46 protein-coding genes and 2 pseudogenes (1 of these 48 running past the window's edge) are annotated in these 57,671 nt (G+C 36.1%); 38 read left to right on the forward strand and 10 right to left on the reverse strand.

Annotated elements, in window-relative coordinates; translation table 11 throughout:
* The 24 genes and pseudogenes from RCG21_RS31065 to RCG21_RS31180 form a co-directional block, all read left to right on the forward strand.
* A partial coding sequence (locus RCG21_RS31065; protein WP_308914321.1) for an aminotransferase class I/II-fold pyridoxal phosphate-dependent enzyme occupies positions 1-686 on the forward strand: 686 nt, incomplete at its 5' end.
* Positions 687-707: 21 nt separating this feature from the next.
* A complete protein-coding gene (nhaC, locus tag RCG21_RS31070) occupies positions 708-2,180 on the forward strand; it encodes a Na+/H+ antiporter NhaC (RefSeq protein ID WP_308914322.1) in 1,473 nt (490 codons plus the stop codon).
* 262 nt (positions 2,181-2,442) lie between these two features.
* Entirely contained in the window at positions 2,443-3,408 is a 966-nt protein-coding gene (gene trxB, locus RCG21_RS31075) for a thioredoxin-disulfide reductase (protein ID WP_308914323.1), read from the forward strand.
* A 13-nt stretch (positions 3,409-3,421) separates the two neighbouring features.
* Positions 3,422-3,763 carry a thioredoxin family protein gene (locus RCG21_RS31080; protein ID WP_308914324.1) on the forward strand — a complete coding sequence of 114 codons (342 nt, stop codon included), beginning with the start codon at positions 3,422-3,424 and terminating at the stop codon, positions 3,761-3,763.
* Between the two features lie 697 nt (positions 3,764-4,460).
* Entirely contained in the window at positions 4,461-5,279 is an 819-nt protein-coding gene (locus tag RCG21_RS31085; protein WP_308914325.1) for an amino acid ABC transporter substrate-binding protein, read from the forward strand.
* Between the two features lie 11 nt (positions 5,280-5,290).
* The gene (locus tag RCG21_RS31090) at positions 5,291-5,974 is read left to right on the forward strand and encodes an amino acid ABC transporter permease (protein WP_308914326.1); all 684 of its coding nucleotides are present in this window, start codon (positions 5,291-5,293) and stop codon (positions 5,972-5,974) included.
* 20 nt (positions 5,975-5,994) lie between these two features.
* Positions 5,995-6,738, forward strand: a complete 744-nt coding sequence (locus RCG21_RS31095) for an amino acid ABC transporter ATP-binding protein (RefSeq protein ID WP_308914327.1) — start codon at positions 5,995-5,997, stop codon at positions 6,736-6,738.
* A gap of 285 nt (positions 6,739-7,023) precedes the next feature.
* On the forward strand, positions 7,024-8,223 hold the full coding sequence (locus RCG21_RS31100) for an NAD(P)/FAD-dependent oxidoreductase (RefSeq protein ID WP_308914328.1): 1,200 nt from the start codon (positions 7,024-7,026) through the stop codon (positions 8,221-8,223).
* A gap of 26 nt (positions 8,224-8,249) precedes the next feature.
* Positions 8,250-8,831, forward strand: a complete 582-nt coding sequence (locus RCG21_RS31105) for a hypothetical protein (RefSeq protein ID WP_308914329.1) — start codon at positions 8,250-8,252, stop codon at positions 8,829-8,831.
* Positions 8,832-8,858: 27 nt separating this feature from the next.
* Entirely contained in the window at positions 8,859-10,307 is a 1,449-nt protein-coding gene (locus tag RCG21_RS31110; protein ID WP_308914330.1) for an MBL fold metallo-hydrolase, read from the forward strand.
* 357 nt (positions 10,308-10,664) lie between these two features.
* Positions 10,665-11,468: pseudogene (locus RCG21_RS31115) on the forward strand (sulfite exporter TauE/SafE family protein).
* Positions 11,469-11,598: 130 nt separating this feature from the next.
* Positions 11,599-11,976: a RidA family protein gene (locus RCG21_RS31120; protein ID WP_308914331.1), complete on the forward strand. Its 378-nt coding sequence runs from the start codon at positions 11,599-11,601 to the stop codon at positions 11,974-11,976.
* Positions 11,977-12,330: 354 nt separating this feature from the next.
* Positions 12,331-13,808, forward strand: a pseudogene (locus tag RCG21_RS31125) (amino acid permease).
* A gap of 268 nt (positions 13,809-14,076) precedes the next feature.
* On the forward strand, positions 14,077-15,273 hold the full coding sequence (locus tag RCG21_RS31130; RefSeq protein WP_308914332.1) for a MalY/PatB family protein: 1,197 nt from the start codon (positions 14,077-14,079) through the stop codon (positions 15,271-15,273).
* Between the two features lie 12 nt (positions 15,274-15,285).
* Entirely contained in the window at positions 15,286-15,867 is a 582-nt protein-coding gene (locus RCG21_RS31135) for a cysteine dioxygenase family protein (protein ID WP_308914333.1), read from the forward strand.
* 139 nt (positions 15,868-16,006) lie between these two features.
* Positions 16,007-19,444 (forward strand): pyruvate carboxylase, encoded by a 3,438-nt coding sequence (gene pyc / locus RCG21_RS31140; protein WP_308914699.1) that lies wholly within the window; start codon positions 16,007-16,009, stop codon positions 19,442-19,444.
* Positions 19,445-19,709: 265 nt separating this feature from the next.
* On the forward strand, positions 19,710-20,807 hold the full coding sequence (locus tag RCG21_RS31145; RefSeq protein WP_308914334.1) for a citrate synthase: 1,098 nt from the start codon (positions 19,710-19,712) through the stop codon (positions 20,805-20,807).
* Between the two features lie 1,183 nt (positions 20,808-21,990).
* Positions 21,991-22,254: an ArsR/SmtB family transcription factor gene (locus RCG21_RS31150; protein ID WP_308914335.1), complete on the forward strand. Its 264-nt coding sequence runs from the start codon at positions 21,991-21,993 to the stop codon at positions 22,252-22,254.
* Positions 22,255-22,332: 78 nt separating this feature from the next.
* Positions 22,333-23,433 (forward strand): alkene reductase, encoded by a 1,101-nt coding sequence (locus RCG21_RS31155; RefSeq protein ID WP_308914336.1) that lies wholly within the window; start codon positions 22,333-22,335, stop codon positions 23,431-23,433.
* 106 nt (positions 23,434-23,539) lie between these two features.
* The gene (locus tag RCG21_RS31160) at positions 23,540-24,730 is read left to right on the forward strand and encodes an MFS transporter (RefSeq protein ID WP_308914337.1); all 1,191 of its coding nucleotides are present in this window, start codon (positions 23,540-23,542) and stop codon (positions 24,728-24,730) included.
* 393 nt (positions 24,731-25,123) lie between these two features.
* Positions 25,124-26,239: an MrfA Zn-binding domain-containing protein gene (locus RCG21_RS31165; protein WP_308914338.1), complete on the forward strand. Its 1,116-nt coding sequence runs from the start codon at positions 25,124-25,126 to the stop codon at positions 26,237-26,239.
* Positions 26,214-27,320 carry a PD-(D/E)XK nuclease family protein gene (locus tag RCG21_RS31170; RefSeq protein WP_308914339.1) on the forward strand — a complete coding sequence of 369 codons (1,107 nt, stop codon included), beginning with the start codon at positions 26,214-26,216 and terminating at the stop codon, positions 27,318-27,320. Before RCG21_RS31165 ends, RCG21_RS31170 begins: the two co-directional genes overlap by 26 nt.
* Positions 27,321-27,611: 291 nt before the next feature.
* Positions 27,612-29,531, forward strand: a complete 1,920-nt coding sequence (locus RCG21_RS31175; RefSeq protein WP_308914340.1) for an ATP-dependent nuclease — start codon at positions 27,612-27,614, stop codon at positions 29,529-29,531.
* 111 nt (positions 29,532-29,642) lie between these two features.
* Positions 29,643-31,094 (forward strand): YecA family protein, encoded by a 1,452-nt coding sequence (locus RCG21_RS31180; protein WP_308914341.1) that lies wholly within the window; start codon positions 29,643-29,645, stop codon positions 31,092-31,094.
* A gap of 1,054 nt (positions 31,095-32,148) precedes the next feature.
* Here RCG21_RS31180 and RCG21_RS31185 read toward each other — a convergent pair.
* A complete protein-coding gene (locus RCG21_RS31185; protein ID WP_308914342.1) occupies positions 32,149-33,264 on the reverse strand; it encodes a tyrosine-type recombinase/integrase in 1,116 nt (371 codons plus the stop codon).
* Between the two features lie 488 nt (positions 33,265-33,752).
* A complete protein-coding gene (locus RCG21_RS31190; protein ID WP_308914343.1) occupies positions 33,753-33,956 on the reverse strand; it encodes an alpha/beta-type small acid-soluble spore protein in 204 nt (67 codons plus the stop codon).
* A gap of 777 nt (positions 33,957-34,733) precedes the next feature.
* Between RCG21_RS31190 and RCG21_RS31195 the strand changes: the two genes are divergently transcribed.
* Together RCG21_RS31195 and RCG21_RS31200 are read left to right on the forward strand one after the other, a co-directional pair.
* Positions 34,734-35,207, forward strand: a complete 474-nt coding sequence (locus RCG21_RS31195; protein WP_308914344.1) for a hypothetical protein — start codon at positions 34,734-34,736, stop codon at positions 35,205-35,207.
* A gap of 267 nt (positions 35,208-35,474) precedes the next feature.
* Complete coding sequence (locus RCG21_RS31200; protein ID WP_308914345.1) at positions 35,475-36,770, forward strand: IS110 family RNA-guided transposase; 1,296 nt, start codon at positions 35,475-35,477, stop codon at positions 36,768-36,770.
* Between the two features lie 522 nt (positions 36,771-37,292).
* Here RCG21_RS31200 and RCG21_RS31205 read toward each other — a convergent pair.
* Positions 37,293-38,210, reverse strand: coding sequence for an AAA family ATPase (locus RCG21_RS31205; RefSeq protein ID WP_308914346.1), 918 nt, complete (start codon positions 38,208-38,210; stop codon positions 37,293-37,295).
* 327 nt (positions 38,211-38,537) lie between these two features.
* Here RCG21_RS31205 and RCG21_RS31210 point away from each other — a divergent pair, with 327 nt between their 5' ends.
* From RCG21_RS31210 to RCG21_RS31220, 3 genes are all read left to right on the forward strand, one after another.
* Positions 38,538-39,089, forward strand: a complete 552-nt coding sequence (locus RCG21_RS31210; RefSeq protein WP_308914347.1) for a sigma-70 family RNA polymerase sigma factor — start codon at positions 38,538-38,540, stop codon at positions 39,087-39,089.
* Complete coding sequence (locus RCG21_RS31215) at positions 39,086-40,045, forward strand: DUF4179 domain-containing protein (RefSeq protein ID WP_308914348.1); 960 nt, start codon at positions 39,086-39,088, stop codon at positions 40,043-40,045. Before RCG21_RS31210 ends, RCG21_RS31215 begins: the two co-directional genes overlap by 4 nt.
* A 234-nt stretch (positions 40,046-40,279) precedes the next feature.
* The gene (locus tag RCG21_RS31220; RefSeq protein ID WP_308914349.1) at positions 40,280-40,681 is read left to right on the forward strand and encodes a hypothetical protein; all 402 of its coding nucleotides are present in this window, start codon (positions 40,280-40,282) and stop codon (positions 40,679-40,681) included.
* A gap of 530 nt (positions 40,682-41,211) precedes the next feature.
* On the opposite strand, the gene RCG21_RS31225 is transcribed toward RCG21_RS31220, so the two are convergent.
* From RCG21_RS31225 to RCG21_RS31235, 3 genes are read right to left on the reverse strand one after another with little or no spacing between them, the layout of a single operon-like run.
* Positions 41,212-41,706 (reverse strand): DinB family protein, encoded by a 495-nt coding sequence (locus tag RCG21_RS31225; protein WP_308914350.1) that lies wholly within the window; start codon positions 41,704-41,706, stop codon positions 41,212-41,214.
* Positions 41,707-41,744: 38 nt separating this feature from the next.
* Positions 41,745-42,824 (reverse strand): NAD(P)H-dependent flavin oxidoreductase, encoded by a 1,080-nt coding sequence (locus RCG21_RS31230; protein ID WP_308914700.1) that lies wholly within the window; start codon positions 42,822-42,824, stop codon positions 41,745-41,747.
* Positions 42,825-42,848: 24 nt separating this feature from the next.
* On the reverse strand, positions 42,849-44,027 hold the full coding sequence (locus tag RCG21_RS31235; RefSeq protein WP_308914351.1) for a YbfB/YjiJ family MFS transporter: 1,179 nt from the start codon (positions 44,025-44,027) through the stop codon (positions 42,849-42,851).
* A gap of 122 nt (positions 44,028-44,149) precedes the next feature.
* On the opposite strand from RCG21_RS31235, the gene RCG21_RS31240 reads away from it, so the two are divergent.
* Positions 44,150-45,010 (forward strand): LysR family transcriptional regulator, encoded by an 861-nt coding sequence (locus RCG21_RS31240; protein WP_308914352.1) that lies wholly within the window; start codon positions 44,150-44,152, stop codon positions 45,008-45,010.
* A 39-nt stretch (positions 45,011-45,049) separates the two neighbouring features.
* Complete coding sequence (murI, locus tag RCG21_RS31245) at positions 45,050-45,847, forward strand: glutamate racemase (RefSeq protein ID WP_308914353.1); 798 nt, start codon at positions 45,050-45,052, stop codon at positions 45,845-45,847.
* Between the two features lie 199 nt (positions 45,848-46,046).
* Here murI and RCG21_RS31250 read toward each other — a convergent pair whose 3' ends face one another.
* The gene (locus tag RCG21_RS31250) at positions 46,047-47,282 is read right to left on the reverse strand and encodes an IS110 family RNA-guided transposase (RefSeq protein WP_308914354.1); all 1,236 of its coding nucleotides are present in this window, start codon (positions 47,280-47,282) and stop codon (positions 46,047-46,049) included.
* A gap of 297 nt (positions 47,283-47,579) precedes the next feature.
* On the opposite strand from RCG21_RS31250, the gene RCG21_RS31255 reads away from it, so the two are divergent.
* The 4 genes from RCG21_RS31255 (at position 47,580) to RCG21_RS31270 (ending at position 51,742) form a co-directional block, all read left to right on the forward strand.
* The gene (locus RCG21_RS31255; RefSeq protein WP_308914355.1) at positions 47,580-47,996 is read left to right on the forward strand and encodes a DUF4275 family protein; all 417 of its coding nucleotides are present in this window, start codon (positions 47,580-47,582) and stop codon (positions 47,994-47,996) included.
* A 215-nt stretch (positions 47,997-48,211) separates the two neighbouring features.
* Positions 48,212-49,486, forward strand: coding sequence for an IS110 family RNA-guided transposase (locus RCG21_RS31260; RefSeq protein ID WP_308914356.1), 1,275 nt, complete (start codon positions 48,212-48,214; stop codon positions 49,484-49,486).
* A gap of 517 nt (positions 49,487-50,003) precedes the next feature.
* The gene (locus tag RCG21_RS31265) at positions 50,004-50,825 is read left to right on the forward strand and encodes a hypothetical protein (RefSeq protein WP_308914357.1); all 822 of its coding nucleotides are present in this window, start codon (positions 50,004-50,006) and stop codon (positions 50,823-50,825) included.
* A 197-nt stretch (positions 50,826-51,022) separates the two neighbouring features.
* Positions 51,023-51,742, forward strand: coding sequence for a cytochrome c biogenesis CcdA family protein (locus RCG21_RS31270; protein ID WP_308914358.1), 720 nt, complete (start codon positions 51,023-51,025; stop codon positions 51,740-51,742).
* A 180-nt stretch (positions 51,743-51,922) separates the two neighbouring features.
* Here RCG21_RS31270 and RCG21_RS31275 read toward each other — a convergent pair whose 3' ends face one another.
* Positions 51,923-53,170, reverse strand: a complete 1,248-nt coding sequence (locus RCG21_RS31275) for an IS110 family RNA-guided transposase (RefSeq protein ID WP_308914359.1) — start codon at positions 53,168-53,170, stop codon at positions 51,923-51,925.
* 402 nt (positions 53,171-53,572) lie between these two features.
* Here RCG21_RS31275 and RCG21_RS31280 point away from each other — a divergent pair, with 402 nt between their 5' ends.
* Complete coding sequence (locus RCG21_RS31280) at positions 53,573-53,977, forward strand: hypothetical protein (protein ID WP_308914360.1); 405 nt, start codon at positions 53,573-53,575, stop codon at positions 53,975-53,977.
* 94 nt (positions 53,978-54,071) lie between these two features.
* On the opposite strand, the gene RCG21_RS31285 is transcribed toward RCG21_RS31280, so the two are convergent.
* Positions 54,072-54,611, reverse strand: a complete 540-nt coding sequence (locus tag RCG21_RS31285) for a hypothetical protein (protein ID WP_308914361.1) — start codon at positions 54,609-54,611, stop codon at positions 54,072-54,074.
* 1,176 nt (positions 54,612-55,787) lie between these two features.
* Between RCG21_RS31285 and RCG21_RS31290 the strand changes: the two genes are divergently transcribed.
* On the forward strand, positions 55,788-56,102 hold the full coding sequence (locus RCG21_RS31290) for a YolC/YozM family protein (protein ID WP_308914362.1): 315 nt from the start codon (positions 55,788-55,790) through the stop codon (positions 56,100-56,102).
* A gap of 447 nt (positions 56,103-56,549) precedes the next feature.
* On the opposite strand, the gene RCG21_RS31295 is transcribed toward RCG21_RS31290, so the two are convergent.
* Positions 56,550-57,083: a DUF3916 domain-containing protein gene (locus tag RCG21_RS31295; protein ID WP_308914363.1), complete on the reverse strand. Its 534-nt coding sequence runs from the start codon at positions 57,081-57,083 to the stop codon at positions 56,550-56,552.
* Between the two features lie 230 nt (positions 57,084-57,313).
* Here RCG21_RS31295 and RCG21_RS31300 point away from each other — a divergent pair, with 230 nt between their 5' ends.
* Positions 57,314-57,671: the beginning of a hypothetical protein gene (locus RCG21_RS31300; protein WP_308914364.1), read on the forward strand. 362 nt of this gene lie beyond the right edge of the window; 358 of the gene's 720 nt are visible here — the first part of the coding sequence; the start codon lies at positions 57,314-57,316; the stop codon falls past the right edge of the window.

Raw genomic sequence — 57,671 nt, forward strand, 5'->3', positions numbered from 1 at the left:
TTGTATGTAATCCAGCTAATCCAATCGGGCGAGTATGGGCAATAGAGGAAATGAAGAAAATGTATGATTTATGCCGTGAGAATAACGTGTTGATTATAAGTGATGAAATTCATAGCGACATGATTCACAAAGAGCTGCCTTTTCACTCCTTTTTAGAGATTTGTGAGGAAGAAGATCAAAATGTGGTGGTAATGAACTCTCCAAGTAAAACCTTTAATTTAGCCTCTTTCTTCAGTGCATATGTGATTATAAAAAATAAAAAAATGAAAAAAGCATTTGATGATATTTACACAAAATACCACTTTGATTATAACTATTTAGGAGTTGAGGCTTTAATTACGGCTTATAATAAATGCGATTATTATGTGGATGAATTAAATGCTTATTTACGAAGCAACATTGATTTTTCGATTAACTATATCCATAAACATTTACCAAAGTTAAAAGTTCAGTATCCTGATTGTTCCTATTTGTTATGGATTGACTGTGAGGGGCTGGGCCTCACCGGTACGGAATTGGATGAATTTTTTACAGACGCAGGGGTTAGAGTCAATGATGGGAGTTCATACGGAAAAGATAGTGGTAACTTTGTAAGAGTAAATATTGCTTGCACAAGGGCTTTACTAGAGCGCGCATTGAAACAGATTAAGCTAAACTATGATAAATATGGTTTTAAAAAAAACTAATTGAATTGTGAGGTTTTGCGTATGGGGAACAAACCTGAAAAGCAGGGAAATGCAACTGTTTCGTGGGATGATAAATCTTATAAATTTCCGGTGTCATTTAAATATGCAGTGGTTTCTGTCTTAATCTTTTTCGGCCTGCTGCTTACAGGAACTGTTGTTTTTGGTGCATCTCTGGAATTAATGTTCTTGTTGTTATGGATTGTCGTGGCCTTACTTGTCATGAAACTGGGATACAAATATAATGAGGTTCAAAATATGGCTTGGGAGATGGGAAAGCAATCATTTGAGCCGAATACGATTATTTTAGTAGTCGGCGTCATGATTGCTACCTGGATGGCTTCTGGTACAATCCCTTATGTTATGTATTGGGGCTTAGAATTAATTTCACCGCAATACTTTTTAATCACGGCTTTGCTCCTAACATCAGCAACATCTCTTGCAACCGGAACTTCATGGGGGACTTTGGGTACAGCGGGTTTGGCCTTAATGACAGTTGGTAATGCACTTGGAGTTCCCCAAGCAATGACAGCAGGTGCCATTATTTGTGGTTCCTTCTTTGGAGATAAGTTGTCACCATTGTCTGATAGTACCATTTTAGCAGCTACCGTTGCCGGCTCTAAAGTAATGTCACACGTAAAACATATGTTATGGTCAACTGTCCCGGCGTATATTCTAACAGCAATTATCTTTATCATTTTAGGCTTAAAGTATGGAAAAAGTGGAGCGAATATGCAGGAGATTCAACAAATCACTGGTGTAATATCAAAGCATTTCCATTTATCCTGGATTTCATTGATTCCTCTTCTGGTTGTACTAGTGATGCTTATAAAGGGCATTCCATCTATTATCTCGCTATTAATGGGAGTGTTTAGCGGCATGGCTGTCGCTGTTTTTACTCAGGGGTATAATTTAACAAAAGTGTTTGATATCATGACCAATGGATTTGTGTTTAAAAGCGGCAGTACGTTAGTTGACCCCATCCTAAGCAGAGGCGGGCTCTACAGTTTAATGAGCTCATTCCTTGTTGTCCTTTTAGCCATGTGTGTAACCGGCATGTTAGAACAATCAGGCATTCTCAGTGCTTTAGTAGAGCCTTTAGTTAAACGAACACACGGTTCTACTTTTAAAATAACTTTAGTGACTATGTTAATTGCCTTAATCACAAATATGATTGGCTCATCGATGTTATTAACTGCGATTGTAGCGGGTTCACTTATGAGAAATGTCTTTAAAAATAATCATTTGGCGCCAGAAAATCTATCGCGTAATATCGAGGATGTTGGAACGATGGGTGCACCGGTTATTCCATGGAATTCCAACGCTATCTATTGTTCGCAGATGCTGGGTGTATCGCCATATGCTTATTTCCCATATGTCTTTTTAGCTTTCTTTGTCCCATTATTCGATTTACTCTACGGTGCCACTGGATTTGCAATAAAGAAGTTAAAGCCTGAGAAGCTCGAGGATGTTGAAACAGTAACTAAAGCGATCTAAGTTAATAGGTTTTTATGTAGGCGATTCCTGAAGACATTATAGGAATCGCCTTTTCATTAAAACCTTCTTGGCTTTTAATCTACCGTTTGAAATATTAGATAGTACGTATTTTCTTAGTTTTAAAAAAACTTTTTTCAAACATGATAGGAAATAAGAATGATTAATCTATAAGAGACTTGAAAAATAGTGATTTTACAAGGAATTAAAGATTGGCACGATTATTGCAATATATATTCATGACTAATAGATAAGGAGGGAAGAGATGTATAAAGTTATTATTCTAGGGACTGGACCTGCTGGGTTAACCGCAGCAATCTATTTAGCCCGTGCTAACCTAAGTCCTTTGGTCATTGAAGGGCCAGAACCAGGGGGGCAATTGACAATGACAACAGATGTTGAGAATTTTCCTGGTTTTCCTGAAGGGATTATGGGACGAGAGCTAATGCAGAACATGCGAAACCAAGCTGAGTTTTTTGGAGCAAAGTTTGAAAGAGGATGGGTTAAAAAGGTCGATTTTTCGAATAACCCTTTTACTCTAACAGTGGAAGGAATAGGGGAGCTTAAAACGCAATCATTAATCATTTCAACGGGAGCTTCTGCGAAACTTTTAGAGATCCCAGGGGAAAGAGAAAATATTGGGCGTGGGGTAAGCACCTGTGCAACATGCGATGGATTTTTCTTTAGAGGAAAGAAAATTATCGTTGTCGGTGGCGGAGATTCTGCTATGGAAGAGGCAAACTTTTTAACGAAGTTTGCTTCGGAGGTTCGGGTTGTCCACCGCAGAAAGGAGCTTCGAGCTTCCCAAATTATGCAAGACCGTGCCAGAAGGAATCCCAAAATTAAGTGGAGCTTAAATTCCATTCCTGAAGAAGTGATTGCAGGGGATCGACACGTTACTGGCTTGAAAGTAAAAAACAGCGAAACAGGAAAAGAGGAAGTTTTGGAAACGGATGGTATTTTCATTACCATCGGCCATAAACCGAACACAGCATTTTTAGACAATCAAATCCAAACAGATGATATGGGATATATCATGGTGAATCCTGGTACAACCGAAACGAATATTCCAGGTGTCTTTGCCTGCGGGGATGTTCAAGATCATAAATACCGTCAAGCCATTACGGCTGCGGGAAGTGGTTGTATGGCTGCACTGGATTGCGAAAAATACCTTGATGCAAGTGAATTATGTAGTGAAAACAATCAATCTATCATGGAAAACCAAATATAGGGAGGATTTAAAAATGAAAGAGATTAAAACGAAACAAGAGTTTGAAGAGGCAATTTTATCAACAAAACCAGTTATGGCCAAATTCTATGCCGAATATTGCCCTGACTGTCAGCATACCGACTTATTTTTGCCCATTTTAGAAGAAGCGTATAAAGAGAAATTAGATATGATTGCAGTAAATCGTGAACATTTCCCAGAGGTATTAGAGAAGTTGGATGTGTACGGAATTCCAAGCTTTATTGTTTTTCAAGAAGGGAAGGAACTTAACCGCTTTGTAAGTAAACTTGGAAAAAGTCAGGAAGAGGTTGAACAGTTTCTTAATCAAATTGTTGAGGCAAGTGGGAAACTAGCATAGAAAATCCTTGCCTAGGGCCAATAAATATTGAGCAATCGCTCTATATTTATTGGCCATCTTCTTTAGACTCTAAGCAAGGATATTTTTAAATAATTAAAAAATATTTTTCAAATTTGGGAATAGAAGAACAGTAGTAAATGGTAGCTTTTCACTATAATCATCGCGGAATTGATAATTTCACATTTTATTTGGAACCAGGAATGTTGAATTAAAAAGGATTTAATTTTGGTACAACTCTTGCATTAAAAGTAATTGAATAGAAGGAGGTGGAGTCAATTTGAAGAGGATAGATATTGTAGCGGATTGAATTTTCCGAATATTATAATAATACAGAAAGGTTTAATGAACAATCTGCAATTCATTCATTTTTTTAGGCTTTTTTCTAAAAGATTGTTGTTTTTGAAATAGGTTTGGGTAAGACAAACCTTCGATTAATAGAGTTGATTGGAGCGGAAGGTGCCAGACTCCTCGAAAATGCTATCGCATTTTCTTCGTGCGTGGGTGAATTCGAGGAAGCTATTCAATGTCCTGCGGGAGCTGCGGGACAAGGTGAGACCCCGCAGGAGCAAAGCGACGAGGAGGCTCACTGCAGCCCCGCTGAAAGCGAGCATCCTGGAGAGGAAATCAACCACTATTGTGAAAGCAACAAAGTTTACGAAAACAGGCTTTTTTTAAAAAATATAGGGGGTAACTTTTTATGAAAAAGAGTATAATCTTCATTGCTTTTTCGCTGATCGCAGCACTTATATTAACGGCATGTGGAAATTCTCAAAAACAAACATCAGCCAAACCTGATAAGGCGGCTGAGAGTAAGTCCCTACTAGAAAAAATTAAAGCAGATGGTACGATTAAAATCGGTACAGAAGGAACATATGCACCGTTTAGTTATCATGATGCATCGGGAAAATTGACTGGTTTTGATATCGAAATTGCTGAAGAAGTAGCAAAAAGACTTGGTGTAAAACCAGAATTCATTGAAACCCAATGGGATGGTATGTTCGCAGGACTCGATTCAAAGCGGTTCGATATTATTGCCAATAATGTAGGAATTACTCCTGACCGCCAGAAAAAATACGATTTTTCAGTGCCGTATATTCTGTCAAAACCTTTCTTAATTGTTCACAAGGACAATAATACGATTAAATCATTTGAAGATTTGAAAGGAAAAAAATCAGCTCAGACATTAACTAGTAACTATAAAGATATAGCAGCATCTTATGGCGCTGAGATTGTTGGAGTAGAGGGTTTTAATCAATCCATTGATTTATTACTTTCAAAACGTGCGGATGCGGTTGTAAATGACGGACTATCCTACCTAGATTTCAAAAAGCAAAAACCTGATGCACCGATTAAATTTGTAGCAGAACTTGATGATCCAGCAAAAATGGGAATCATGATGAGAAAAGGGAATAAAGAATTGGTCGATGCTATAAATAAAGCACTCACCGATATGAAGAAAGATGGGACGTATTTAAGTATCTCAAAAAAATACTTTGAAACCGATGTTTCCAAATAAGGAGTGTTCGAATGTTGGATCATGAAAGAATGGACCGAATTATTGACATCGTTGTCAACTCATTTTTACCAATGTTAAAAGCAGGGATTGCTTTTACCGTGCCGTTGACACTCTTCTCTTTTTTTCTGGGACTGATTCTTGCTCTGCTTACTGCACTGGCTCGAATCTCGGGAATTAAACCTCTGGATGCTGCTGCACGATTTTATGTATGGGTGATTAGGGGAACACCGCTGCTTGTTCAGCTGTTTATTATTTTTTATGGCCTTCCAAGTATTGGGGTTACCATTGGTCCGCTGCCATCCGCAATAATCGGTTTTACAATTAATGTGGGCGCCTATAACTCAGAGATTATTCGAGCAGCTATTCTTTCTATTCCCAAAGGTCAATGGGAGGCAGCATATTCTATTGGGATGAGCTATCCGCAGGCATTAAAAAGAATTATTCTCCCACAGGCAACAAGGGTGTCTGTTCCACCTTTGGCAAACAGTTTTATTAGTTTGGTTAAGGATACATCGTTGGCCGCTACCATTACGGTGACGGAAATGTTTAGAGTGGCCCAGCAAATTACCGCAACAACCTATGAACCATTGGTACTCTATTGTCTAGCAGGATTTATTTATTTGATTTTCAGTACAGTTCTTTCTAACGCTCAAGGACGGATGGAAAAACGGTTTGATCGTTATGTGACGGGTTAATTTGATAGGGGGATATCCGCGTGATTGAGATAAAGAACCTGCATAAGCAATTTGGACAAACAGAAGTTTTAAAGGGAATCGATCTTAAAATTGAGGAAGGCAATACAGTCTGTATTATTGGGCCATCGGGTTCAGGGAAAACAACCTTGTTACGTTGTCTGAATTTATTGGAAGCGCCTACAAAAGGGACCATTACGCTTGGAAAGTTTTCTTTGGATTTTCAGGAGAAAAAACAAGTTCCAAAAGATCGAGTGATTAAGTTCCGTCAACAAACAGGTATGGTTTTCCAAGGTTACAATTTGTTCCCTCATATGACCGCGCTTGAAAATGTTATGGAAGGTCTAGTTTACGTTCGTAAACAAGATAAGGAAGCCTCTCGTATGAAGGCTCTTCAATTGCTCGAAAAGGTAGGATTATCGGAACGGGCGAACCATTATCCATCCCAGCTATCCGGTGGACAGCAACAACGGGTAGGAATCGCACGGGCGATGGCAATGGAGCCTGAAGTCCTCCTTTTTGATGAACCTACTTCCGCATTAGATCCTGAGTTAGTAGGAGAGGTCTTAAAGGTCATGAAAGAGCTTGCTAAAGAAGGAATGACCATGGTTGTCGTGACACATGAAATGAACTTTGCGCGTGAAGCAGCGGATAAAGTCGTATTCATTGATAAAGGTGTGATCGTTGAAGAAGGAACACCTCAACAAATTTTTGAACATACAGGGCATGAACGGACATTACAATTTCTAAATAAACTTTGTTCATAGGAAAGGCTTAAGATTGCAAATCTCATTTGCAATCTTCTTTTGAATAATTAAGAAAATATTGTTAAATTTGGGAATCGAAAAACAGTATGGATAGGTGGATTTCCACTATATTCATAGGGGAAATGAAAAATTCTCATCTAATTCAGAAGTAGGAAGCCTGAATTACCAATGATTTCATTTTGGCACATTACTTGCATAATATTAAACCGAAAAGAGGGAGGCGCAGGAATTTTAAAAAATAGATCTTGAATCTGCGTAAACTTAGGTGACTAGAGGAGGGCTTATATGAATGATTTAACAGACTACAAAGTGATCATTGTAGGCGGCGGAAGTGCTGGTATTACAGTGGCAGCACATGTATTAAAAGAATCACGGGGCCTTTATGGAAAAATTGCCATTATTGACCCTGCTGAAAAACATTATTTCCAGCCGCTATGGACACTGGTTGGTGGCGGGGTTGTTGATAAAAAGGTAACAGAAAGAGAACAGTCCACTTTAATTCCAGATGGTATTGTTTGGATTAAAGAAGAGGTTGAAGATTTTTTTCCAAATGAACAATCAATCGTAACATCATCTGGCAACAAATTGAGTTATGACTATTTAGTGGTTGCAGCAGGTATTCAAATTGACTGGAACAAGGTGAAAGGTTTAAAAGAGAGCATTGGCAAGAATGGCGTTTGCAGTAACTACTCTTTCGATTATGTCGATAGTACTTGGGAAAATATCCGCAATTTCAGCGGCGGTAATGCCATCTTTACAAATCCGAATACACCGGTTAAATGTGGTGGTGCACCGCAAAAAATTATGTATCTGGCGGATGATTACTTTCGCAAATCAGGGGTCCGCTCGAATTCCGCCATCCACTTTTTCTCTGGAGCGGGCAGTATTTTTGGAGTAAAAAAATATGCCGATACATTGAACCAAGTAATTAAAAGAAAAGGAATTGAAACGCATTATCAGCAAAATTTAGTGGAAATAGATGCACAGCAAAAAAAGGCCGTTTTTAAAAACCTTTCAACAGATGAGTTGGTAACAATTTCCTATGATATGATTCATGTCGTCCCTCCGATGAGTGCGCCCGATTTTATTAAGAAAAGCCCGTTAGCTGCAGATACCGGCTGGGTGGATGTGGATCCCTATACATTGCGCCATAAAAAATATGGAAATGTCTTTGGAATAGGCGACTGTACCAATTTGCCCACTTCAAAAACGGGTGCCGCTATTCGAAAACAAGCTCCGGTCCTTGTTCAGAACTTGTTATGCCTAATGAACCAAAAGACTGTTATGCAAAAGTACAACGGCTATACTTCGTGCCCACTCGTAACGGGATATGGAAGCTTAGTTTTAGCAGAGTTTGATTATGAATCTCAACCGGATGAGAGCTTTCCTTTTGATCAAGCCAAGGAAAGATACAGTATGTATCTATTAAAGAAGCAGGTACTCCCGATTGTCTATTGGAACGGAATGCTAAAGGGACTGCTTTAAAAATACGTATTAGTGAGAGGAAGATTATGCAGAAAACTACCATTGATCAGTTATCTGATCTCCAACCATTACTTTCATTATTAAGCCAAAAGGAAATACAAAATAGTTTAATCCAAACACTGGAAAAATTACCCGAACTGGTTGACCAGTATTCTGCCTTAGAACGAAACATCACTTTTATAAAATCTACTCTAAACGATAAACAATCGATGGAATATTTATTAGGTGGATTAGAAGATGAATTCGGGAAATACATTCCCACTAGAGATTCTTTGGAGGCATTGATGGCACTGGTCCATAGCCTTCCGAAATATACTAAATACTTGTCAATGGTAGAACCAATCATGGATTTCCTATTATCGATCTCCCGTGATCAGGAGTCCATTGATTATTTATATAAGGGGGCACAAGACCTCGCAGGTCCGATTCAGCAAAAAGTTGAAAATGGCTTGGATTTGATTCAGCGGGCAAAAATGGAAGCGGACAATGATCATTCACCTGTGACGATCTTTACCGTATTCAAATTAATCAAAGAACCTGCCGTTCAGCGTAGTATTCATTTTGTTAAAGCACTTTTAACCATTGCTTCTGAACCTAAATCAAAATAATCGACTTCAAAAGGAGTGTTCACACTCATGTTAATTAAATATTTTTATGATGAGAAATTGGCTCATGCCTCTTATCTAGTCGGGTGTCAAGCTAAGGGAGTGGCCATTGTGATTGACCCTTCCCGTGACATCCATTCCTACTTGAATACAGCGAAGGCCAATGGATTATCGATTACAGGTGTTACAGAGACACATATACACGCTGATTATATTTCTGGTGCAAAGGAGCTTGCTTCCAAAACTGGGGCCAAACTTTATCTGACAGATGAGGGGGATGCCGATTGGAAGTATCAGTTTGTCGATCAGTATGATTCGCAATTGCTCAAGGACGGGGATCAGTTTTCAATTGGGAATTTAACCTTTGAAGTACTGCATACTCCTGGGCATACACCGGAGCATCTTTCATTTTTATTGACAGACGGCGGCTCAGCAGCCCAAGCTCCTATTGGCTTATTTACAGGTGACTTTGTTTTTGCCGGGGACGTGGGCCGTCCTGACTTGTTGGAAAGAACTGCCGGTGTAAATGGTTCGGCCTATTCGCTGGCAAAAAAAATGTTTAAATCCTTGCAGCGATTTAAACAGCTTCCAGACTATTTACAAGTCTGGCCAGCGCACGGAGCGGGGAGTGCGTGCGGGAGAGCATTGGGTGCAGTGCCTTCATCAACCGTCGGATATGAAAAGCTAGCCAACTGGGCTTTGCAATATGAAGAGGAGGACCTTTTTATCGAAGCATTACTTTCCGGACAGCCTGAGGCGCCAAAGTATTTCGGATTTATGAAAAGGCTGAATAAACAAGGGACTACCCTAATCGAAAACCTTAAGCCTATCCTTCATGCACAGCCTTCATTAAACGTCGTTCAGGAATGGACCCAAAACGGTATGGTGGTGGATACCCGGCAAGCGTTGGAATTTGCGGAAAAACATATTGCGGGTACCATCAATCTGCCCTATAATCAATCCTTTGTGACTTGGGCTGGATGGTTGCTCGATTATGATCAGCCAATCTATCTATTGGTAAGTAAGGAAAGAGAAGCGGAAACGCTGAAAGCATTACGATCTATTGGTCTTGATCAGGTTAAAGCTGTGATGGATCACTCGTTCATTGAACAGCTTGAATTGAATGAAATGGATGTCGTGGATTATCAATCAGTTGAACCAAAAGAGATTATGGAGAGGCTTGAGGAGTATTATGTCCTTGATGTTCGTCGGAACAGTGAATGGAGGGCAGGCCATATTCCTGAGGCTCACCATATCATGCTTGGCCATCTAAAAGACAGAATAAACGAGATTCCTAGCGGAAAATCCCTTCTTGTCCATTGTAAATCGGGCGCAAGATCGGCGATTGCCGTTAGTCTATTGAAAGCAAATGGGTTTGACCGGGTCATTAATTTAATAGGCGGGTTTGATCAATGGATAAAAGAGAATAATGAGGTGTTAAATTCTACTGTAATTACTGCTAAAGGAAAAAGTAACTAGTTTAGATGATTAAAAAAACATAGCCATTGGTTTTTCCCTAAATGGCTATGTTTTTTGCTAAAAGGTAAAATTGCCCCCTTAAATTTTTGAAAAGTGGAAAAATTAAAATCAACCATAGGAATCATGAAAAGGCTCTATCATTAGGTTTTCGTCATCATCATCGCAAATTTGATAAATTTTTCATTTAATAGGAAAGAGAAAGGTTGATTTTACAAGAATTATAAGTTGGCACAACTCTTGCAATATTAACTAGCGACATGTAATAGGAGGAGGTGGAACAAATCTGAATGGCTTGGTGTTTTTAAGTTACTAAAGACACCGATAAACACACGTGGAATGTAAAAAAGGAGTTATGGAATGACAATTCTACAATGGATTCTCACAGTTGCCTCAGGCGGAATTATTGGCTTTACGTTAGGACTTATTGGCGGTGGCGGTTCCATTTTAGCAGTCCCTCTTTTGCTTTATGTGGTCGGCGTGAAAGACCCTCATATTGTGATCGGCAGTACAGCCCTTGCTGTTTCCATTAATGCCTTCTTGAATCTTATCCCTCATTCACGCGCAGGCCATGTTCACTTAAAACCGGCCATTGTATTTGCTATACCAGGTGTAGTTGGTGCCTTCTTAGGTTCTTATCTTGGTAAGCTTTTACCGAGCAAGCAATTGCTGTTTCTTTTTGCCTTACTGATGATTTTTATGGCCATTAAAATGATCCTGCCTAAAAAGACTTTAAAACAGATAGCCAATACAGAAAAAGAAGGTATAAGTTAAATGGATAAATTTAATGGAAAAAAATTAACCCTATTTGGTGTGATGACAGGATTGGCATCTGGATTTTTTGGCATTGGCGGCGGTTTTTTGGTTGTTCCCTCCTTGCTGGCAGCCACAAATATGGCAATCGTTGAAGCAATCGGTACATCTTTGTTTTCTGTAGGAACTTTTGGGCTTACAACGGCGCTAAATTACAGTCTTTCTGGATTGGTTAATTGGTTCGTCGTACTGGCTCTTGTATGCGGCGGATTTTTAGGGGGAATCTTTGGTACAATCGTTGCAAAGCGTTTAAGCCAACAACGACAAACTCTTCACTATATCTTTTCTGCTGTTGTCATAACTGTAGCCATTTATATGATGATTAAAAATGGAGACGCTTTGAATTTATGAATCTATATTTTGTAGAGACAACAGGAAGGAATCGATTTATTTTTCGCTATATTGAAAGTTTGCTAAATTCCACTATTACACGGTAGAAATGTGATATTAAGATTAAATTAGAAAAGGTAGAGTGATTACTATGATGAAAGTTATCTCAACAAATAAAGCACCGCAAGCGATTGGGCCATACTCGCAAGCCATTCGTGTAGATGGATTTCTATTTCTTTCGGGGCAGATCCCGCTTGATCCCGAAACGGGAGAGGTAGTTGAAAAGGATATAAGACTTCAAACTGGGCAAGTTTTAAAGAATATTCAGGGCATTTTAGAAGAGGAAGATTATTTACTTACGAATATTGTGAAAACGACTATTTTTATAAAAGATATGAATGATTTCCCTGTTATTAACGAAGAGTACAGTCAATTTATGCAGGGGCATAACCCTGCAAGGTCTACTGTAGAGGTAAGTCGTCTTCCTAAGGATGTAATGATCGAAATAGAGGCTATTGCTAAGAAATAATTTTTGCTGTAATCAACGATTTTTTAGAACATAGGTGATCTTAGGTCAATTTTGAGTCTCCAGTTCTGCCTAAATCACCTATGAAATTTTACGATCGTATAAAAGTCTCTTCTTCAAGCCCCTTTGGCACGACTAAATGAAAGCGTTATCGGATCGTTCTCTTTGCATCTTATGCTCCAGTGTCACCTTGTATGTGATGATGATCCTTAGATTATATTCACTCCTCTTTCATACGGATGAGCGTTGCAAACGATTCTTTGCCTTATTGATTTTGTATACAGCTAAATGGCTTTTGAATTTTTGCAATATTTCATCATTTTTGAAGGTAATTTTCTAAAATCGGAGGTACTTTCTATGGGCAAACCGGCACTTAAATTAAATGTGATCTCGACCAAGGAAAAATCAACTGGACAGTTACACCGAAGTCTACAGTCCAGACATTTAACGATGATGGCGATTGGCGGTGCAATCGGTACAGGGTTGTTTGTATCAAGTGGATCAGCGATCAGTAAAGCAGGACCTGGGGGGCTCTTGCAGCCTATATACTAGTGGGAATCATGGTTTATTTTGTAATGAATAGTTTAGGGGAGCTGGCATCCTTTTTACCTGTGCCGGGGTCATTCGAAACCTATGCAACAAGGTATGTGGATCCTGCCTTCGGATTTGCTTTAGGATGGAATTATTGGTACACCAATGCCATTACGATTCCGGCTGATCTTTCAGCTGCCGTTTTGATTATGAAATATTGGTTTCCAGACTCATCTGCATTATTATGGAGTACGATTTTCTTAGTTTTATTACTAGCTCTTAATCTATTATCCGTTAAGGGATACGGGGAAAGTGAGTATTGGTTTGCAGGTATTAAAGTCGTTTCGATTATTTTGTTTTTAATCATCGGAACAGCCATGATTTTCGGAATTATGGGAGGACATACCGAGGGTTTAAGTAACTTTACAAAGGGAGATGCTCCCTTTCACGGCGGATTCTTAGCCTTCTTTAGTGTGATCCTTGTTGCTGGTTTCGCGTTTCAGGGGACCGAAGTAATTGCAACTGCTGCTGGTGAAACGAATAATCCATCTAAAAATGTCCCTAAAGCCATTCGAACCATTTTCTGGCGGATTCTTATTTTTTACGTATTAACGATATTTATTATTGGCTTGATTATTCCTTATTCAGATCCAAATCTGCTTAAAACGGGTATTAGTAATGTTTCGATTAGTCCATTTACCCTTGTTTTTAAAAGGGCAGGCTTAGCTTTTGCAGCTTCAGCCATGAATGCAGTCCTTCTTACTTCAATTTTATCTGCAGCCAATACCGCCATGTATGCATCTTCACGTATGCTTTGGTCATTGGCGAAGGAAGGAAAAGCTCCGCGTATGTTTGCGAAGGTTAATTCCCGTGGTATACCAATGGCTGCCTTAATGGTTTCCGTCATCTTCGGGTTTATTTCCTTTCTTTCATCAATGTTTGGAAGCGGTTCCGTTTTTATGTGGCTAGTGGCTACTTCGGCAATGACCGGATTTATTAAATGGTTCGGGATTGCTGTTAGTCATTACCGTTTTCGCAAGGCCTATATTGCCCAAGGAAAAGATCCTAATGAATTACCGTTTAAAGCTAAATTATTTCCTTTAGGACCGATGATCACATTCTTGTTCATTATTGTTTTAGTTCTTGGTCAAAATTTATTTACGGATGGCAAGATTGATTGGGGAACGACCATCGCGAATTATATTGGCATTGTTCTCTTTGTAGTTCTTTGGATTGGTTATAAAATGATTAAAAAAACAAAGGTTGTCCCTCTTACGGAATGTGACTTTGAGAATCGCGAGTAATCAGGTTCCTGAATTTTTCAATTATGTATTCATCCTTCCTTTACTTTTATGTACAGGGAAGGATTTTTTTTCGGATGTGAGGGGGATTTTTTCACATTTGCTAAGATTCCAGGAAAAGTAATGGGAAATTCCGATAAATGAAAATGATCAAACAGTGTTGTATCAACCAAAACAACTCCCTTACAGGGTGATGAAAGAACAATTTTTATGTTGGCATGATTTTTGCAATAAAGTTTGGTGTGAGAATTACTAGTAAGGAGGATGCGAAATGAATTACAACTTCGATCAGGAAATTAACCGGATGAAAACAGCTTGCGAAAAGTGGGATGACCTTGAGACGCGCTTTGGTGTGAATGATGTCCTGCCCATGTGGGTGGCTGACATGGACTTTAAGGCGCCGCCCGCTGTGATTGAGGCCTTAAAGGAAAGGGTGGAGCATGGGATCTATGGTTACACCTACCGCCCGGACTCGTATTTTGAAGCCATTATTGATTGGGTGTCACGAAGGCATCAATGGTCCATTAAAAAGGAATGGATCACCCATAGCCCAGGAGTTATTCCGGCTTTGGCCTTTCTCCTACGTTCATTAACCGAGCCAGGTGATAAGATCATCGTTCAATCCCCAGTTTACCACCACTTCTTCCGAGTGATTGAATCACAAGGACGTACGGTCGTAAACAACCCTCTTTCCTTTAAGGATGGACGATACAGGATGGATTTTGCAGATTTAGAGGCTCAGATTGATTCTTCCGTTAAAATGTTAATCCTTTGCAGCCCGCATAATCCGGTGGGAAGGGTATGGACACAAGAAGAGCTTACACGTCTTGGGGAAATCTGTCTAAAAAATAATATTTTGATTGTTTCGGATGAAATTCATTTTGATCTCGTCTACAACGCGTATAAACATGTTCCGATCGCCTCGATTTCAGAAGCGCTGGCTAAACAGACTATTACGTGCTTTTCACCAAGTAAGACGTTCAATATTTGGGGAGTACAAACCTCTGTTGCCATTATTCCAAATCATGATCTAAGAGAACGCTATAATCGTGAAATAAACAGTATGGCAATTGGGTGGGCAACCCCGTTTGGAATAGCAGCATTGGAAAGTGCCTATCGATTCGGGGAAGAATGGTTGGATCAACTAATTGAATATTTAGAGGGAAATGTAGAATTTGTAGAATCGTATTTGAACACTCATATCCCCCAAATCAAGCTGGTCGATCCGGAGGGGACGTACCTGCTATGGCTGGATTTCCGGGAACTTGGATTCAGTATGGAAGAATTAGATCAGTTTATGCTGCAAAAAGCAAGATTGGCCTTGAATGAAGGTCACATTTTTGGTCAAGGGGGAGAAGGATTTATGAGAATGAATATCGCATGTCCCCGCACCATGTTGGAAAAAGCTTTACTCCAGTTAGAACACGCCGTCAAGCAACTTTCCCCTACTGGAAAGTCAGAATATTGAGGAGGAATTAGGATGGATTACGCAAATGATTATGATTTCAATAATTTTGTTCAGGATATGACCGTAATGGTGGAACAGAGTCTGAATGATAACGAATGTGTCGTGGAAGCGGAAAGGTTAGTTGGCAAATTAATTCAATCCTCTTCATGGCTTCCTGCAGAGAAGAGAAGGCCAAGTGATGAGGGGTACTCACGACATCCGTTGTATTGTGATCCCGAGGACCGTTTCGAAGTGATTGCGCTCGTCTGGAAGCCCGGTCAGAAGACCACCCTTCATGATCACGATGATACATGGGGAGCAGAAGGAGTTGTCACGGGTCAGGTCAAAGTGACGAATTATATCCGATTAGAGGAATTATCAGGGGGGGAAATTGTCAAGTTACAGCCTGCTGATTCCATCGTTGTAAACGAACAAAATACAGGAAAGCTATTGCCTCCGGCAGACTGTCATATCTTAGAGGGGGTAGGCGATACACCGGCGATTACAATCCATGTTTATGGAAAGCAATTGAGAAAATTTCGGGTATTCACCCCTTTAGACGAAGAAGGGCTATATCTTGCTGAAGAAAAGCAGGTTGAATACTACCCTGCTTAAAATCGATTAAATAGTGGAAGTGTGGTCCGGTTTGTCTATACCTTAGAGGATCAGGACTCATGAACATATAGGCCAAGATAAAAAACTATGATTTCTTTCAGTTTTTTATCTGTGAAAGGGGAGGTTTAAATTGGATCTAATGACTCGAAAAATTAACAAAGTGTTAGTGGCAAACCGTGGAGAAATTGCGATTCGCATTTTCCGTGCATGTACCGAGTTAGACATTCGAACTGTTGCCATTTATTCAAAAGAAGATAGCGGCTCTTTCCACCGGTATAAAGCAGATGAAGCTTATCTAGTGGGAGAAGGAAAAAAGCCAATTGAAGCTTACCTCGACATCGAAGGAATTATCGAAATTGCAAAAGCTCATGAAGTGGACGCAATCCACCCAGGCTATGGATTTTTGTCAGAAAATCTCGAATTCGCAAAGCGTTGCGAGGATGAAGGGATTATTTTTATTGGACCAAAATCAAGACATTTAGAGATGTTTGGAGATAAAGTAAAAGCGCGCCACCAAGCAATTCAGGCCAATATCCCTGTTATTCCTGGTAGTGATGGACCGATTGAAAGCCTGGAAGAAGCGAAATCATTTGGACAAAAACATGGATATCCGCTCATGATTAAGGCGGCTCTTGGCGGAGGCGGCCGTGGAATGCGGATTGTCCGAGGTGAAGATAGTTTAGAAGAATCATATGATCGTGCAAAATCGGAAGCAAAAGCTGCATTTGGAAACGATGAGGTCTATATTGAAAAATTTGTAGAAAATCCAAAACATATTGAGGTACAGATTCTAGGTGACCAGGATGGAAACATCGTCCATCTATATGAACGCGATTGTTCCGTGCAACGCCGCCACCAAAAAGTGGTGGAAGTAGCGCCAAGCCTTTCCGTGCCTGAAGACTTGCGATCGTCTATTTGTGAAGCAGCTGTCCATTTAATGAAAAACGTTTCCTACTTGAACGCCGGAACCGTAGAGTTCCTCGTTACGGATGATGAATTCTTCTTTATAGAAGTAAACCCGCGGGTACAGGTTGAACATACGATCACCGAAATGATTACCGGTATTGATATTGTCCAATCTCAAATCTTACTTGCGGACGGCTATTCTCTTCATAGCCGTGAAGTGGGAATTCCGAAGCAAGAAGAGATTCAGGTGCACGGTTTTGCGATTCAATCACGGGTTACAACAGAAGATCCGTTGAATAATTTTATGCCGGATACAGGAAGAATAATGGCCTACCGTTCAGGCGGAGGGTTCGGAGTACGTTTGGATGCAGGGAATGGATTCCAGGGAGCCGTCATTACTCCTTATTACGATTCCCTTCTTGTAAAAGTAACAACTTGGGCCTTAACCTTTGATCAAGCTGCTGCGAAAATGGTTCGTAACTTAAAAGAGTTCCGGATTCGAGGCATCAGGACAAACATTCCATTCCTTGAAAAAGTAGTAAAACACGAGAAATTCCTAAAAGGGGAATACAATACATCCTTTATCGATTCCACACCTGAGCTATTTGTTTTCCCGAAACCGAAAGACCGTGGGACGAAAATGCTCTCCTATATTGGAAATGTTACGGTAAATGGATTTCCGGGGGTGGCTAAAAAGGATAAGCCTCTATTTGAAAAACCAAGAGTACCGAAGATTCATCCACTTGAACCGATTCCAAATGGAACGAAACAAATTCTGGATAAAAAGGGTCCGGAGGGTGTCGTACATTGGATTAAAGAACAACAGGAAGTATTATTGACCGATACCACTTTCCGTGATGCCCATCAATCCTTGTTAGCGACTCGCGTGCGTACGAATGATTTGATGCATATTGGAGAGCCGGCTGCCCGTTTACTTCCGAATTTATTTTCTGTTGAAATGTGGGGCGGCGCAACATTCGATGTATCCTACCGCTTTTTAAAAGAGAGTCCATGGGACCGCTTATTAAAGCTGCGAGAGGCCATGCCGAATATGTTGTTTCAAATGCTTCTTCGTGCATCCAATGCGGTCGGTTATAAGAATTATCCGGACAATGTGATCAAGGAATTTGTGAAAAAGTCTGCAGAGGCAGGCATTGACGTATTCCGTATTTTCGACAGCCTCAATTGGGTAAAAGGGATGGAACTGGCGATTGATTCTGTTAGGGATAATGGAAAAATTGCTGAGGCGGCCATGTGCTATACGGGAGATATTTTGGATCCGTCCAGAAGAAAATATGATTTACAATACTACAAAACCTTAGCAAAAGAGCTAGAGCAATCAGGCGCGCATATTTTAGGAATTAAGGATATGGCTGGGTTGTTAAAACCTCAGGCAGCCTATGACTTGATTTCCGCTTTAAAGGAAACGGTTGACATTCCGATCCATTTACACACCCATGATACAAGCGGCAATGGCCTATTTATGTATGCAAAAGCCATTGAAGCAGGGGTAGATATTGTGGATGTTGCATCAAGCTCCATGGCTGGACTAACCTCACAGCCAAGTGCTAATTCTCTTTATTATGCATTAGAAGGGCATAGCCGCAGACCAAACGTGGACATCCAGGGATTGCAGCAGATCTCTCATTATTGGGAGGATGTTCGTAAATATTACGCCGATTTTGAGAGTGGCATGAATGCTCCGCAAACCGAAGTATATGTTCACGAAATGCCGGGCGGCCAGTATAGTAACCTGCAGCAACAAGCAAAAGCCGTGGGACTCGGGGATAATTGGGAACAAGTAAAAGAAATGTATTCCCGCGTAAACCAATTGTTTGGCGATATTGTAAAAGTAACTCCTTCTTCAAAAGTTGTTGGTGATATGGCTCTTTATATGGTTCAAAATCATTTAACGGAAGACGATATTTTTGAACGCGGCGAGACACTTGATTTTCCGGACTCGGTGATTGAATTGTTTGAAGGCTACCTTGGCCAGCCTAATGGAGGATTTCCTAAAGAGCTTCAACACATTATTTTAAAAGGTAAACAGCCAATAAATGTTCGTCCCGGAGAACTCTTGGAACCTGTGAACTTTCAAGAAATTATAGAGATACTGTCTAGTTCATTAAATCGTCCTGTAACAAGCCATGATGTGATCGCCTATGCCTTATATCCAAAAGTGTTCATGGAATACCATCAAACCGTCGAGAAATATGGTGATATTTCTGTTCTTGATACTCCTACGTTCTTATACGGTATGCATCTAGGCGAACAAATTGAGGTGGAGATTGAAAAAGGGAAAACCCTCATTGTTAAACTCGTTTCCATTAGCGAACCAAAAGCGGACGGGACACGCGTTCTTTATTTTGAATTAAACGGTCAGACGCGTGAAGTTCTTATTAAAGACGAGAATATTAAATCGACTGTTCAAGCAAGATTGAGAGCATACCCTGGTAATCAAAGCCATATCGGGGCATCTATGCCGGGAACCGTCCTGAAGCTCCTTGTTGAAAAAGGACAAACGGTTTCAAAAGGGGATCATCTTATGATCACAGAGGCTATGAAAATGGAGACAACGGTTCAAGCGCCGTTTACCGGTGTCATAAAAGACATTTGTGTGAAAAATGGCGATGCGATTCAAACTGGTGACTTGCTTATTGAACTATCCTGAAAATAAGTTTCTTCAAGAAAAGAAAAATCACAATACTTAAGAAGACCCTGCTCATTCGTTAAAAAAAGAGGAGTGCGTAAATTAATAAGTCTATGGATTAGGGTGACTGGATTAAGGGCCATTCGACGGAGCCGTAGAGAGATCTATGTGTTAAATGGAGAAGCCATACAACCAGGTGATCTACTTATTGAACTGACAAGTCAATAAATAAAATACAATTCTATCTTGTTGAACATGGTAAGAAAATATAAGGGAGAGACAGCGGATGCTTCAAAGGGGTTTGAAAAATGTAGTGGCTGCGGAAACATCAATCAGCTTGGTTGATGGAGAAAATGGGCAATTAATTTATAAAGGTTATGATGTAAAAGAGTTGGTGTTAAACTATTCGTTTGAAGAAATTACGTATCTACTATGGTATGGGTATCTGCCGAATAAGGAAGAGCAACATCAATTCTCAGTATTATTAAAAAATAATCGTAGTTTACCTTCATATGTATATCAAGTAATTGAAGCACTTCCAAATGATATGGATATGATGAGTCAAATCCGAACGGCTGTTTCAGCTTTTGGGGGAAAGGAATTTACATGGAAACCGAATATTGAACAAGCCATCCGATTGACAGCAGCCATTCCTAGCATTACAGCTATGATATACCGAAAAATAAATGGAGAAGAAACGGTTCCACCCCACCTAGAGTTGAACCATGTGGAAAACTATTTATACATGCTAACGGGCAAGGTTCCTTCTATCAAACATGCAAAAGCGCTTGAAGCCTATATGATTTTAACGATGGAACATGGAATGAATGCATCGACGTTTACAGCAAGAGTCGTTTCTTCCACAGAATCGGACATGGTATCTGCTGTAACAGGAGCCATTGGGGCGATGAAAGGGCCTTTGCATGGTGGTGCACCTACTGGTGTAATCGATATGTTAAACGAGATTAAAGAAAAAGAAAATACAGAAAGATGGATTCGACGAAAATTAGAGAACAAAGAATATCTCATGGGATTTGGACACCGTGTTTATAAAACACGTGATCCGCGAGCAGAAGTATTAAGCACAATTTGTCAACGTATTGGACAAGATGACCCGTGGCTTCATTTAGCGGGTTATGTGGAGAAAATAGCTATTCAATTACTTGAAGAATATAAACCCGGCAGAAAGCTCTATACAAATGTGGAATTTTATGCAGCTGCTGTCATGAAGGCGATTGATATGCCTCCTGAATTATTTACTCCTACTTTTACCGTTAGTCGAATGGTTGGATGGACTGCGCATGTTATTGAGCAATCAATAGACAATACCATTTTCCGTCCAGAAGCAAAGTATATCGGTAATCAACCTGAGATTATAAATTGATTTGAGACCAAACAAGAATTATTGAAAAATCATATAAAACTACAATCTATATAGATGAGCTTAATAAAGGGGAAAATTGCACCTATTTTAAGAGATACACATACGCTTGACATGAATCTTTTAAAATTGTCAAAAGAGCTCTCTATTTAAGATGTTCCTATCCACTAGTATTTTAATGATGAAACAAAGTAGAAAACAAAACTATCCTTTAACTGATCATCGATTGGAAAGAATCTTTAAGGAAGTATCGACACAAAGGGGAATAATTAAGGTTAAAAAGGGAACTTTGTAGAGCATATTATTCAGATCGCACCAGAATTTGACCATGGTCGAACAATCGCAGAGGAGTCCAATATCACACTTAAGCAGGTTTAATTATTATTAAGATTGATAAAGTAGCTTTTCGTTCTTCCAATTTCCATCACATGATATTCTTGATTAGAATTTATATATGAAATGTAACGATGAAAGTTTTGACAGAGGAAGAAGGTAAAACAAATTCCCCAAGGTGATAGTGGTCTCTAAGAGTCTCTTTGCAATATATAGTGAAGGAAAGTTTAACGAGAAATCCAAAGTGATCTTGTCCCATCTACTTCTTGAAACGGAAACAAGGCGTTCTTTACTCCTTTATATCTTTTGATTGAAGGAGCCCATTCAATCGGTAAAGCCTATTTTTTGGTGGCCTAATGCAATTAAATGGTGCATCCTTGCGTAGCATGGATGCAGCTGTCTTGTTGGGGGCTCGATGCCCCAGTTTGTGAATGGCGACTGCTTCTGGCTGCTACGTTGCTAACAATTTGTATTAACCAGGACTATGACAAATGCTCCTTTATTTCACTATGCCTTCACCTGCTTGTAACGGATCTGTCCTCCCGTGGCCCTTATGAAAAGAGACCAGGCCAAGAATTTTTGCTTCAATCCTTGAGTGGATTAAAGAAGGCTCCCTTCTACTCGACTAGTGAAATAACGAATATTATAATAGCCTGTATCAATGATTACTTGCTAATCTAAGATACGGGCTTTATTTTTTCTGACTATTTGTTGTGATATATATTTAACCTAACGGGCGTTTATTTACTTTGAATAAAAAATGGAAAAGCACTATCTTGACAGAGCATTCCTGATTAAATATAATATTTCTAGAAATACTGAAATAAAGATCGCTGAAAGGAGTTTTTTAGCGGTGAATGATGATATTGCAGTAAAAGTCTATAAGGCACTAGGTGAATCGACTCGTTTACAAATCGTAAAATTGCTTGCAGGGCAAACAGAGTTAGCTTGCCTGGAAATGGCAAATCAATTAAAAATCCCTGCCAATTCAACATTGACACATCATTTAAAACCATTACTCGATTGCGGATTATTAGTCGTTCGCAGAGAGGGAACCTTCAGATATTACAGTTTACAACGAGAAGTCCTTGCACAATACGCTCCCGCTTTACTTTAATGTTAAAGCGGATTAATTTTAAATTTAATTTTGGTATTTATAGAAATATAGAATAAGTAAACGAACGGAGGAAAATATATGAGTCAAATTAGTAAAGAAAATAGGTCATTGGGATATTTAAATAAGGGTTTAGAAAGTAAATTGTTTGAACCGATAAAAATCGGAGCTTGGAATTTACGCTCTCGTATCGCAATGGCACCGTTAACAAGATCCTTTGCTGATGATCAAACGGGCGTTGTAGGAGAGGATATTGTTGAATATTACCGAAAACGTGCGGCTGATGGAGTTGGTTTAATCATTTCAGAAGGAACGGTCATTAGTCCTCGTGGAAAAGGCAATCCTGGAGTTCCAGGCATTTATTCAGACGAACAAATTGTGGGATGGAAAAAGGTAACTGATGCTGTGCATAAAGAGGGAGGAACAATGATCGCTCAAATCTGGCATGTTGGTCGTCTATCTCATCACGAGCTTGCTGGAAACCTGCCTCCTCAAGCACCATCAGCGATTCCAGCTGAAGGCCTTGTCTCTCGTTTCCGTAAGCCATATGATATTCCGGAAGAAATGACAACTGAAGATATTAATGAAGTAATCAATCAATATTCGCAAGCTGCGAAAAATGCAATAGCAGCAGGTTTTGACGGTGTGGAAATTCACGGTGCCCACGGATACCTGATTGACCAATTTAATTCAGATATAACAAATCATCGTACAGACGAATATGGTGGTGACCTTGCTCAAAGGTTAAAGTTCATGAAGGAAGTTATTAAAGCAGTTATCGACGCAATCGGTACAGAACGAACAATGATCCGATTCTCTGCTTTTAAAGGAGATATACCAAATTACATGTGGGATGATCCAGAAATGGCTATTCGTACATTTGTTGAGGCATTTAAGGAAGCGGGTGCAACCATGATTCACCCTTCGACTATGCAATTTGACCGAGTGCTTGCTGATGGAAAAACGATACATCAATTAGTTCGAAAATATTGGGATGGTGTGATTATTGGGGTAGGAACATTAAATCCAGAAATGGCGAATCAGGCGATTGAAGAAGGAACGATTGATGTTGCTGCTTTCGGACGTCCATTCATTGCTAATCCTGATTTTATTCATCGTTTAAAAAGTGGTAAAGAATTGGAAGTATACGATGTAAATAAGCATCTTTATACATTAATTTAAAGCATTAGAATAGAAAGAAGCTTTTATAGCTTCTTTCATTTTGCTTAATATTTCAGTGTTTATAGAAATATAGAAATTAAAAATGATATTGAGGAGGAAAATTGACGTGTCAACTACAGCAAAGATTTATATTTTAGCATTGATAAGTTTTTTAGTTGGTACTTCACAGTACATCATCTCAGGTATTTTGGATAAAATGGCAGATGCTCTTGGAGTGTCAATTGGAGCGGCTGGTCAATTAATTACAGTCTTTTCATTGGCCTATGCAATTGGTACACCTATATTAATGGTAATAACGGCTAAAATGGAAAGACGTAAATTATTGATCTATGCGTTATTTGTTTTTATTGTAGGAAATTTACTTTCAGTAATTGTTCCAGGGTATGGATTATTTATGATTGCTCGAATTATTATGGCTTTAAGTACAGGTGTCGCAGTCGTTACAGTTTTAAGTATCGCCGCAAAGATTGCATCTGCTAATAAAAAGGCAAGTTCAATTGCAACAGTTGTAATGGGATTTACCGCATCTTTAATCATTGGCGTTCCTATTGGACGTTTTATTACATCTGCGTATGGCTGGAAATTTGTATTTATCGGTATCGCATTTCTAGTTTTACTTGTCATTTTTATTGTTTTAAATACAATACCGAAAATTAATGGTGGTGCTTCAATCCCATTAACGAGACAAATTGCTATGTTCAAAAAACCGAAAATTGCTTTAGCTTTATCAATCACCTTCTTTTTAATGACAGGGTACGGGATTATTTTTACTTATTTATCTCCATTCCTTGTAAATACTGTAGGAATGAGTGATTCACTTTTAAGCATTACTTTACTTGTTCTTGGAGTTGCAAGCTTAATTGGTTCTAAACTAGGTGGCTTAAGTGCAGATAAAAGAGGCGTAATTTTTACATTAAATAGAGGGTTACTTGTAAACGTAACATCTTTAATCGTGCTTTCATTCATATCACATTCAATTATTGCAGTATTTATTATATTGACAATCTGGTCATTTGCAGGCTGGTCATCAGGTGCAACTCAGCAATATAATTTAGCAACGATATCACCTGAATCCTCAGATGTGTTACTAGGTCTGAACCAATCGATGATGCAATTAGGATTTGCGGTTGGTGCAGGTATAGGTGGAGTAATTGTGGGGCAAGTATCAATTTCTTCCATTACATGGTTCAGTGCGTTAAGCATTGTGTTGGCAAGTATTACAACATTTGGATTATCACGTTTCTTAAATAATAAAAAGGTAGTCAACCAAGACTTTTCGGCACAAAAGAAAGCTTGATCAAATTGGGAGTCTTAAATCGTTATCTTAGCATTTTTTTTCACAATTTGGACCACTAATCTCTCGTTATTAACGCTGCTCTGGTACATGCTATCCGTCCTTCGTGGGGTACTATTAGGGAAAAGCAGGGCGAGATAGCCAAACGCGGCCCAAACCTGCAAAAAACCCCTTTCGGAGCTTCTCCCATGTCATATATCCCCTATTAAGAGATTAGCAAGGAAGACCACTTTGGTCTTTTTTTGATTTTAAGCACCAAACATTTACTCCAACACTACGAATCTGACAATATTTACTTTTGTCAGCTTTGTTGTGTTGATTTAATATGATTTGTCTCACTTTATATCTAACAGGTTTGTTTTTGGTTATATTTTTGATTATACATTTTAGTAGTATTTGGTTAGTAGAGAAGGTTCTCATTTTATAAAAACGACCGTTTTTAGTACTTATACCACAGATTATTTATGTATTAAGCGATTAAGCCTAAATGTACAAATTCTGCAAAATGTTGGCGATACCTCAATTAGCATTAATGACAACAACGGGAACTTATTTAAAGGCGGTCAAATAACTACTAATCATACAAGAAATACTAGTGACAGAGTTTTAAAACATTTTAACTTTAAAGGCCAATGGATACTTGAAGATTATAAGTATACAAGTGATCAGGATTACATTACAAGTGAAGAATTAGGCATTGCTAGTGCTAAAACAACTGATTTATTAAGAATAAAGCCAATTTCAAATAATAAAGGTTTAAATCTTGACCCTATCAATATAACGGCCAAAGCGTCCCTATATTCAGCAGGATTTTTGCTCCGCTCTGTGGTTTCAGAAGAATTAGATATAGATGCCGATGAAATAGAAATATCCCAGTGTTTAAGGTCTGAAGTTGGTGATGGCAGTTTTGTTGGAGAAATAATCTTTAGTGATAGGTTGCCAAATGGTGCAGGTTTTGTACGTTGGTTAGAAAATAATTGGATAACCGTGTTAAAAAATATTGTGGAACCAAATGGAAAGCACTCATTTATGGACTATTTAATAAGTGAAAGGCATCAATGCGATACCGCATGTTATAGTTGTTTAATGAATTATAGAAATATGCAGTACCATGGATTATTGGATTGGCGTTTGGGGCTTGCTTTTTTAAGGAGTATCTATGAAAAAAAATACCAGTGCGGGCTAAATGGAGATTTTTCAACTCCAGAATTAAAAGGGTGGATTGGCTTTGCAAAGATGCTGGCTAAACAATTTGCTGATTATTTCCATTATGAATTAACCGAATGGGCAGGAATACCAGGAATAAAAGCAGGAAATAGAAATATTATTATCGTTCATCCTCTATGGGACTTAAAAAACCCCGATGGAATGTTAGCTGATGCTGTAGTGGCTGCAGGCGCTAATATGGACACCATCGATTTTATTGATACTTTTAATCTTGCAAGGCGCCCTGGGTGGTGCCATGAAGCATTAGGAGGAAATATGGATGATGATAATGATGCCTGGTGGTAATATCCCATCACCCATAACCCTAAGTCCATTAAAAAGGATATCAGCAAGTAGATTTTTTGATATGCAATTATGCAGCTATCGAGAAGTATTAGTATCTAATGGGTTGGAAAAACTACTTCCTTCATCGCCGAATAAGTTTTTTGGCCTTGCTGCACATTCGTTTTTGCAAAAGGTTGGATCAGGATTAATCAATGAGCCAGATGATTTTGAAAATGGATGGTTAACTACAGTATCAGAGGTAGAACAGCTCTTGTTATTGTCTGAAAGAGAAAAGCATTTGATTCCTTTAAGCAAAACAGTTAAGCAATTTGAGGTTAGGAAAAGGGTCCTGTTTAATAAAGCATCAAGTTTAATAGTTAATAGAAGAACAGAATGTAAATCCGCTTCTAATTTATTTCATGGAATTGAAAGCTGGTTTCAAACTGCAGATGGTGTAGTAGGCGGCTATTTAGATAGGGTCTTATTAACGGAATCAGGTTATGAAATAATTGACTATAAGACAGGGGCAATTATTGATAAGTACACAATGGATATTAAAGATGCTTATAAATATCAGCTTTTCCTTTATGCAGCCTTATTTTATGAGAATTTAAATGAATGGCCTAGTGCGTTAAAAATTCAAGGAATTAATGGGGAAGAATTTTGTATTAATTACAAAAAAGATGAATGTGTTAGGATACTAAATCAAGCAAGAGAGATGTTTCATCGTGTTAATGAGCTGATAACAAGATTTAACGAGCAAACGGAATTGCAAAAACATTTAGCTCAACCAGTTCCTGAAAATTGTTGCTATTGCAGCGTCCGGCCACTATGTAATGCTTATTGGGAAGCAAAGGAGAAATATCCCCAATTAAAATGGAACAACGATATTAGGGGGCAATTTAAAAGCCTGTCCATATTAGGAAATGGCACCTATCTGCTTAAAATTAAGTCAGGCGTTAAAACCTATAAAATCAGGGGGCTAAAACCAGATAGGCATCGAATCTTAGAAGGTAGTTTTTTAAGCATCTACAATTTATCCAGTGATAAGAGCGAGAATTGTTTTAGTGAGAATATATTAACTACAATATATACTAATTAAAACTACGATGCCCTGCACAAATAAATTAGTTCAATACTGAAACCAGCGTTTAAGAATGCTGGTTTCTTTTTTTTGCAAAAATAACTCTTAAAAGTACTGGGTAACAAATTGGAAAAGAGGGAAATGAATTAGGAATAATTAATTAAGAAAATATAACTAAAAAGTACAAAAGTTTCTACTAAAATATCATATAATGGAAATAGAGGAAAAAATTTTTAAGGAGTAGTTAAATGCGTAGAGGGATAAATTTTACTCCCTCTTATTTAGATTACCCATACCAAGGAGAAAATAATGAAACTTGTAAAATTAGAAATAACAAATTTTAGATCTTTTGGTCCGGAAACGGTTGTTGTTAATTTTGAAAATTTAACAACCTTTTTAGGTTTAAACAGTTCAGGAAAATCTACGGTGATGAATGCTATAAGAAAAATGTTTAGCCCTATAGAAGCAGAAACTGCCTTAGAGGAAAATGACTTCCATCTTGATGCGTTAAAAAATCGTAGCGACAAATTAGAAATAACAGCTTTTTTTGTAGTTGAAGATGGAGAAGAGAATCATGACAAATTCCCCTTTGGTCGTTTAAATTTAAAAACAAACGATGAAGGCAAGTTATTTTTTACTGTAGAATTGGTCGGTGATTTCATAAAAGATACAAAAGAAGTTGTAAAATCTCTATATGTTAACGGGACTGATACATATCCATACAATAATAAACCTATTCAGGCTATATATATTCCTACCTTCAGAAATCCTTTAGAACAGTTAAGAATCACTAAAGACTCTATACTTAATCGTATGTTTCAATTTCTCCAAGACGAAGGTAAAGAGGGCAAGATAATCTTGGAACCTGCCTTAGAAAATTTAAAACAAATTATTTCCGAGGGATGGAAGGAATTTGTCTTTGATAAAAGATATGAAAATATTAATTTGGATTTTATTAATGAAGAACTTATCGTTACGTTCCAGCTGGATGGAAAAAATCAATACTCTTTAGACCAAATCGGAGACGGATTAAAGGCTGTATTCTATATTGTATTAATTACAGCTCTTTTAAATTTAGAGTGGAAATCAATGGACTATTTTGAAAGCCCCGAACGGTTAACTAAAGTTGAAGGTTTTGAACCTTATAAACAATCTGAAATGTATCCTATCTTAAGTATAATTTTACTTGAGGAGCCTGAGAGTCATGTTGCTCCGTACTTTATGGGGAGAATCATCGAAAACTTAAGGGCTTTATCAGGGAGGTCTAATGGACAGGTTATAATTACTTCACACTCTGCTTCAGTGGTGGGTAGAATTACACCTAAAGAAATTCGGCACGTATCAATAGATTATCAGAATTATAAAAGTATTGTTAAGAAGGTATTATTACCCGATGAACAGCAAGATGCATATAAATTTATAGCAGCTACTCTACAAACTTATCCTGAAATTTTCTTTTCACGTTTTGTAGTTTTAGGTGAAGGTGCAAGTGAAAAAATTATTCTTACTAGACTTATCGAAGAATTAAATAATACTAGCCTTGACAGTTCTGCTGTATCCTTTGTCCCGCTGGGAGGAAGGTATGTAAATCATTTATGGTCTTTACTTCAAGATATAAATATACCATTTATTACCTTATTAGATTTAGATAGGGAAAGAGGAAACGATTGTGGATGGGGAAGAATTAAACATATCCTAGAGCAATTAATTTCTTTACAGGAGAATAGAAAACAAAAATATAATGCCGATGAATTATTAACAATTAATGAGGCTAAATACAGAATTGAGGATATTAATGAAATGGATAAATGGAAAATGGAGTCAATTGAAGATGCAAAAGATTTAGAAAAGTGGGCTAATCATTTAGAAAAATATGACGTATTTTTTTCCTCACCGCTTGATTTAGATTTTTTAATGCTATCTACATTTGAAAATGCATATATGCAATTAATCCCACCTGGCGGTGGACCAACAAGTGATGTTACTAGTGCTTTAAAGGCCACTCTAAAAAGTGAAGATAAGGGGGTTACCTTCACAGAAGTGGAGAAAGAAAAAATGATATATTACAAATACTTTTTTCTTGGAAAAAGAGGCAAACCTACAACTCATTTAATGGCATTACAAACGGTTAGTGAAGAAGATTTTGTAAAATTCCTTCCTGATGTTCTAAAACGCTTAAACGAGAAAATACTTCAAAAAATTAATAATGATCCATATGTTAGGACTTAAAAGATTAATTCTCAAAAGAAGTTTGTAGTTACATATAAATAAACCAAATAAAAATTAAATTAAGTATCCTTAGTCTGGGTCTTAATTGACCGGTTTTTTAAGGTGGAGAAAATGAGAAAAGAAGAAATTATTAATTTATTTATTGAAAAGATACATGAGAACCACATATTAAACGATCATGTTCATTTTTTTAGGAAGCACTCATTATCCCGAACTGTACACCCATTTATCAGTATGATGGCTGAAGTTCTGGAGTACTTAGATAGATTGATGCCTACTTATGCTGAACGTATTGTCAATTGGTTATCTACTTTGGTTAATAAAAATGAATATGAGCAAAATTTTGCGGTGTTTGGAGAAATTCTAGTCCTTTATAAAGCTGCTAAAATGGCGGATATTGTAAACGATAAACAATACATTGTGCCAGAACCTTCTAGCGAAAAGGATTCTAAAAATCCGGAGTTTCGATCTAAAATACAAGGAATTTATTACACTGGCGAGGTTAAAACTCCTAGTTTAGCCGAATATATTTATAATCGTCAATCAGGTATTCAAATTACTACCCATTTGCCGGATAGGGATTTATTTATTGATGAGAAAATAATAAGTCCAAATATTTTAAGAATAAAAGATAATTTGGTTAATAACCAAAATAAATATAATGAGTATATTCAAAAGAATGAATACAGGGGAGATTATAGGTTTTTATTTATAGTTTGGGATGATTTCATTAATGAGCCCATCTCCGCATTAATTAATCCTTATTGTGGACTTTTTACTAATAACACCTTTTATCCCAAATCAAATTTTAACTTGATTGATGGTGTTTTTATCGTTCGCCATTTACATCAGTTTCGTAGGATATTGAGAAATGAGGAATTTATGTATGACCTTGAGCATGCTTTTGATTGGCCTTCAGAACAATATCCAGTGGCTTTTGTGCAAAATCCGAATGGTCGAAAAGTTCCCGATGTATTTATTGAAAAGTTTAGTGCGATAGATCCGAATGATATGTTGTTTGCAGAATATAGACCAACAGATTGGGTTGATTGGCGTACAGGAATAGCATTAAGTGGTTTGAGTAGCATTCCAAATGAATACCATAAACAAATTGTGGAAATTGTTCGTGAATCGACCGATACACACATGGACTTATCTTTACCGGAGAGCGCTAATTTTGGGGTGCTTAATTTAGATATATTTGTGGAACATGGTAGGGAATCAAATGGTAGTGTAAATTATGAAAAAGTAATTTCGGAATTTTCTGAAGCTGTTTTATTAGCGAAACAAGCACAAGTGCGATACGAACAAATGGAAAAAGAAAATCAGTTAAAACAAGGAGAGGAGATATATAAATCACAACTTGAAACTCTTAAACGTTCATTAGGGGTTATTGATCATTCCCATACAAAACCTTTAATTTCATCAGTTGATTTTAATAATAATCGCGAGAATTTAACGAAAGAAAAGGTTAAAAAAAATATTAAAGTTGGAAGGAATGAAAAGTGTCCATGTGAAAGTGGTTTAAAATATAAAAGGTGTTGTCTTTTAAAAAGTAAATAAAAAGTAGCATGGCAATTATTGCCATGCTTTTTTTGTTTAACTAAAAGCAATAAGTGGTTTGCAAATTGCAGCTTATTTTTCTTTGTTTTAAACTGGCAGGTTTAACACCTTTGGTCACACCTTGGTCACAGATTAAATGTTTTTATATTTTATTAGATAAAATTAAATGATATATCACTTGATAAAAAAAGTGCATAAAATCAAGACTTTACGGTATTAAATAAAACTAAATGGAATCAAAAAAGATACCTTCCCTCTAACTTCAAAACTGCTTGAGAACAGTTTGTTAGGGCTAGAACCCATAGATTTAAAGTAAAAGATCTCAACACCTTTTATAGTGATTTACAGTAATTGGAAGTCTCGAAAAGCAGTTTTCGAGACTTTTTATTTTTATGTTAGAATACCTTTTGATTACTGATTTTACTCAAAATGAATAGAGTATAGGCTTTAGATTTTTACTATTAAAATTTTAAAGCAAAAATATTATTAACATATATATATACATATATGTTAATTGTAAAATGTTAACAATATCATAATTGTTATATACATATGTTTAATATTGCAGTTGGACCAGTGCGGTTAAAAAGTAAAGAAAATAACATCTATATCAGATATTTGAACGTTTTAAATAATTATATAAATATTGATATACAATTAATTGATTGTATTTTTCATACAACAAAATTAGATGAATAGGTATACATGAAAGAAAAGATAATTGCACAACAATGCAAATCTCCAAAACCCTAAATTCAGGAAACAGGGATTAAAGTAAATTAAGCCTGAAAAATTGAAAATAGTTCTAATCACAATTAATTCATTAAACCAATAGATTCGATTTAAGATTTTGGTTTATATTTCCTTGTAAAATATATATTAAATAATTAGATGCTGAAATCTAGTTACTCTATTCCACAATAAAGGAAGTAAATAATGCCAATATTTTTTTACTATTCTTAGATTTTGAGACAAAGCGAGTATTAAAAAACCCTTTTTAAGTAAAAGTTACCAAAAAACTTTGTATTGTTTAAATTAATAAAAAATAATGCCTTTAAAACAAGTTAACCTTATTTAAATGTAGATAGGAGTTATCTTGGTTGATACGTTCTAAGTAAATATTGGTTGTAGAAATATCGGAATGCCCAGCCCAATCTTTAACCACCGCAAGAGGAACGTCGTTTTCCAACAGGAGAGTGACAAATGTATGACGGAACCAGTGCGGCGTAACGCTCAAATTTTTTCCCGCAAGTTGTACAGCCTCCTTCACAATTTTATACAGAGCAGGGTAGGTTAACCGTTTTTTATTTTCAAGAGGTTCATTTTTATTATATAAAGCGAAAAAAAGAGGACTTGTATCTTGCATATTTATTTCAACTGAGTCATCCATACTTTTTCGAAAACTAAATAGTATTTCTTTTGTTTCCTCTCTTATAGGAATCGATCGAGGTTTATTTCCTTTTCCAATCACATCTGCAAATAGAAACCCTTTTCGATTATAACGAAAACTTCCCCAATTCAAACTTAAAAGCTCACTTGCACGAAGCCCCGTGGTATAGAGGAGGTAGCCAATCAGCAAATTCCTCTTCTCCAATTGTTCTCGATTTCGTGTTGCCCTTACTATTTTAGGAAAGAAGGAAATAAGAAATTCAGCTTCTCTTTGATTCAATTCCCTGACTTGAACACGTGTTTGTGCTTCTTCGTGACGAGTTTCTTCTATTATATGGTGTCCTTTTTTAGACAACGGCTTCGAGATCCAAGTGGAAAGGTGGGCTTTGTAAAATTGTGTTTCATAACCAAAGTCCAATAACCTTCTGAAAAACTCCAATTTTCGTATAGCAGACTTAGCTGCATACTTTTCATTAATAAATTGGTTATAGGCCTTTACTTCCGGGAATCCAAGATCCCGAAATGAAAGGGAATAGTCTGTTAAAAATGTGAGCAGCGTTTTGGCATCTGAACGATATGCTTTAACCGTATGTACAGAAAGCCGCTTATCTTGTGGGAAGAGTTCCTCTAGAAAAAACAATTCAAGAAAATCCTGTTCCGTACTATTTTCAAGAGTGAGGTTACGATTTTCATCAAGTAGATGACGAGCTTTTAGATTCTCCTGTAAATGTGTTAAGTACTGTTCACCATTCATATTTTGAAGAAGAGTCAAGTAATTCATTATTGACCTCCTAAGATTAGTCATAAATAATTATATTATGTAAAGTAAAGATAACTCCTAATTATCTTTACTTAATAATATCACAGAATATCCGTTCTATCTATTATCTAAGTTCCAATAATATAGTTATCAGAACTATAAATCAAAAAAATATTGCTAGGGGGTAGGGAGATGCTGATTGGAAAAATGAAAATATATTACCAATAGAAAAAGAAAAGTTACAATTTTTTAGTGTGTTGGAGATTTGCATTCTAACAAATTTATTTTTCGTTTTATGTATAGTAGTTCACCTAATTTCGCTACACAAAATTTATTGAAAAATTCAAAAAATAGTTCTGTTCCTATTGTAGAGCAGCTAAAAGTTCAGTCATCCCCATAATCTTACATTTCAAAAACAGTTCTTATAAAACCAAATAAGGACACCACTATATAAGCGGTGTCGTAATCCCTTATCATCACTAGCCTTTAATTTTACTGAGCATTTTGTATTAACGGAAAGTCCCACCGAATTGTTGTTCAGCCATTCTTACTAAGCGTTTTGTAATTTCCCCACCGACAGAACCGTTGGCTCTTGAAGATGTCTCGGCCCCGAGCTGTACACCAAATTCTTGTGCAATTTCATACTTCATTTGTTCAAGTGCTTGCTCTACTCCTGAAACTAAAAGCTGATTGTTATTGTTGCTTCGTGCCATATGTATCATCTCCTAAGTGTAATTTATTTACACTATTAGTTTGGAGTAAATAGGTTAGATTATTCCTAACATAGAATTGGTAAATTTTAGACGTACTTAAATAATTTTTAAATTTATTTTATAGGCAAACGTGGTTACTGGGATTAATGCTTTTTTGGTAGATATATGATGGGAGAAAGGAGCTTGCAACACATAGAGATTTAGTAAAAGGATAAAGGATAAAGTTTAATATCATTCTTTACTTAAAATAGAGAACACACCAATTTTCATAATTTAAAAAGGCTTTTCTTAAAGTTAATTTATTTTAAAAGGTATTTAATAAAATATCATATATTTCAACATATATAATAAATAGTACTATATTATATATGTTATTTGTACCTATAATGACAACATCATAATCACTATTAATTTATAAATTAATAGTGATTATGAATAAAAGTTATGATTAACTTCTAGAGAACACCTTAAATTATGCCAGTAATTACCCTATAATACCTGTATATTTATGTTGAATTAAAGAGTAGAGAATGTGAAACTTTTCACTTAAACTAATGGGGCAGGTTAGTTCAACAAGAAAGGAAAATAAATACACTTAAATTTCCTTTATATGGTACCATTGAATCAGAGTGAGTTATTTATTCTTTTAATTGGAGGATATAGAATGAGAATCAAACCAATGGTTTTGGGATTATTTTTTTTTTAATATTGGGAAGCGTTGGATGTGAATCACCCAAAAAAATAAATGAGGATGTAAATAAGAAAGCTGAATACTCATTGACAGTAAAAGAATTGCAGAGTTTAAAAAAAACAACAATAAGCTACACCAAAAAAGAACAGGTTTTATTACACAACATAAATAATGTCTCTTATAACATTGATGAGTTTTATAATGAACAAAATAAGAAATATTACTATGTCCTAAACCTTCAAAAGCATCCTCTTACTGACAATCAAAAACAAAACAAAGTAGTTCCATATAATGTTATTAAGTTCTCCGTTGGTGCATCGCCTAATAAGGAAACCAACTCATTTTTTTACGTTGCATCCTCACCAGTATGGATTAATTTTGAAAACTTATTTGTAAAGGATGGGGCTTACTTCTTGTTTAGTACCAAAAAAGCATTAAATGCTAGGGATTTTCAGGAAGAAGGAATTTTTTCTAACTCTGTACCTGAAGGAAATAAAAAAATAGGAGAAGAAACGTATCGTTTTATTACAAATGAAACAAAAGGCGTTATCTCTGAATAAAAGGAATTACACACTTTTCAAACGAACAGGGTAGAAACGTTTTGAAATCCATACTGTTATCGAAGCATTTTTCTTATTGTGCTAACGGGTGCAATACTTAAAGATCCAGCTGCCAATTCAGGCGGCTTTTTTATTGTGGTAACGGGGCAGCATTCCTGTAATGAGTGAAAATGAGGTTTGAACCAAAAAATAACCTCTTGGTAGAATGAGAGTGTCCTGAAGCTGGCCAGCGAAAAGGACAATACTCAAATACCAGGAGGCTTTAAAATGAATTATAACCAAAATAAGAAGATTGCTCAAATTACTTCACAAACACTTATTATAGGAGTCGACATCGCTAAATTCAAGCATGTGGCACGTGCCCAGGACTTTAGAGGAATAGAGTTCGGGTCAACTTGTTATTTTGAAAACACAAAAGAGGGATTCTATCATTTTCTTAAGTGGATTTCGGAAATAAAGAAAGAACAAAGCATGGATAAAGTTGTGGTTGGGATGGAACCGACAGGGCATTATTGGTTCAACCTGGCACATATTCTAAAGGAAAATGAGATTAAGTTTGTAGTAGTCAATCCATTGCACGTAAAGAAAAGCAAGGAACTCGATGATAATTCACCAACTAAAAATGATGTAAAAGACGCTAAAGTCATAGCCCAGTTGGTCAAAGACGGAAGATACGCCGAACCTACAATACCACAAGGGGTTTATGCAGAACTCCGAGTGGCGAAAAAAATACGCGATCTTTTAACTGATGACCTCCAAACGGTCCAAGGGCAAGTCCATAACTGGATTGATCGGTACTTTCCAGAATTTCTTACAGTCTTTAAGAAGTGGGAAGGAAAAGCGGCCTTACAATTCTTAAAACTATATGCTTTACCACATGAAATAATAGATTTCTCTGATCAAGAACTGCTTACTCACTTAAGAAAAGCCGTTACTCGGAGTGTAGGGCTTAATAAGATTCAAGAGTTAAAGCAAGCAGCCAGTAAGTCCATCGGACTTCGTCAAGGCTCTGATATGGCTAAACTGGAACTGAAAACGTTACTTGATAAATATGATTTAATTCAGCTTAAATTCGAAGATTTAGGTTCAAAAATAGATATTTTACTTGATAAAATACCTGGTGTACCACAAATGTTAGCCATTAAAGGTGTTGGAAGGGATACGGTTGCCGGTTTCTTTGCGGAAGTAGGTGACCTCAATGATTATACTCATCCCAGACAAATTATTAAGCTAGCAGGCTTAAGTTTAAAAGAAAATACTTCTGGTAAGCACAAGGGAAAAACAACGATCACAAAAAGGGGTCGGAAGAAACTGAGGGCTCTATTGTTTAGAGTGTGTATGATTCTGGTTGCAAAAAATTCAGCATTTAAGGCATTACATGCTTACTATACTCAACGTTCTGACAATCCATTAAAGAAGATGCAGTCCCTTATTGCATTATGTAATAAACTGATTCGTATTTTCTTTAGTATAAGTAAAAAGCAATTTGAATTCAGTGAAGAAAAGATGTTAAAGGATGTTCCTCATTTATCAGTAGCAAAAAACATAGAAATGGCCGCTTGATTCTGTTTTAGATTAGATTAAATAGTAGCTGAGTATTTTTTAGATTTGGGTACATTTGAAGCATGGATTAGTCGGCAAAGCAACTAAATTACGGGCAAAGGACCCTGTGGGGCAGCATGGCTGACATCCACCTCATGGAAAGGTTGGACGAAGGAATTTGAGAGCGAAGACTCTGTGAGGCATGGGAGGGTTGACCTCCATGAGAAATGTGGATATCCACCAATGCGATCATATTTTTACTCATCCTCCAATTTCTGTAAGTGATTGGTTTAGTGGGCTATAAGTCTTTTTTCTCAAATGGTCCAGTTTTATCCTTTTCAGTAATGTTCACCCAACAATTAAGTAATTACCGAAAGGTAAACTACTATGAAAATCTAAGAAAAACAGAGAAATCAGGAGATTTTGCTTTCTTTATTGAGGGAGAATAGTTCAATAATGGAACCTACAAAAGTAAATAATTTTACATTTTTGTTGGTTCCTTTATTATATGCCTTCTGAAGTGCCCAAAAATGTTTCTGTCATTTATTCAAATTCATTCTTACGGTCTCTGAAAAAGTCGTAGAAATACCTTACATTTTCAAGTTCAGTCCATCTATAGGTTCTCAAAAGGGGGGCGTCAAGATTATAGATTTTAGCATCTAGTGTTCCCAACATAAATGGCGAATGTGTCGCTATAACAAACTGACAGTTAAAAAATCTAGCCAGTTTATTGATTTCTTCCGCCAACTGAATTTGGTTTGTCGGTGAAAGAGATGTTTCAGGTTCATCGAGTAGGTATAATCCATTAGGGGCAAGATACTCATCAAATATTTGCATGGATGTTTCCCCGTTAGAATACTTCTCATTGGCAAACTTCATAATCTCGATTTGTTTGTACATCTGTGAAGAGTGTTTCAACTTTTCCAAATTTTCCTTAGTATACCCCAATTTAGAGTGCTGGTACAGGTAACCTTCCTTAAGAACTGCTTCCTGCTGAATCTTCTTAATCTCATATAAAATATCTTCGCTTTTGATGTACTGACTATTAGGCGGTATTCGATTTGACTCTCCGTCACTCTTATTTTCGCCTAGGTTGTATGAACAATCCATCATGTAATCTGGCGGGTATGTATTATAGCCATTATTTGTAAGGTCCTCAGCCCCCGTAATATTCAGCTTGTTTGCTATTAAATTTAACAGCGTGGACTTGCCCGAACCGTTGTTACCATACAAAACTGTAATGTTATTAAAGACAAACACTTCTCCAGTTATTTTTCTAAACACATTGTATGGATAGGCATTAGGATTCTTGACTGTATGAGGGGAAAGTTTAAAGCTTTTTAAATATATCATATGGGTAAACCTTCCTTTTGGAAAATGAATAGCTATAATCAATACTATTATCATTTTACCACGTTTGTAGAAATATAGAGTGAAGGTTGAATTTATGTTGTTCAGCAACGCTTTTTCTTCTAAAGTGTAGGAATACCTTAGTCTATGAGGTATTAAAAGTGTTAAATTAGACTATTCATACCTTCTCTTCTTACTATAGGGGTGCAGGAGTATAAGAATGGGACTGCTGCGGCAATCCCTTTTTCTTATTGTACTAACGGGTGCAAGAGTTAAAGATGAGGATCGCTGCAGCGGTCTTTTTTTCTTGTTTCACTAACGGACTTTTTTGATGGATTATTTTAGTCCATCGACAATATTTTTAAGTGTTTTTTTGAGTTTATTCGTATTATATGATGTAAACGTTTATCAATAGAATACGGGTTGGGGGATGCGAACTTGGATGATGAGATATTATCAAAAAGGTTAAAAGCTCATGAGATAGACGATTTTTCATTAATCATGAGCAAATATAATAAACTTTTATGGGTTATCATTGGTGGGATTTTGAATGAGGTTGGTACACTACAGGATATTGAGGAATGTATCTGTGATGTTTATATCAAGCTATGGGAGAGCCCAAAATCATTTAATCCGAAAAAAGGAACTTTGAAAACTTTCTTAGCTACGATTGCAAGAAATAAAACCTTAGATAAATACCGACAATTGACAAAAATGAAAGCCGTTGAACTGAACGATTCCAATCATGCCTCTAATGGTGATTTGCTAGACTATGTTTTAAACAAAGAAACATGTGAACAACTTTATATAGCCATTAAATCATTTGATGAACCTGATAAAGAAATTATGATACGTCGCTATTTTCTTGCGGAAAAACCAGCTGCGATCGCAAAAAAAATTTCCATCAATGTAAAAGAAGTTGAAAACAGGCTATACCAAGGGAAATTAAAACTAAAAAGGTTGCTAGCGGACCAAGGAGGTACGGTTTGAAAACAAATCAATTGATTTCAGATTTGAGTGAAACACAAATCGATGAACTACTTAATTATGCTCCTACATATTCAGAGCAAAACGATAAAAATATTATGAACCGTTTTATTGAGAAAACATCTGAGATAAAAAAGAAACATACTAAAAAGAGACCACTAATTGCTGCGGTAATGGCAGCTAGTTTACTATTTTCTGCAGGGTTGGTTTATGCAAATTCAGATAAATTGACTGCCATTTATCATGGAATTTTTGGTGAAGGGGGAACGTCATATATAAATCAATATGGTACTGTTTTGAATAATGAAGTTGTACATGATGGAATTCAGCTGAGATTATTGTCGGTTATTCACAATCCCTCTGGTGATGTAATGATATTCTTCACGTTAACAGATAAAACAGATGACCGATTAAGTAAAACGACAAAACTGCACGCAAATTTTGGATGGGATAATCTTGACTATGATTCTGCCACTAAAACAATTACTTATATGGCGGATATAAATGGAGAGCAAAGTCAAACAATGACTTACTCTATTCACTCTATCACTACTGATAATGGGAAAAAATACAATGGAAATTGGTCGGTCAAGTTTAAAGTTCCTGCACAAGTAAAAACCCTTGAGATATTTGCTAATAACAACTTCTCCCTACACAATGGAGCAAATGTAAAGTTTGATAAAATAAGCTTAGACCCACTAGGACTAACAATAAATTTTCACACTTTATCCTCCATTAATAGCATTAATCGAGATTCATGGGTAGACTGGGATGGCTGGAACAACAATACATTTGTAACTTATAAAGATGGTACAACTGTAAATTTATATGCTTACATGGCAGACAATAATCGGGCAGTATTTTCAACGGGATCAAGAGCAAATAGGAAAGTTATTGACCTCAAAAATGTAGCATCTATTACAATTGAAAATCAGAAAATGCCTGTATCAAACAAATGATTTATCAAAATCACAAAAGGCACTATTTATACTTTTAATTCAAAAACCTCTATACTTAGTTTGTAAAATAATGTATTTAAGCTAACGGGTGCTTTTGTTTCACAACAAACGGACTGTTTCGGCAGTCTTTTTTTGTTACCCGTTATTTAACTAAAGGGGCAGGTTTGTGGAGAAGGATAGCTGAGATTAACTTTGGGGAAAATACACCTAATTTTAATTTAAGGTGATGGTATTGTGAATTTATTGCGATTTATTATACTTTTATTTTCATTAATGCTATTTAATAACACCCCTGCACTAGCAGCTCCAAAACAACTCAATCTTTTAGAAAGCCAGTTACTGTCTTTTATGACTGGTTTGCACATAGGAGAACCGAAACAAGCCGTTGAATTGTGGATATTAGGCGTGAATAATCGAAGCGGTGCTGTCCAGTATGCGATGTTGTCCCCTTCGCTTCAAAAACAATCAAGGAGAAAATTTGAGCAAACTCGCTGGGTGACAGGTCAGTCAAGCCCTTCGGTTAGTAACTTTCGTTTTACCAAAGTAGAAAGCTTAGCGAATCCAAAATGCGGTATACCGTTAAATACGATTTATGGGCATCATATGGAGATTTTGGTGGTGGGCAGAAAATTATAACTGTGGAAAAAAATCTAGAACCATTTAAAGAGTATTGGTTTATTTCATCAATAACAACGAAATATAATCAATATGAAGCATTTACCCCAGGCGAAACAGTTTTAAAATAGAGAAATCCAACAAAAAAACGTTGTTGATCATTTTATAACAGCGTTTTTTTACTGTGATTTTCACTGTGAGATTTGAACAGAATTCATATGCGTATTTATGATTCTTATACTTATACTTCAAAGAGAAGCCCGTTAATTTTGATAAAAAAACGAAGTTTGTGAATAAATCTACTTAAACAAACGGGTGCAAGAGTTGAAGAACAGGGCTGTCGTTGCGGCAGCTTTTTCTTATTGTACTAACTGGCAGTTTAGTTTAACAAGAAAATCAGAAATTAGAAGAAATTGTCTAATAAAGAAGCTTAAGTGAGATATTAATAATTTAATTTTAAGCTTAACACATATAGCACCGTCCATTTTTATGACGGTGCTAAGAATAAAGGTTATTTAATAATTGTTTAAGAAGAAGGAAACTTATTTGTTCTAAATACCCTTATCATTTCTCTCATTCTGAATAATTCGTTGGTATGATTTTATCGTCGCAAAATGCATACCTTCATGATATAAACAAAAGCTGAGTAATTCTTCTATTGTTGATAAAGTAAGACCTGTTGACGTAGTAAAAGGTTTCTCGATAACTTCTTTTAACCGGAATTCCAATGCTTGTTCGATTCTGTCGATTTGATTTTTTAATAATTGGATTAATTCGCTAATCGTTGGTAACGTCTGATTCCCCCAATTGGTGGGACTTGTGCCAGTAGTAAATAATTCCGAAAAGTTATTCGGTATAATCATTTTTTCATTAATAAAATAATATGCGAACTTTTCTTGCACAACATATATATGTCCTATATTCCATTTTATATTATTATTGAATCCTTCTGGGATAAACAGCGATGCTTCATCATTAATTTCTGGGACGAAATTGATTGTGTTTTTTCGAACAAATCTTAATTGTTTAAAAATGTAGTTTTTCATCTTATTTCCTCCTGGTCAGGAACTATTCCAGTAACAATTTAAATATTAAAATTTATTTTTTCAACTTCTACTACAATATTTTTAATTAATGAATCGACGGTTTGATTTTTAGCTAATCTTGGACTTTGACCAGACCAAAGCGACATAAAATCTTGATTATTTTGTGCACTTGAAGTCTTTCTAATATCATGGGTTAATGTATTTTGAACTGGGAAGTCTGGTAAAAGTGCTTCGTGCTTCTGCATTTCTAAAATAAATTTATTTTTTATTCCTCTTGCCCATTTACCAGAAAATGAACGAGTTAAAACAGTTTGAACTTCATTAGCATTAAGGATTGCCTCCTTATGAACATGGTGTGCGCCACTTTCAACACAAGTCAGGAAAGCCGTACCCATTTGTACACCCATTGCTCCTAAACAAATCGAAGCCATTAACCCTCTCCCATCCATAATTCCTCCAGCAGCAACAACAGGAATGTTTACATTGTCAACAACCTGTGGGATTAGTGACATTAAACCAACTAAACTTTCTTGATCACCATCGTTAAAGCTCCCACGATGTCCACCAGCTTCACTACCTTGAACAACAACAATATCCATTCCTGTCTTTTCATTTTCAACTGCTTCCCTAACGGTTGTAGCAGTACCCACCAGAATAATGTTAGATTGTTTTAATTCAGCAATCACTTCTCTTGAAGGAATGCCAAATGTAAAAGTACAAATTGGAACCTTTTCTTCAATTATAACCTTAATTTGTTCATTAAATTTTTCAAGTACATTATTAAAAATAGGAATTTCAAAGTCATCTTTTGGCTGCAAATTTAATTGTTGATGAATGGGGTTTAAGAGTTGGTTAGCCGATTTTATTTCATTGTCTGTAACTTTAAATTCGTTAGGAACAAATAAATTAATCCCAAACGGATTTGAAGTTAACTGTCTTATTTCCCTGATTTGTTCCCGAATTTGAACAGGGGTCATATACCCTGCTCCAATCATCCCAAGACCTCCAGAATTTGAAACCTCAGCCACTAATTTCGAAGTTGTTACTCCCCCAGCCATAGGAGCTTGTATAATCGGATATTTAATTTTCAGAAGTTCTGTCATTTTATTATTTAACATCATTCCACACCTCGTTTTTCAATTTTACTTACATATTAATTTTCCTTTAGATCTCCTCTCAAACTGAATTCCATTTAAAAGCAAACCTGCCCCAATTAAAACGACACCAGATGCTCCAATCAAAGCAGCATCAAAATTATGGGTGAATGATGATATGATTCCAGCAAGAGTTGGACCAATCAACTGTCCAATAGCATAAATAGCGGTTAGAATGCCAATCGTTCGACTGCTATTAGATGGATTCATTTGTCGTCCCAATGTTGTAGCAAGTGTAGTGATACCCATAAACGTAGCTCCAAATAATAAAGCACTTATGATAAAACTAGATTTTGAAATCCAAAAGGCTGGCAAAGACATACCCAAGGATTGCAATACCATTGCAAGCACTAATGATTTCACGTAACCCCATTTTTTAGCTAGTAAAGACCAGATAAGGCAGGAAGGAATCGCAGCCAAACCAACCATCATCCAAACTAAGGTGGCACCTTTATGAAAGGATGAGGAAGCGATAGATACAATAAACGTTCCTGTAACAATGTAGCCTAATCCTTCTAAACCATAGGCAATAGTCAACCATAGGAGCCATTTAGTTGGGGGGACAAGTGCTAAAGTTTCTTGTTTATTTTTCATCTCAATATCGTTTGGGGCTTCATCGAGCCATATCCATACGAAGATAGCTAGGATTCCACTGACAATAGCCAATCCTATCCATGTACCTTGCCACTGAAATAAATGGTTTAAACTCGGAATAACTAAACTTGATAAAAAAATTCCAAATCCTACCCCTCCATAGAATAGACCCGACCAACTGGTTTTGCTTATAGCAGCGAGTTTATCTAACACGATACCAGAAGCTAGGACCAACACAAAGGCACTGGAAACCCCTGATATAAATCGAAGCACATACCAAAGTAAATAAGAGTATGTTAAACCCATTAGGGCTGTGGTTATTATACTGATGATTAGACTAATTCTTAGGGACATCGCTCTATGTCCCTTTAAGGGAATAACGCCTGCTAAAATTGCTCCAAGCAAATATCCAGCATAATTACTTGATGCTAAATAACCAGCAATTGAATTGGAGAAAGAAAGATCTTTTTGCATAAGCGGAAGAATGGGAGTATATGCAAATCGTCCAATTCCCATAGCAATGATTAGAGAAAGTATTCCTCCTATTAAAAATAGAAAAGATTGCTTCTTCAAATAAAAACCTCCAATAAAATGATTATATTTAAATCATATCTCTTTTCTGGTATATTGAATAATACATAATATTGATATTTGCCATCAGTTAATAAGATGGCAAAAAAGGGGTGAGGATTTTTATGGATTTGCATACATTAAAAATTTTCCAAACTGTTGCAAGGCTAGGGAGTATTTCACAAGCAGCAAGAGAACTTCAATATGCACAATCGAATATCACATTGAAAATACAACAATTGGAAACGGAACTTCAAACAACCTTATTTTATAGACATAATCGTGGGACTGCTTTAACAGCCAAAGGAAGCATGTTATTAACATACACGGAAAAAATATTTGACCTTATAGAAGAAACAAAAAATGTGATGAATGATGATCAAACACCAAAGGGCCCTTTAATTATTGGTTCTATGGAAACAACTGCCGCAGTTCGTTTACCAGCCCTATTTTCAAAGTACCTTAAAGACTATCCCGACGTTGATCTAACCCTAAAAACAGGTTCTACGGAAGAAAATGTTCAAGGCGTTCTTCAGTATGAGCTTGATGGGGCATTTGTGGCTGGACCTATCAATCATCCTGATCTCATTCAGAAAGAAGTATTTGAAGAAGAATTAGTTCTCATTACGGATAAAGATCATCCTCCTATATCTTCAATTAAAGATGTTCAAACAAGGACACTGCTTGTTTTTCATAAAGGATGTGCTTATCGGGAAAAGTTTGAACAATGGTTACACCAAGAGAAGATGATACCTAATAAGATAATGGAATTTGGCACTGTTGATGGGATAATAGGTTGTGTATCTGCTGGTCTAGGTATAAGTTTGCTCCCCTACAGTGTCATTGCAAAACATTTACAAGAAGGAACTCTTAAACAACATTCATTACCGAATCTTAATGGAAACATGAAAACAATGTTTATTTTTCGAAAAGAAACGTACCTGCAACCGTCTTTATTAAAATTTATTGATATGTTAAAAAAATAGATGGACTTATAAAATTAATTGAAAAGAAGAGTGAAAGTAATGAAAATTGGTTTTTTTGATTCGGGCATAGGTGGAATGACTGTACTTCATCAAGCATTGAGGTTTTTACCGAATGAGGATTACCTATTTTATGCGGATACCTTACACGTACCATATGGTGAAAAACCAAAAAAAGAAGTGAGGGAATATATTTTTAATGCAGTTGATTTTATGGCTAATCAAGGAATTAAAGCATTAGTCATTGCTTGTAATACTGCAACCAGTATTGCAGTAGATGATCTTCGCCAAAAGTATGATTTCCCTATTTTGGGTATTGAACCAGCCGTAAAACCTGCTGTTCAAAGCTGTGAGGGAAAACGAAAAAAAGTATTAGTGTTAGCAACTAATTTGACACTAAGAGAGGAAAAGTTCCATAACCTTGTGAAAAGTATAGATCATCACGATATTGTTGAAAGTTTGCCCCTTCCTGGTCTTGTAGAATTTGCCGAGAAGTTTGAATTTAGAGAAGAGATAGTTGTTCCATATTTAAGGGAAAAACTAGGTGCGTTGGATTTAGAGGAGTACGGAACTGTTGTTCTTGGATGTACCCATTTTCCTTATTTTGAAAATAGTATAAAGAAAGTATTTTCTGAAGGAGTAGACATTATTTCTGGGAGTATTGGAACTGCAAAGAATTTAAAACGAATTCTCGAAGCAAGGAATCAAATTAACGATGGAACAGGGGATATTTTGTTTTTTAAATCTGGTTTTAAAGTTGAAGATAAAGAAACTTTATCTAATTATAATGATTTGTTGGTAATGTTAGATAGGATAGGTTCTTTAACAACGGGAGTTTAAATTAAAATAATCTGTTTCGACAACTTATTTGAAAATAAGTTTGTGAAATTTTGTACTTAAACAAAACCAGCTAATAGTTTGTCAACATTTTTCACTGAAAATCTTTAATTACCCATGTTATACTAAAAATGCGCATGCCAAATAACCTTCCGTCAAACGGTTACTGGAAGGTTTTTCTGTTTTTAGTTAGATATAGTTCTTAAGCGATATCTTGGAAAGTGGTCTTGTTTTTTAATATGGCAAATATCCAATGTAAAAGCTTATTAACACAAGCAATAACTGCTACTTTATACAATTTACCTTCACTGCGTTTCTTATCGTAAAATTCTCTTAATCTCTTATTTCTAGGGATGATCTCATCACTTGTTTTCTTTTTACGAGCGTCACGTATTCCAGCACGGACAGCCAAATACAAGGCATGCCGTAGTCTGCTTGAACCACGCTTTGTAATTCGTATTAATGTGGCTTTAAATTTACCAGATTCAAATACTTCTGGATCAACTCCAGCGAATGCGACCAGCTTTTTTGGATGATTAAACCGGTCTATCTCACCAATCTCGGAAATAATCGTTGCCGCGATTTTTTCACCAATACCAGGGATAGATTGGATAATCTTATATTCTTCAATTTCCTTAGCGAGAGTATCTATCTCTGTTTCTAACTTTGATAGATACTCTTTATATTGAAGAAGCATATTAATATACATACTCATGCTTATTAAATGACTTTTGTATAAAGTTTCTTGAAATGGATTTCGAGCTGCGGCATTCTTAAGTTTTTGTGTCTTTTCTTGTACCCATTTTTTTGATCCATGTTTATATAACTGTTTTATACCATCAGCCAACTCATCTTCACTAGCAGCCAAGATATCTTGGGATGTAGGATATTTTTGCAGGGTAAGTAAAGATACTACAGAGTATAACTCACCAAAAACTCCCTTATATTCAGGAAATACTTGATCTAATACAGCTTGAAATTGTAATTTGGTTTGTACATATATCTCGGTTATATTTGCATGTTGCCTAGTAAGATTACGCAGATTTAATAGTCGTATTCCACGCTTTTTATAGGGCTCTAATTCCTCTTTATAGTAAAGCTCGCAGAGCCGATAAGCATCAACTGCATCTGTTTTCACTTTTCGTAAACTTGAACTTTTGGCTCTATGGGAAATCAATGGATTGATGATTATTAATAAATAATTTCGATCCTCCAAATACTGAACAACTGGCGCATGATAATGCCCCGTAGCCTCTAATACAACCGGAGGTTGTTTACCAGTTACATCTTTTATCTCCTTAAGAAACTTAAGTAATGATCCTAAACCTCCGAGATCATGCTTGATGCTAAAGCTTTTACGATAAGGTTTTCCTTTATCTAAAAATCCTTGAACTTCACTTTCCCCTTTTGATATATCCAGACCAACGACTGGATTCATTCCAGATCTCCTCCAAATAATTAAATTACCGGTTACCCCTAATTCCTCTTGCAGTATCATAGCTTCGCTTGTTATGCGAGATCGTAGTCCCAACCAGCCTCAAACATGTTTCTACAAGTAGGGGGCGAACGGTTTAGCTGACGAGGTCTTTGCCCCACGGGTGCTTACGTTCTACCCCGGCTACAGCTATCATATATCGATATAAAAAATGGTCAACCAGAAAAATTTTCTGGCTGACCTTATAATACGAACGGGTGCTTTACTTTAATATAATATTGTAGAGAAAGGTTAATTGGGATGAAAAATAAAGAATTAAAGATAGTGGAAATACCAAAGTGGGGACACTATTTACGGCAAAAGTGGCGTGAAAGTTTTGCAAGTCATCTATCAAAAGAGGAACAAAAATCGATTGGCTTGGACCATTTTTTGTGGAACCTATGTAGTGGAGAAAAGGTAAAATGCCTTGAAAAAGAAAAAGCTATAAAAGCATTTGAAAATCAAACAAAGAATAAATGTACAATTTTTTATCAATTCACAGATGAAGCTTACTTAGTTCAAAATGCCAAAACTCTTACAGTTAAAGATTTACCATATAAAGAAAACTATTTAGATTATAGCGACATTTATATCATGGATTGGGATAATAAATGGACCTTTATCATAACTCACGAAACTGACTTAGGACTCGGACCGTATTTTATTCAAAAATCCTAAAAACAATCTTTTTGTGAGATACTTCACTTAAAGTAACGGGTGCAAGAGTTAAATAAGATTGGGCTGCTTCGGCAGCCTTTTTTGCTTGTTCCACTAACAGGGCAGGTTAGCATTCCTGTAGAACGTTATTTTTCGACTTTGAAAAAAATAGGGCTCCTCAGTAAGATATGAGTATAGACACCACTCTAACTCACAACTTTAGGAGGAACCCTACTATGAAGTTTAAAATGCAAAACAAACAAAATCAACTGATAGAAAGAATTTCCGTTAAACATCTTGTTGTTGGCGTGGATATAGCCCAACAATTTCACGTGGCCAGAGCCGTAAATTTCCGTGGAATTGTAGTCGGGGATCCACTCACATTCAATAATAATGAAGAAGGATTTGGTAGTTTACTAAAATGGATTAAAAATCTTCAAAGATTAAACAATTTAGATGAAGCTATTGTTGGGATGGAACCAACTGGACACTACTGGATCAATCTTTCAAAATGGCTTTTTAAACAAGATATTGAGGTTGTGACAGTAAACCCTCTTTTAGTAAAAAAGAATAAAGAAAATCGTGATAATACCCAGTCAAAAAGCGATAAAAAGGATGCTTTAGTTATAGCTGATATGGTGAAGAACGGTTACTACTCAGAGGTTAGGTACACATCAGAACCATTCGAAAAACTAAGGGTTCTTATGTCTAACCGTGATGTAGTAGTTAAGCGCCTTGTTAGTTCTATCAATCAATTAAATCGTTGGGTAGATATTGTTTTTCCTGAACTCCGACAGGTGTTTAAAGATATTAAGGCTAAGGGGGCAATCGCCACCCTCCGTTTATTTCCGTCCCCTACGGACTTAGAGATTATGCAGCCTCATGAGGTTATTGCAGGTTGGAAATCTATAATGAAGAGACAGCCTGGATTAAAAAAGGCCCTATTACTCCTTCAATTAGCTAAGAAATCTGTCGGTACTAGACAAGCACTTGATGCTTATAAATTTCATTTAGAACAGTTATTAGAGGAATATGATTTAGCTGTAACACAACTCGAAAGAGTTGAACAACAAGTCACCGAAGCGTTAAACAAAATTCCTTTCGCTAAGAAACTGCTTACCATCAAAGGAATTAGTGAAGTATCTTTGGCTGGCATATTAGGTAAGGCAGGAGATTTAAGTGGTTTCTCCCACGGTAATTCTCTACTAAGGCATGCAGGATTGCATCTAGCTGAAGCAAGTTCAGGAAAGTGGAGAGGCCAAATTGTCATTTCAAAGCGCGGAAGGTCGAGACTTCGACGATTCCTTTACTTAGCAACAATGAGCCTTGTCATGAACAACCCAGAATTTAAAGCATTACATTCTCATAATGTTAAAGTAAAAAAAATGAAGAAAATGAAATCCATTATGAAACTAATTGGAAAGTTGGCTAGAATATTTGTAGGTCTTTCTCGACGTAATGAAACCTATTGTCCTGATAAACTTCAACCATTATCACCGTTGGCGGCCTAATAACTTACAGAAGCGAAGATTATTCGTCCACTTTTAGGATGGATATATAAAATATAATCATGGATTTACCGAATGTTGGCTTATTCGTAGGATTTCAAATATGTACGGAGTACCAGATTTCTTTCACGAAAGGGCACGGACCCATCAGGTTAGCATAACTGGCCTCCACCCCTTGGATAGGCATGACGAAGGAATGAGAGGGCGATTGACCCGTTGAGACATGGGAGGGAAAGCCTCCTGGGGAGGCGTGGAGCATGTACATTATATGGTAAATTGTGGAGTTGCACTTTACTCCTCTATTTAACTATGCCTTCACGAAGCCTTTATGATCTGACCTCATTCCATTAAATTGTTATTCCTATATCAATGGTTATGAAATCCTGCGAATAAGCGAGTATTCGGGAGAAAATCGTATTAATCTGAGGGAGTGAAAGAAGGAGAAATTTATATAAGTAAAGAATTAATACCTTCTAGATATTTCGAAAGAAAGTAGTACAACAATTGAGAGGGATTAATAATGGGAACCTGGGGAACAAGCATTGGAAGTAATGATACATTTTGTGAAGTATATGAAGGATTTTTTTCATTCTATAATCGAGGATTTGAAGTAGCAGATATTACAAATCTTTTGTTAGACAATTTTGAAGACCTACTTGTTATGGAACCAAATGAGTTTTGGTTTGCTTTGGCAAAAGCACAATGGGAATGTAAATCATTGGAGACTGCTGTTTATAATAAAGTCAAAGAAATTATAAATAATGGACAAGACTTGGAGCTTTGGAAAGAACGCGAGGCTACTGATGAACATTTAATGAAAAGAAAAAAAGCATTGGAACAATTTTTAAAGAAAATTTCAATAGAAAAAGAAACTCCTAAAAATAGAAAACAGAATAAAAGTGCCGAACCTCCATTATTTAACAAGGGAGACTGCTTCATTTTTAAAATGAACAATGGTCGGTACGGAGGAGCAGTCGTTCTTGATGAAGTATATAAGGGAACGATGAATTATAACTATATTGCAAGAACTAAAATAAATAAGGAAGATAAACCAAATATAGATGATTTTATAAATGCTGAAATAATAGTTATCCCTTTTCAAAATGGAGAAGAAGTGGAGGATATTAGAACATATTATCCTTCTGAATTAAAAGGAGGTCTTTCATTAATTGAAGTAATAGGCAACCTTCCAATCAAGTTTAGACGACAAGTTGGTGGAACTTGGGGAAGGTGTAATTATAAAGAATTTGTTTCGTTTACAGAATCGTGTTTGAGCTATTTTCAAATGGGAAATGAAACGAAAACTAAAGCGTTTGTAAGTCATTATATAAGGAATAGATAATCCTGCATTTTCTTATGTAAAAGTAATTAATTGTAGGATTGTGAAGGAATGTACTTAAACTAACGGGTGCAAGAGTTGTAGATCAAGCTGTCATTGTGGCAGCTTTTTCTTATTGCACTAAAGGGGCAGTCAGTTTAAGAAAAAGGTATGTTATACTAGAACTACTAAAATTTAACATTTTTATAAGGGGTGCGTTGATGGCGGACATTTCTATTTTACTTGCATTAGGTGCAGGTGCATTAGCTTTTATATCGCCATGTGTATTTCCTCTTTATCCTGCATTTTTATCGTATATTACGGGAATGCGTGTAGCAGAGATACAAAGTGGTGAATTAAAAGGACAACGTAAAGCAATTTTTCATACACTTTTCTTTTTGTTTGGATTTTCAATAATTTATTTAGTGCTTGGATTCGGAACAACAGGAAGTGCGAATTTATTAGGGACTTGGTATTTTCAATATGGAGATTTAATTCGACAAATTGGTGCTATTTTAATGGTGGTCTTTGGATTGATTACTATTGGGTTACTACAACCAAAGTTTCTGATGAAGGAGCATAAACTACACATTCAAAATAAACCAACTGGTTATTTAGGTTCAGTGGTAATTGGATTAGCTTTTGCAGTAGGTTGGACACCTTGTATGGGTCCAATTTTAGCAGCTACATTAGCACTTGTAGGTGCAAATCCATCACAGGGTCTATGGTATATGACAGCTTATGTTTTAGGTTTTAGTATTCCGTTTCTTTTAATGGCATTTTTCATTACTAAATTTTCGTGGTTAAAAAAATACAGCAGCACTGTAATGAAAATTGGCGGGGTAATTATGATAGTTATGGGAATTATTTTGTATTTAGACAAATTGACACTTATCAATTCATTATTACAACCGATATTCGGAGATTTCCAAGGGTTCTAGTTAATTAAATAAAGGGGCAGGTTTGTGAAAGATTACACTTAAAGTAAACCAGCTAATAGTTTGTCAACATTTTTCAATAAAAGCTTAAAATTTTTTATGTTATACTAAAATGCGCATGACAAACAACCCTCCTAGATTCGACTTTTGGAAGGTTTTGTATTGTTTAGTTTTATTTATAAATTAAGCGATATCTTGGAAAGTAGTGTTGGTTTTTAATAGTGCGTAAATCCAGTGTAAGAGCTTATTGGCACAAGCGATTACAGCTACTTTATAAAGTTTTCCTTCTTCGCGTTTCTTATCATAGAACTCTCTTAACCTCTTGTTGCGTGGAATGATTTCTTTGGTTGTTTTCTTTTTACGACAATCACGAATAGCGCATTTTACAACCAAATATAAGGCACGCCTTAGCCTACTTGATCCTCTTTTTGTTATTCTGTTTACGGTTCCTTTGAACCTTCCAGACTCAAAGATACTGGGATCAATTCCGGCAAAGGCTACAAGTTTTTTAGGGTGATTAAACCGATCAATCTCACCGATTTCGGAAATAATCATTGCCGCGATTTTTTCTCCGATACCAGGGATTGATTGGATAATCTTATATTCTATAAGTTCTTTTGCTAAAGCATCTATCTCAGCCTGAAACGTAGATAGGTGTTTTTGGTATTCTAAAAGCATATTAATATACATTTTTAGGGTTAAAATATGGCTTTGATATAAAGTCCTCTGAAAAGGATTCCTAGCTGCCGCATCTATAAGTTCCTTTGCCTTGGTATTTGCCCATTTGCGAGAGCGACTTTTACAGTGCTCTTTGATTCTAACTGTTATCGTTTCTTCTCCTGCTTCTAAGACATCGTTAGATGTAGGATAATCTAATAAAGTTAGTAAAGAAACAACAGAATATAAATCCCCAAAAACACCTACATATTCAGGGAAAACCTGATCAAGAACTGCTTGAAATTGTAGTTTGGCTTGTACATATATTCCTGTTATGTTTTCGTGTTGTCTTGTAAGATTACGAAGGTTTAAGAGATGTATTCCACGTTTTTTATAGGGCTCTAAATCCTCTTTATAGTACAACTCACAGAGATGATTAGCATCGATTTTATCTGTCTTTACTTTTCGTAAACTTGAGCTCTTGGCTCGATAGGAGACAAGAGGATTTATAATTATTAATAAGTAATCTCTGTCCTCAAAATACTGAACAACGGGTGTATGAACGGGTGTATGATAATGCCCTGTAGCTTCAAGAACAATTGGAGGTTTAACCCCTGTTGAGTTCTCAATTTCTCTAAGAAATTGATGTAAAGTATCTAATCCCTCAAGTTTATGTGAAACTTTAAAACTACTTTTGTATGGTTTTTTCTTATCCAAGAAAGCTTGAACCTGACTTTCACCTTTTGCTATATCCAGACCAACGACTGGATTCATCGATAAATCTCCTCCTCCAATAATTAAATCACCGGTACCCCTAATTCCTTCTTGCAGTATCATAGCTTCGCTTGTTATACGAGATCTATGTCCCAACCAGCCAAATCATGTTTAAGCAAGTAGGGGGCGAACGGTTTACTTGACGGGTTCTAAGTCCTACGGGTGCTTACGTTCTACCCCGGCTACCGTTATAATAAAACCAAATAAAAATTGGTCAACCAGAAATATCTGGCTGACCTTATAATACGAAAGGGTGCTTATATTGAAGATCCTGCTGCCATCGATGCAGCATTTTTTATTGTGCTAACAGGTTAGGATAGTTTAATAAAGAAATGGATTTATATGGTAAAGTGATTACTAAGATTTGTTTAATCAAATTTCTAAAGAAAAGAGGTGAAAAAGGTGGAAGTGGGCGATTATTTTCCTTTGGTACCATTATTAGTTGTTGTTGCTGTTGCACTACATCGTTCAAGAGTATTTCCTAATATTATTAAATATATTGGTTATGGATACTTCATTGTACTAACATTGGTATTCATCATAGTAAGAGAAAGAATTAGTTACCTTTATGAACATCCACCTATTCCTGATATTTATTGGGAAAAAAATTCAGATTGGTCTGAAATAGGGCTTTTACTGTATTTGGTGCCAACAACAGTCATATTTCTAATCTTATGCTTTTCTTGGTTTAAAAGAGAGAAAGACCTTAAAGGAAAAATTCTTATGTTTCTTTTCTTTGTAGTTGGATTGGTATTGCTTTTTGTTTATGCTTTTTTCTTTAGTATGACTTTGGGATATAGTCCGTAAAATAGCCCTTCTTCAACTAACGGGTGCATTACTTCAATAATAGGTAATTTATGGTGTTTTATAAAGGGCAGCTAAAAAAACTGTCCTTCATATTTTACTGATAAATGGATTCAGCAATTTCAATTATTTTCTTTTTTTCTAAATCTTTATCTTGGTAATGTAAACTTAAATAATAATGAAGATTATCTATTTTAAAAGACAAAAATGTGGAGGAATGAAGGTTTGGATTATTATCTTCACGAATAGATACTTTTGTACCGTTTTTTAACGTGTGCTCATATTCGTTTTTAAGTTTACCTAAGTCATTTAAACTTACGATTATTGTGAGATCATTTTCTTTAAATTCTTCCCCTAGATATTCAAGAGTTATTTTTGAATCCTCTTTTTCAACCTTACCGTATCTATGTGTAACTTTAAAAGGAATGATTGAGGGAAGATATATTTTTGAATTAAACTTTTTTTCAAATTCTTTAGCTGCTTTTTTTAAATCAGTATATCCCATTGCTTCGTACGCTTCTTCGGTAGTCATTGATTTCTTTGTATAAAGTTTATCACTACCAATTGCATTACCTGTGTCATTTAAAGTGAAAAAAATCATTAACCCATTTAATAAAATCATTAGTTTTTTCTTCATACCAACACCTCCATTGATGTTATGTTTATTTATTTTTTAAGCAATATACAAATTCTAATAAGTGTAAATCACAGGTGGTGATTATAATCATTCTTAAAAGTTAATGATTGGAGATAATTTCAAGTTGTTATACACATTTCTTACTTAACTAACGGGTGCAAGAGTTAAAGATCGGAGCTGCCATATTGGTGGCTTTTTTCTTATTCGACTAACGGGGCAGGTTTGTTGAATAAGAATTTTATGGATATATTATAAAAAAAACTGAATAAGCGAGGGGTAGAGTTTATGATATATGAGTTTTCTTTGACCTTATTTTTTACATTCTTATTAGTTACAGCAATCAGCTTTGTAGTAAATAAACTCCTATCAAACAAAGCGACAGGGAAAAGATCATACGGAGTTCTTATGGTCCAAAGTTGTATAATCGCTACTCTCCTTACTTGGGTAATATAGATATTTTTGAAATTACAAGGTGCTTTCCTTCAAGGACTGGCTGCTACATAAGCAGCCTTTTCTAATTGAACTAAATGGGCAGGATAGTGGAACAAGGAATATGGTTAAATGATATTTACCGAGGAAGATATGACTAAAAATAAAAACGCTCCAAAATTTCCCATAAATGGTGATACACTATAAAAAAGGAGGGGAATTCAGGATGGAATTCAAATTTGGGAACTTTGCTATTGTGCTACCCCCTTTACACATTACGATTATAGCAATAATTATTATTTTCTTTTTAGTAAGGTGGAGCAAGCAATTAGAAACACGACGTTTTACGATTTTCCTTTACTTTATGATAAGCACTTACACTGCTCCAATTTTTTCTCGCAGTACAAAAGAAGGTGTCTTTCAGCTATGGATTCCGTTGGGATTTATATTAGTTTTCTTATACTTGTTTCGCAGTAAAAGATACCATCCATCTAAAATGAAAGCGTGTATTTTAGGACTTTGCATAGCATTATATCAGTTAATTCTTCAATATGTTAGGTAGTTTTTGATATTCCACTAACGGGTGCTTGACTTGAACAGTGGGGTTGCTGCGGCAATCCCATTTTTTATTAAACAAAACTGGCTAGATTAGTTAAAGAAGGAAATCTTTAGGTGAATGGCGAATTGTTAAAATAGAATATATTACCAAATAAGGAAGTTATGAAGAAGAAGTTGGAGGTAATTTTTTTGAAGAAGGTTATTATAGGATTATGTATAGTTGTAACTGGATTTATCCTCTTTATCGCACAAGATAAATTTGAAGGGAACGATACTGCAAATGGTATTGATAAAATGTTTTCTGGTCAAATTTTTGATGTTGCACAAGAGAAATTTACTGTACACGCTATGGGGTTAAGCCCAGAAGAAAAAGTCCTTACAGTTAGAATTGGAAAAACACAATACAAAGAACAAGCAGAGGAATACTTTAGAGACATTTTAGATTCTCATGGTATGGAAAGTTATGAACTTGAGGTATTCCCTGATGATTTAACTTTAAAATAAAGAAGTTTGTGAAAAATTACACTTAAAGTAACGGGTGCTTTAACACAATAAGGAATAAAATTAAAGAGCCTAAAATATGCAAATTTTTATTCACTACTTGCGTATTTTGGCTCTTTTTACATTTATAAAAGATACTGCCATAATTGCAAATATACTGCGTTTAGCTTTCAATTCATTGTTTAATGATGTGTTGCCAGTTCGGGGGAACTTCATGTGTTTCAATATGTTCAAATTTCATTAATTTAACTTTACCGGGAATCGGATAAGCTATTTCAGGGGAGAAATGCCAAATTAATAATAGCGATTTTTTTTATCATCGAATCGAAGAAGTGCGTCGGTTGGTAAAAAGAGAGGTTTATTTGAAAAGACTTGGTGTACTTTTAGGAATGCACGAGGAGAAAAAACAAGCATAAGCGCAGCTTCAGATGCGCTTATGGAAGTAACAAACTATTTTACATTACCAACAAACCAAATGGAACTGCTGCCTTCAAAATACTCTTCAGAATCTCCTTCGAAACCTTTAACCTCTAACCCTTCAGGGATGTATAGACCCCAATCTTTTTCAAGAAACTGGGTATTAGCAGTCGGTGTAAAATACTCAGAAAACTTGCCGTTATGATTTAACCCTGCATAAAAACTATCTAACCCTGCTTTAGTGTAACCTATCATTACAACTACATAAGGTAAATCAGGCATAGGAAAATATGCGATGATTCGATATTCTTTTTCTTTATCCGTTTTTAAATCATGCAAATCTTTTACGAAGTTTATAATCATTTGTAGAAATTCTCTTTTATTTGCTTTAGGGAATTTATTAAAATCGCCAAAATCCTTAGCGATATTAAAACTATATGCTCTATACCCAAGATACGTCGGACTTTGGTCTGGTGGGGCCGGAAGAGATTGTGACCATACAGCAATTTTGTTCCTGATGTTACGGAACTTCCTTCTTTTTCCTCGAATTTTCTTTTTTCTTACCATTCGTGAAGAAATACCCCCGTTGTCTTTTTATTGGCTTACCTCATAAATTTTAGCAGTTACCTTATAAATTTTAGCAGTTACCTTATAAATTTGTACATGTTGTAAGAAACAAAACATTTTTCGTTACTACAATATGAAGCGGTCGGATGCCATTTTAGCAGCCCAAGCAAAAAGGTATATGTTATAATTTGGAAAAGTTATATAGTAAAGTTAGCAATAGGGGGGATGTTATGAAATTCGTTAAAAACACGGTGTTGATAATCGTTTTTACAGTTATATTAACCTCATGTGATAAAGCAGTTTTTAACAATGGATGTCCAGACTCGATTATTGAATGGGTTGATGTATTGATGATTAACAATATTAAGTATCAGCACCATTTTCCTGAACCGGAAATTGAAAAAGTCTCTGTTTCACTTGAAAAAGGGAAAGAAATCGGGAAAGTAACGTACAAAATGGCTGACAGTGCATGCAGTAATTATCAAATGAAAAATGGAGACGCAGCTTATTTAGAAAAAGGGACCCCTATTTACGAATTAAAGGGATACCCATCGTCTTTTATTGTCGTGGCAGATAATAATATTTATG

This window comes from Bacillus salipaludis (assembly GCF_030938565.1).
Lineage (GTDB): Bacteria > Bacillota > Bacilli > Bacillales > Cytobacillaceae > Neobacillus > Neobacillus salipaludis_A.

Excerpts from the sequence above, each read along its gene's own strand:
- RCG21_RS31155 (WP_308914336.1), top strand. The coding sequence starts at position 22,333 with ATGAGTCAAATTAGTAAAGAAAATAGGTCATTGGGATATTTAAATAAG.
- RCG21_RS31170 (WP_308914339.1), top strand. The coding sequence starts at position 26,214 with ATGATGATAATGATGCCTGGTGGTAATATCCCATCACCCATAACCCTA.
- RCG21_RS31225 (WP_308914350.1), bottom strand. The coding sequence starts at position 41,706 with ATGAAAAACTACATTTTTAAACAATTAAGATTTGTTCGAAAAAACACA.
- RCG21_RS31295 (WP_308914363.1), bottom strand. The coding sequence starts at position 57,083 with ATGGTAAGAAAAAAGAAAATTCGAGGAAAAAGAAGGAAGTTCCGTAAC.
- RCG21_RS31080 (WP_308914324.1), top strand. The coding sequence starts at position 3,422 with ATGAAAGAGATTAAAACGAAACAAGAGTTTGAAGAGGCAATTTTATCA.
- RCG21_RS31090 (WP_308914326.1), top strand. The coding sequence starts at position 5,291 with ATGTTGGATCATGAAAGAATGGACCGAATTATTGACATCGTTGTCAAC.
- RCG21_RS31240 (WP_308914352.1), top strand. The coding sequence starts at position 44,150 with ATGGATTTGCATACATTAAAAATTTTCCAAACTGTTGCAAGGCTAGGG.
- RCG21_RS31145 (WP_308914334.1), top strand. The coding sequence starts at position 19,710 with ATGCTTCAAAGGGGTTTGAAAAATGTAGTGGCTGCGGAAACATCAATC.
- RCG21_RS31185 (WP_308914342.1), bottom strand. The coding sequence starts at position 33,264 with ATGAATTACTTGACTCTTCTTCAAAATATGAATGGTGAACAGTACTTA.
- RCG21_RS31275 (WP_308914359.1), bottom strand. The coding sequence starts at position 53,170 with ATGAATCCAGTCGTTGGTCTGGATATAGCAAAAGGTGAAAGTCAGGTT.
- RCG21_RS31130 (WP_308914332.1), top strand. The coding sequence starts at position 14,077 with ATGAATTACAACTTCGATCAGGAAATTAACCGGATGAAAACAGCTTGC.
- RCG21_RS31180 (WP_308914341.1), top strand. The coding sequence starts at position 29,643 with ATGAGAAAAGAAGAAATTATTAATTTATTTATTGAAAAGATACATGAG.
- nhaC (WP_308914322.1), top strand. The coding sequence starts at position 708 with ATGGGGAACAAACCTGAAAAGCAGGGAAATGCAACTGTTTCGTGGGAT.
- RCG21_RS31250 (WP_308914354.1), bottom strand. The coding sequence starts at position 47,282 with ATGAATCCAGTCGTTGGTCTGGATATATCAAAAGGGGAAAGTGAAGTT.
- RCG21_RS31270 (WP_308914358.1), top strand. The coding sequence starts at position 51,023 with ATGGCGGACATTTCTATTTTACTTGCATTAGGTGCAGGTGCATTAGCT.
- RCG21_RS31285 (WP_308914361.1), bottom strand. The coding sequence starts at position 54,611 with ATGAAGAAAAAACTAATGATTTTATTAAATGGGTTAATGATTTTTTTC.
- RCG21_RS31105 (WP_308914329.1), top strand. The coding sequence starts at position 8,250 with ATGCAGAAAACTACCATTGATCAGTTATCTGATCTCCAACCATTACTT.
- RCG21_RS31135 (WP_308914333.1), top strand. The coding sequence starts at position 15,286 with ATGGATTACGCAAATGATTATGATTTCAATAATTTTGTTCAGGATATG.
- RCG21_RS31255 (WP_308914355.1), top strand. The coding sequence starts at position 47,580 with ATGAAAAATAAAGAATTAAAGATAGTGGAAATACCAAAGTGGGGACAC.
- murI (WP_308914353.1), top strand. The coding sequence starts at position 45,050 with ATGAAAATTGGTTTTTTTGATTCGGGCATAGGTGGAATGACTGTACTT.
- trxB (WP_308914323.1), top strand. The coding sequence starts at position 2,443 with ATGTATAAAGTTATTATTCTAGGGACTGGACCTGCTGGGTTAACCGCA.
- RCG21_RS31110 (WP_308914330.1), top strand. The coding sequence starts at position 8,859 with ATGTTAATTAAATATTTTTATGATGAGAAATTGGCTCATGCCTCTTAT.
- RCG21_RS31230 (WP_308914700.1), bottom strand. The coding sequence starts at position 42,824 with ATGTTAAATAATAAAATGACAGAACTTCTGAAAATTAAATATCCGATT.
- RCG21_RS31085 (WP_308914325.1), top strand. The coding sequence starts at position 4,461 with ATGAAAAAGAGTATAATCTTCATTGCTTTTTCGCTGATCGCAGCACTT.
- RCG21_RS31175 (WP_308914340.1), top strand. The coding sequence starts at position 27,612 with ATGAAACTTGTAAAATTAGAAATAACAAATTTTAGATCTTTTGGTCCG.
- RCG21_RS31265 (WP_308914357.1), top strand. The coding sequence starts at position 50,004 with ATGGGAACCTGGGGAACAAGCATTGGAAGTAATGATACATTTTGTGAA.
- RCG21_RS31100 (WP_308914328.1), top strand. The coding sequence starts at position 7,024 with ATGAATGATTTAACAGACTACAAAGTGATCATTGTAGGCGGCGGAAGT.
- RCG21_RS31260 (WP_308914356.1), top strand. The coding sequence starts at position 48,212 with ATGAAGTTTAAAATGCAAAACAAACAAAATCAACTGATAGAAAGAATT.
- RCG21_RS31120 (WP_308914331.1), top strand. The coding sequence starts at position 11,599 with ATGATGAAAGTTATCTCAACAAATAAAGCACCGCAAGCGATTGGGCCA.
- RCG21_RS31190 (WP_308914343.1), bottom strand. The coding sequence starts at position 33,956 with ATGGCACGAAGCAACAATAACAATCAGCTTTTAGTTTCAGGAGTAGAG.
- RCG21_RS31200 (WP_308914345.1), top strand. The coding sequence starts at position 35,475 with ATGAATTATAACCAAAATAAGAAGATTGCTCAAATTACTTCACAAACA.
- pyc (WP_308914699.1), top strand. The coding sequence starts at position 16,007 with ATGACTCGAAAAATTAACAAAGTGTTAGTGGCAAACCGTGGAGAAATT.